The organism is Streptomyces sp. NPDC017979, assembly GCF_044328175.1.
In the GTDB taxonomy this organism is placed as follows: Bacteria; Actinomycetota; Actinomycetes; order Streptomycetales; family Streptomycetaceae; genus Streptomyces.
Map to the genome: position 1 here is coordinate 114,792 of NZ_JBIRGU010000016.1, position 57,671 is coordinate 172,462.

General features: G+C 73.7%; 42 protein-coding genes and 2 riboswitches (2 of these 44 cut by a window edge). Of the genes, 26 read left to right on the top strand and 16 right to left on the bottom strand.

Features of this window, described 5'->3' with window-relative positions; all coding sequences use genetic code 11:
* From ACH4E8_RS30995 to ACH4E8_RS31005, 3 genes are all read right to left on the bottom strand, one after another.
* On the bottom strand, window positions 1-430 hold the 5' portion of the coding sequence (locus ACH4E8_RS30995) for a hypothetical protein (protein WP_398454609.1). Its footprint begins 107 nt before the window's first position; the window shows 430 of its 537 coding nt (coding positions 1-430); its start codon is at window positions 428-430; its stop codon lies beyond the left edge, outside the window.
* Window positions 430-1,686 carry a hypothetical protein gene (locus tag ACH4E8_RS31000; RefSeq protein WP_398454611.1) on the bottom strand — a complete coding sequence of 419 codons (1,257 nt, stop codon included), beginning with the start codon at window positions 1,684-1,686 and terminating at the stop codon, window positions 430-432. The genes ACH4E8_RS30995 and ACH4E8_RS31000 overlap by 1 nt, the downstream gene beginning before the upstream one ends.
* A gap of 146 nt (window positions 1,687-1,832) precedes the next feature.
* Window positions 1,833-2,000 (bottom strand): hypothetical protein, encoded by a 168-nt coding sequence (locus tag ACH4E8_RS31005; RefSeq protein WP_398454613.1) that lies wholly within the window; start codon window positions 1,998-2,000, stop codon window positions 1,833-1,835.
* Window positions 2,001-2,406: 406 nt separating this feature from the next.
* Here ACH4E8_RS31005 and ACH4E8_RS31010 point away from each other — a divergent pair, with 406 nt between their 5' ends.
* From ACH4E8_RS31010 to ACH4E8_RS31030, 5 genes are all read left to right on the top strand, one after another.
* A complete protein-coding gene (locus ACH4E8_RS31010; RefSeq protein ID WP_398454615.1) occupies window positions 2,407-3,180 on the top strand; it encodes a DeoR/GlpR family DNA-binding transcription regulator in 774 nt (257 codons plus the stop codon).
* A gap of 104 nt (window positions 3,181-3,284) precedes the next feature.
* On the top strand, window positions 3,285-4,850 hold the full coding sequence (locus ACH4E8_RS31015; protein ID WP_398454618.1) for an APC family permease: 1,566 nt from the start codon (window positions 3,285-3,287) through the stop codon (window positions 4,848-4,850).
* Window positions 4,847-6,280 carry an FGGY family carbohydrate kinase gene (locus tag ACH4E8_RS31020; RefSeq protein ID WP_398454620.1) on the top strand — a complete coding sequence of 478 codons (1,434 nt, stop codon included), beginning with the start codon at window positions 4,847-4,849 and terminating at the stop codon, window positions 6,278-6,280. The genes ACH4E8_RS31015 and ACH4E8_RS31020 overlap by 4 nt, the downstream gene beginning before the upstream one ends.
* Complete coding sequence (locus ACH4E8_RS31025; RefSeq protein WP_398454623.1) at window positions 6,277-7,737, top strand: NAD(P)/FAD-dependent oxidoreductase; 1,461 nt, start codon at window positions 6,277-6,279, stop codon at window positions 7,735-7,737. The genes ACH4E8_RS31020 and ACH4E8_RS31025 overlap by 4 nt, the downstream gene beginning before the upstream one ends.
* On the top strand, window positions 7,734-9,071 hold the full coding sequence (locus ACH4E8_RS31030) for an NAD(P)/FAD-dependent oxidoreductase (RefSeq protein ID WP_398454626.1): 1,338 nt from the start codon (window positions 7,734-7,736) through the stop codon (window positions 9,069-9,071). Before ACH4E8_RS31025 ends, ACH4E8_RS31030 begins: the two co-directional genes overlap by 4 nt.
* A 45-nt stretch (window positions 9,072-9,116) precedes the next feature.
* Here ACH4E8_RS31030 and ACH4E8_RS31035 read toward each other — a convergent pair whose 3' ends face one another.
* Window positions 9,117-9,770 (bottom strand): pentapeptide repeat-containing protein, encoded by a 654-nt coding sequence (locus ACH4E8_RS31035; RefSeq protein WP_398454628.1) that lies wholly within the window; start codon window positions 9,768-9,770, stop codon window positions 9,117-9,119.
* Window positions 9,771-10,232: 462 nt separating this feature from the next.
* Between ACH4E8_RS31035 and ACH4E8_RS31040 the strand changes: the two genes are divergently transcribed.
* The gene (locus tag ACH4E8_RS31040; RefSeq protein WP_398454630.1) at window positions 10,233-11,123 is read left to right on the top strand and encodes a universal stress protein; all 891 of its coding nucleotides are present in this window, start codon (window positions 10,233-10,235) and stop codon (window positions 11,121-11,123) included.
* A gap of 338 nt (window positions 11,124-11,461) precedes the next feature.
* Window positions 11,462-12,118 carry a class E sortase gene (locus tag ACH4E8_RS31045; protein WP_398454632.1) on the top strand — a complete coding sequence of 219 codons (657 nt, stop codon included), beginning with the start codon at window positions 11,462-11,464 and terminating at the stop codon, window positions 12,116-12,118.
* Between the two features lie 46 nt (window positions 12,119-12,164).
* Here the strand turns inward: ACH4E8_RS31045 and ACH4E8_RS31050 are convergent, their stop codons facing one another.
* Window positions 12,165-13,211, bottom strand: a complete 1,047-nt coding sequence (locus tag ACH4E8_RS31050) for a PHP domain-containing protein (RefSeq protein ID WP_398454634.1) — start codon at window positions 13,209-13,211, stop codon at window positions 12,165-12,167.
* A 266-nt stretch (window positions 13,212-13,477) separates the two neighbouring features.
* Here ACH4E8_RS31050 and ACH4E8_RS31055 point away from each other — a divergent pair, with 266 nt between their 5' ends.
* Window positions 13,478-14,725 carry an aromatic acid exporter family protein gene (locus tag ACH4E8_RS31055; RefSeq protein ID WP_398454636.1) on the top strand — a complete coding sequence of 416 codons (1,248 nt, stop codon included), beginning with the start codon at window positions 13,478-13,480 and terminating at the stop codon, window positions 14,723-14,725.
* 43 nt (window positions 14,726-14,768) lie between these two features.
* On the opposite strand, the gene ACH4E8_RS31060 is transcribed toward ACH4E8_RS31055, so the two are convergent.
* The gene (locus tag ACH4E8_RS31060; protein ID WP_398454639.1) at window positions 14,769-15,542 is read right to left on the bottom strand and encodes a VOC family protein; all 774 of its coding nucleotides are present in this window, start codon (window positions 15,540-15,542) and stop codon (window positions 14,769-14,771) included.
* Between the two features lie 272 nt (window positions 15,543-15,814).
* Here ACH4E8_RS31060 and ACH4E8_RS31065 point away from each other — a divergent pair, with 272 nt between their 5' ends.
* On the top strand, window positions 15,815-16,066 hold the full coding sequence (locus ACH4E8_RS31065) for a DUF6158 family protein (protein WP_398454641.1): 252 nt from the start codon (window positions 15,815-15,817) through the stop codon (window positions 16,064-16,066).
* Window positions 16,067-16,145: 79 nt separating this feature from the next.
* Here ACH4E8_RS31065 and ACH4E8_RS31070 read toward each other — a convergent pair whose 3' ends face one another.
* Window positions 16,146-17,057, bottom strand: coding sequence for a trypsin-like serine peptidase (locus tag ACH4E8_RS31070; protein ID WP_398454644.1), 912 nt, complete (start codon window positions 17,055-17,057; stop codon window positions 16,146-16,148).
* Between the two features lie 724 nt (window positions 17,058-17,781).
* Here ACH4E8_RS31070 and ACH4E8_RS31075 point away from each other — a divergent pair.
* The 5 genes from ACH4E8_RS31075 to ACH4E8_RS31095 all read left to right on the top strand — a co-directional run bounded on the left by ACH4E8_RS31075 (window position 17,782) and on the right by ACH4E8_RS31095 (window position 26,552).
* A complete protein-coding gene (locus ACH4E8_RS31075) occupies window positions 17,782-21,321 on the top strand; it encodes a phosphodiester glycosidase family protein (protein WP_398454705.1) in 3,540 nt (1,179 codons plus the stop codon).
* 186 nt (window positions 21,322-21,507) lie between these two features.
* Window positions 21,508-23,547: a SpoIIE family protein phosphatase gene (locus ACH4E8_RS31080; RefSeq protein WP_398454707.1), complete on the top strand. Its 2,040-nt coding sequence runs from the start codon at window positions 21,508-21,510 to the stop codon at window positions 23,545-23,547.
* Between the two features lie 122 nt (window positions 23,548-23,669).
* The gene (gene htpX / locus ACH4E8_RS31085; protein WP_398454645.1) at window positions 23,670-24,584 is read left to right on the top strand and encodes a zinc metalloprotease HtpX; all 915 of its coding nucleotides are present in this window, start codon (window positions 23,670-23,672) and stop codon (window positions 24,582-24,584) included.
* A gap of 84 nt (window positions 24,585-24,668) precedes the next feature.
* Window positions 24,669-25,265: a hypothetical protein gene (locus ACH4E8_RS31090; RefSeq protein WP_398454647.1), complete on the top strand. Its 597-nt coding sequence runs from the start codon at window positions 24,669-24,671 to the stop codon at window positions 25,263-25,265.
* Between the two features lie 96 nt (window positions 25,266-25,361).
* Window positions 25,362-26,552, top strand: a complete 1,191-nt coding sequence (locus tag ACH4E8_RS31095; protein ID WP_398454649.1) for an acyl-CoA dehydrogenase family protein — start codon at window positions 25,362-25,364, stop codon at window positions 26,550-26,552.
* Between the two features lie 22 nt (window positions 26,553-26,574).
* Here ACH4E8_RS31095 and ACH4E8_RS31100 read toward each other — a convergent pair whose 3' ends face one another.
* From ACH4E8_RS31100 to ACH4E8_RS31120, 5 genes are all read right to left on the bottom strand, one after another.
* Entirely contained in the window at window positions 26,575-27,408 is an 834-nt protein-coding gene (locus ACH4E8_RS31100; RefSeq protein WP_398454651.1) for an ECF transporter S component, read from the bottom strand.
* Complete coding sequence (locus tag ACH4E8_RS31105) at window positions 27,405-29,072, bottom strand: ABC transporter ATP-binding protein (protein WP_398454653.1); 1,668 nt, start codon at window positions 29,070-29,072, stop codon at window positions 27,405-27,407. Before ACH4E8_RS31105 ends, ACH4E8_RS31100 begins: the two co-directional genes overlap by 4 nt.
* Window positions 29,069-30,199, bottom strand: a complete 1,131-nt coding sequence (locus ACH4E8_RS31110; protein ID WP_398454708.1) for a CbiQ family ECF transporter T component — start codon at window positions 30,197-30,199, stop codon at window positions 29,069-29,071. Before ACH4E8_RS31110 ends, ACH4E8_RS31105 begins: the two co-directional genes overlap by 4 nt.
* Window positions 30,200-30,305: 106 nt before the next feature.
* Window positions 30,306-31,247: a hypothetical protein gene (locus tag ACH4E8_RS31115; RefSeq protein ID WP_398454655.1), complete on the bottom strand. Its 942-nt coding sequence runs from the start codon at window positions 31,245-31,247 to the stop codon at window positions 30,306-30,308.
* Window positions 31,244-34,021 carry a prenyltransferase/squalene oxidase repeat-containing protein gene (locus tag ACH4E8_RS31120; RefSeq protein WP_398454658.1) on the bottom strand — a complete coding sequence of 926 codons (2,778 nt, stop codon included), beginning with the start codon at window positions 34,019-34,021 and terminating at the stop codon, window positions 31,244-31,246. Before ACH4E8_RS31120 ends, ACH4E8_RS31115 begins: the two co-directional genes overlap by 4 nt.
* Window positions 34,022-34,151: 130 nt before the next feature.
* Window positions 34,152-34,222, bottom strand: a riboswitch (cobalamin riboswitch).
* Window positions 34,223-34,385: 163 nt separating this feature from the next.
* Window positions 34,386-34,462: riboswitch (cobalamin riboswitch) on the top strand.
* Window positions 34,463-34,641: 179 nt separating this feature from the next.
* Between ACH4E8_RS31120 and ACH4E8_RS31125 the strand changes: the two genes are divergently transcribed.
* The 3 genes from ACH4E8_RS31125 (at window position 34,642) to ACH4E8_RS31135 (ending at window position 40,059) form a co-directional block, all read left to right on the top strand.
* Window positions 34,642-36,027, top strand: coding sequence for a hypothetical protein (locus tag ACH4E8_RS31125; protein WP_398454709.1), 1,386 nt, complete (start codon window positions 34,642-34,644; stop codon window positions 36,025-36,027).
* 189 nt (window positions 36,028-36,216) lie between these two features.
* Window positions 36,217-38,442: a tetratricopeptide repeat protein gene (locus ACH4E8_RS31130; RefSeq protein WP_398454660.1), complete on the top strand. Its 2,226-nt coding sequence runs from the start codon at window positions 36,217-36,219 to the stop codon at window positions 38,440-38,442.
* An 84-nt stretch (window positions 38,443-38,526) separates the two neighbouring features.
* Window positions 38,527-40,059, top strand: a complete 1,533-nt coding sequence (locus ACH4E8_RS31135) for a phytoene desaturase family protein (protein ID WP_398454662.1) — start codon at window positions 38,527-38,529, stop codon at window positions 40,057-40,059.
* A 382-nt stretch (window positions 40,060-40,441) separates the two neighbouring features.
* Here ACH4E8_RS31135 and ACH4E8_RS31140 read toward each other — a convergent pair whose 3' ends face one another.
* Window positions 40,442-42,328: a serine hydrolase gene (locus ACH4E8_RS31140; RefSeq protein ID WP_398454665.1), complete on the bottom strand. Its 1,887-nt coding sequence runs from the start codon at window positions 42,326-42,328 to the stop codon at window positions 40,442-40,444.
* 172 nt (window positions 42,329-42,500) lie between these two features.
* On the opposite strand from ACH4E8_RS31140, the gene ACH4E8_RS31145 reads away from it, so the two are divergent.
* The 8 genes from ACH4E8_RS31145 (at window position 42,501) to ACH4E8_RS31180 (ending at window position 53,369) form a co-directional block, all read left to right on the top strand.
* Window positions 42,501-43,619 (top strand): NAD(P)H-dependent flavin oxidoreductase, encoded by a 1,119-nt coding sequence (locus tag ACH4E8_RS31145; RefSeq protein ID WP_398454668.1) that lies wholly within the window; start codon window positions 42,501-42,503, stop codon window positions 43,617-43,619.
* A gap of 7 nt (window positions 43,620-43,626) precedes the next feature.
* Window positions 43,627-45,204 carry an acyl-CoA synthetase gene (locus tag ACH4E8_RS31150; RefSeq protein WP_398454671.1) on the top strand — a complete coding sequence of 526 codons (1,578 nt, stop codon included), beginning with the start codon at window positions 43,627-43,629 and terminating at the stop codon, window positions 45,202-45,204.
* An 86-nt stretch (window positions 45,205-45,290) separates the two neighbouring features.
* The gene (locus ACH4E8_RS31155; protein ID WP_398454673.1) at window positions 45,291-46,391 is read left to right on the top strand and encodes a calcium:proton antiporter; all 1,101 of its coding nucleotides are present in this window, start codon (window positions 45,291-45,293) and stop codon (window positions 46,389-46,391) included.
* Window positions 46,392-46,690: 299 nt separating this feature from the next.
* A complete protein-coding gene (gene lanKC, locus ACH4E8_RS31160; RefSeq protein ID WP_398454675.1) occupies window positions 46,691-49,297 on the top strand; it encodes a class III lanthionine synthetase LanKC in 2,607 nt (868 codons plus the stop codon).
* A 38-nt stretch (window positions 49,298-49,335) separates the two neighbouring features.
* Window positions 49,336-49,467 carry a SapB/AmfS family lanthipeptide gene (locus tag ACH4E8_RS31165; RefSeq protein WP_398454676.1) on the top strand — a complete coding sequence of 44 codons (132 nt, stop codon included), beginning with the start codon at window positions 49,336-49,338 and terminating at the stop codon, window positions 49,465-49,467.
* A gap of 135 nt (window positions 49,468-49,602) precedes the next feature.
* On the top strand, window positions 49,603-49,734 hold the full coding sequence (locus tag ACH4E8_RS31170; RefSeq protein WP_398454677.1) for a SapB/AmfS family lanthipeptide: 132 nt from the start codon (window positions 49,603-49,605) through the stop codon (window positions 49,732-49,734).
* Between the two features lie 132 nt (window positions 49,735-49,866).
* Window positions 49,867-51,609 carry an ABC transporter ATP-binding protein gene (locus tag ACH4E8_RS31175; RefSeq protein WP_398454679.1) on the top strand — a complete coding sequence of 581 codons (1,743 nt, stop codon included), beginning with the start codon at window positions 49,867-49,869 and terminating at the stop codon, window positions 51,607-51,609.
* Window positions 51,606-53,369, top strand: a complete 1,764-nt coding sequence (locus tag ACH4E8_RS31180; RefSeq protein WP_398454680.1) for an ATP-binding cassette domain-containing protein — start codon at window positions 51,606-51,608, stop codon at window positions 53,367-53,369. Before ACH4E8_RS31175 ends, ACH4E8_RS31180 begins: the two co-directional genes overlap by 4 nt.
* Before the next feature lie 19 nt (window positions 53,370-53,388).
* On the opposite strand, the gene ACH4E8_RS31185 is transcribed toward ACH4E8_RS31180, so the two are convergent.
* From ACH4E8_RS31185 to ACH4E8_RS31195, 3 genes are all read right to left on the bottom strand, one after another.
* On the bottom strand, window positions 53,389-53,994 hold the full coding sequence (locus ACH4E8_RS31185; protein ID WP_398454681.1) for a LuxR C-terminal-related transcriptional regulator: 606 nt from the start codon (window positions 53,992-53,994) through the stop codon (window positions 53,389-53,391).
* A 254-nt stretch (window positions 53,995-54,248) separates the two neighbouring features.
* The gene (paaK, locus tag ACH4E8_RS31190; RefSeq protein WP_398454682.1) at window positions 54,249-55,535 is read right to left on the bottom strand and encodes a phenylacetate--CoA ligase PaaK; all 1,287 of its coding nucleotides are present in this window, start codon (window positions 55,533-55,535) and stop codon (window positions 54,249-54,251) included.
* A gap of 144 nt (window positions 55,536-55,679) precedes the next feature.
* Window positions 55,680-57,302 (bottom strand): acyl-CoA synthetase, encoded by a 1,623-nt coding sequence (locus ACH4E8_RS31195; protein ID WP_398454683.1) that lies wholly within the window; start codon window positions 57,300-57,302, stop codon window positions 55,680-55,682.
* Window positions 57,303-57,482: 180 nt separating this feature from the next.
* On the opposite strand from ACH4E8_RS31195, the gene ACH4E8_RS31200 reads away from it, so the two are divergent.
* Window positions 57,483-57,671: the 5' portion of a crotonase/enoyl-CoA hydratase family protein gene (locus tag ACH4E8_RS31200; protein WP_398454685.1), read on the top strand. It continues 657 nt past the right edge of the window; only the first 189 of its 846 coding nucleotides appear in the window; it begins with the start codon at window positions 57,483-57,485; the stop codon falls past the right edge of the window.

The window sequence follows — 57,671 nt, forward strand, 5'->3', positions numbered from 1 at the left end:
AGGGCCCGAACTCCCGGCAGTACAGCGGGATCCAGCGCAGGGCCTCCTCCACGGTCCGCTCCCGTCCGGGCTGCTCCTGCTGGTAGTCGCCGTAGGCGATGCTGCGGTGCTCGATGAGGACCCGCCCCGGCAGCCGCTCCTCGCACAGCGCCCGGTACTCCCGGGTCTGGAGGATCAGGTAGTGCCACACCTCGTCGACGTGCTGTTCCACCGGGAGGAAGAGGCCGGCGAGTTGGTCGCGGTAGCGCGAGACCAAGTAGAGGTAGCGCAGGCACTCCAGGGCCTGGCGCCGCGCGTGGGGCTCGGGGTACCCCGAGTTCTGCACGTGGGCGACGACCTCTTCGTACAGGGGCGCGCCGAGCAGTTCGATCAGGTCGTCCGACGACAGGCGGCCCTGCACGGGCGGGTGTTCCATCCGTTCGGTCGTCATCAACGCTCCCGTACCAGCCAGGCGTACTTCCCCGACGCCCCGATGGGGATCCGCGTGCGGTGCACGCTGCGGCAGGCGAAGCCGGTCAGATCGCTGGTGAGCTTCTCCAGCGCGGTGCTCGACGCGCCGTCCAGCGGCGCGCCGTCGAAGGTGGTGTAGCGCAAGGTGGCCTCCCGCGGCCCGGTGGTGCGCAGTTGGCTGAGGAAGATCCGGGGCGAGGACGCCGTCACGCAGGCGTCCAGGTCGCCCTGGGAGACGGGCCCGTCGGCGGTGGGCAGCAGTTCCTTCTCCCGGCCGCAGAACTGCACGACCTTGGTGGGGTCGGGGCTGTCGTCGCTCGTGCGCACGCAGTCCCCGGAGCGGTAGCGCACCAGCGGCATGTACGGATTGCGGACGCTGGTGACGATCAGGCCGTGCAGGGCACTGCCCGGGGCGAGCGGCACCAACTCGACGCCCATCCGGTCGAGGTGGGGGTGGTACACCCCGGCGGCGTCGCTGTAGTAGAGGTAGCCGAGCTCGGTGCTGCCGAAGAGGTCGACGACCGGGCAGCCGAGGTGGTGCTCCAGGTACTGCCGTACGTTCGCGGGGGTGTACTCGTACGCCGTGACGACGCTCGCGGGCCGGGGGAAGTCGTCCCAGATGCCCCACGCGATGGCCTTGCGCACCAGGTGCGCCAAGTGGAGGCCGGAGCAGTCGAGGTGGTACCAGCCTCGGGGGTGCACCCGGCGCTCCGAGCGGATCTCGCCGATCATGCGCTCGATGTCGTCGCGCTCCCACTGCTCGGGGTCGAGGCGGAGGTTCAGATAGACCGTGCGGTCGTCGAGGCGCCGATCGGCGAGCGACGGCACCGGGTCCGGGTCGACCCCGCGCTTCGCGGCGTTGACCCGCGCCACGTGCTCGGTCGCCAGCACCGTCGTCAGCGATACCCGGCGGCAGCCCTCGCGGAAGGTCCGGCCGATGTCGGGGTGGTCGTTCCACAGCCGGTAGTAGGTCTTCAGCAGGAAGTACGGCGGTCGGATCAGCCGCATCCGGGCGTGGTTGGTGCCCGTGGAGAGCACGTACTCCGCCTCGCCCCGCTTCAGCGCCGCCGCAAGCTGGGGCGTCATCCAATTGTCCGGAAATCCCCGGGCTATTTCCGATTTCTCAAGGATGGGAAACCAGCCGCGCTCGATGGAATCCCGGTATATGGGGATGTCCCGGATCTGGTCGATGACGTCGGTCGTGGGTTGACCGTCCGGGTACACGCTTTCGGGCATGTTCTTGACCACATTTCGCCGTTTCGCGGTTTCGCGTGTCATCTCGGGTGCGAGGGCGGCGCGCCGACGGTGGCGAACGGGGGCCGGGCGGCGGTCGGAGGGCGCCGCCCGGCCCCCGCGCTCGGTGCGCCGTGGGGCGGGACCGGTTAGGAGATGCAGCCGGCCTTCGGGGCTGCGCTGATACAACCGGCCTTGGCCGTGGCGCTGATGCAGCCGGCCTTGTCCGCGCCGCCGGCGCTCGCGGCGGGGGAGTTGGCCGCGTGCCAGGCGTTCCAGACCTCGTCCTGGACCATCTTCTTGATGAGCTGCTCCATGTCGGCCTCCATCGGTCGGGCGGCGTGGGGGCCGCGTTTCCGTTCACCTGGAAACTATGGAATTTGACGTACCACTGTCAATGAAATTCTTCGTTCACTTGATGAGAGACCGCTCATGGAAATCCAGCCAGTGACTTCCATGAGAAAAATTTCATGAATGGAATTGCCCGAGGGTGTTCTGTCTCCTTCGCGGGCCGGTGTTTCCGGCGGAAGCCGCCGTGCCGGCGCGCCTGCCGGCCGCGCCACCCGGCCCGGGCGCCGTCGGCGCCCGAACACGTCGCCCACGCCGTCTGCGCGGCTCGACTTCGGTCCGACCCCTTGACGAAGCTTCGGTCATCAATCCACACTTCCAGTCAAGCTCGGTCAGGTCCGGGCGGTCCAGAGCGGCCCCAGTCAGGAGGTTGTGATGCTTCCAGCAGAGCGCCATCGGCGCATTTCCGCCGTGGTCGACCGGGTCGGCACCATCAGCACGGAGGACCTGGCGGACCAGTTGGGGGTGTCGGCGGAGACCGTCCGCCGTGACCTCGGACAGATGGAGCGGCGCGGCGTCCTGCGCCGCGTCCGCGGCGGCGCCGCCTCCCTCGCCGTGGTGCAGGGCGTCGGCGGCGAGGAAGCCTCCTTCGCCGACCGCGCCACCTCCCAGACCGAGGCGAAGTCCGCCATCGGCCGGGCCGCCGCCGACCTGGTGCGCCCCGGCATGACGGTCGCGATCGACGTCGGCACCACGGCCGTGGAGATCGCCCGCGCCCTCGCACCGGACTTCCGCGGCACCGTCGTCACGCCGTCCCTCCAGGTGGCCGGCGTCGTCGCCGCCCTGCCGCAGGCCGTCGTCCTGCTGCCCGGCGGCCGGGTGCGCGGCGGCGACCTGGTCTGCTCCGGCCCGGGCACGGTCCGCTTCTTCGCCGACGTCTTCGCCGACCTGGCCTTCATCGGCTCCGGCGGCATCGACACCGACGCCGGGGTGACCGACTTCCACTACGAGGAGATCGCGACCAAGCAGCAGATCCTGACCAACAGCGCCCGCACCTACGTGGTGGCGGACGGGAACAAATGGGGACGCGTCGCCGGACACCGCGTGTGTGCCTTCGGCGACGTGACGGGGGTGATCACCGACGCGTCCGCGGACACCGACCTCACCGCGGCCGTGAAGGACACCGGGTGCGAGGTGGTGGTGGCCTGACGACGCGCCCCCGGCGCACACGGCCACCCACGCCCGCACCACGGACTTCAACCTCATCAGCTTCCGCTCGCCACCGAGAGCGGGGTCGTGAAAGGAAACGCTCCATGGCCACCCAGGAGTCAGTGACCACCGACGGCGCCAGATCGCCAGGATCCGCCGCCCGGCCGGAGATGAAGCGGGAGTTGACCCGCTACGCCTCCTTCGCCATGGCCTTCGGCTTCGTCTCGATCGCCACCGGCATCTTCACCACCTACGGATCCGTGCTGAACAGCTCCGGTCCGCGCGGCATCTTCGCCTGGCCCATCGCCGTCCTCGGGCAGCTCTCCGTCGCCCTGGTCTTCGGCGCGCTCGCCGCCCGCATCCCCATCAGCGGCTACGCCTACCAGTGGGTCTCCCGCCTGGTGAACCCGGTGTGGGGCTGGATCATGGGGTGGATCTCCTTCTCCTTCCTCGGCGTGGTCGTCGTCGCGGTCGACTACACCATCGCCTCGACGATCCTGCCGGAGCTGTTCCAGTACCAGGGCACCCAGCAGAACGCCTGGGCCATCACCGCCGTGGTCGTCCTCCTCCAGGCCGTCCTGGTGGCCAGTTCGACCCGGGTCACCCACTCCGTCAACAAGACCGCGGTCACCATCCAACTCGTCGGCATGATCGCCCTGACCGTGCTGCTGTTCGTGGTCGGCGGCTTCAGCGGCAAGTTGGACTTCGGCACCCTCTTCCAGACCGCGCCGGTCGCCGAAGCCGGCTACTACAGCCTCGGCACCGCCGGTCACGTCGGCCCCTTCGCCCTCGCCTTCCTCCTCGGCGCCTTCACCATCGTCGGCTTCGAGTCCGCGGCCAACCTGGCGGAGGAGACCCGCGACCCGGCCCGCGTCATCCCCAAGGCCATGGTCCAGGCCGTGCTCTCGCTCGGCGTCCTCGGCTTCCTGTTCCTGATCGCCATCACCGCGCTGATCGAGGACCCGGCGAAGCTCGCCCAGTCGGACACCCCCGTCGCCACCGTCATCACCGCCGTGCTCGGCTCCGGGATCGGCAAGGCGCTCCTCGTCCTCGTGGTGATCTCGATCTTCTCCTGCGGACTGGTCATCACCATGAGCGGCACCCGGCTGGTGTGGGCCATGTCCCGGGACCAGCGCTTCCCCGGCTGGCGGGCGCTGCGCAAGATCCACCCCCGCCGCGGCACCCCGCTGAACGCGACCCTCTTCATCTTCCTCGTCGCCCAGGCGGTCCTGGCGAGCTTCGCGATGACGACCGACGCCCTGTTCTCGCTGTTCTCCGCGGCCACCTTGCTGCCCGCCATCATCTACGCCGGCACCGTCCTGATGTACGTCGTCAAGCGCAAGTCGCTGCCGCCCACCCAGGGCTTCTCGCTGGGCCGCTGGGAGATCCCCGTCATCGTGGTGGCGTCCGTCTGGCTGGTCTACGAGCTGCTGATCTTCCGGGACGCCTCCTTCCGCGACCCCTGGCTGTACGTCCTGGTGCTGTTCGCCCTCGGCGCCGTGTACTTCGCCTTCCTGCTGGTGCGCCGCGGCGTCGCCGGACTCACCATGCCCGACATGGCCGACGTCGACCGGGCGCTCGACGACACCGACGCGAGCCCCGCCCAGGCCACCGTCCCCGCCCCCGCGTCCGCTCCCGCGGACGAAACGACCGAGGTGTCCGACCGATGACCGTCGTCCTCGCCATCGACCAGGGCACGTCCGGCACCAAGGCGATCGTGGTGGACGGCGCCGGCCGCACCCTCACCATCGCCGAGGCCGAACTCCACCCCCGCTACGGCGAGGGCGGCCTGGTCGAGCAGGACCCCGCGGCCCTGCTCGCCTCCGTCCTCGACACCGGGCGGCGCGCCGTCGCCGACGCGGGGCGCCCGATCGACGTGGTCGCGCTCGCCAACCAGGGCGAGACCGTCCTCGCCTGGGACCCGCGCACCGGGGCGCCCCTGTCGGACGCGGTCGTCTGGCAGGACCGCCGGGCCGAGTCCGTCTGCGCGGAACTCGGCGAGCACGCCGAGACGATCGCCGCCCGCACCGGCCTCGTCCTCGACCCGTACTTCTCCGCGCCCAAGATGGCCTGGCTGCGGCGGCACGTCACCACCGAGGGCGTCGTCACCACCGTCGACACCTGGCTGCTGCACCACCTCACCGGAGAGTTCGTCACCGACGCCGCGACCGCCAGCCGCTCCCTGCTGCTCGACATCGACCGGGCCGACTGGGACCGGGAGCTGATCGACCTCTTCGGCCTCGGCGACGAGCGACTGCCCCGCATCGTCGCCTGCGACGAAGTGATCGGCACGACCCGCGCCTTCGGCGGCGAGGTCCCCGTCGCCGGGCTCGTCGTCGACCAGCAGGCCGCCCTGCTGGCCGAAGGGTGCCTGGACGCGGGGCAGGCCAAGTGCACCTTCGGCACCGGCGCCTTCCTGCTCGCCAACACCGGCACTACCGCGGTGCGCTCCACCTCTGGGCTGACCTCGTCCGTCGCCTGGCGGGCCGCCGGCGCCACCCCGTACTGCGTCGACGGCCAGGTCTACACCGCCGCGTCCGCGGTCCGCTGGATCCGCGACCTGGGGTTCATACGGACCGCGAGCGACCTGGACTCCGCGGCGGCCAAGGAGTCCGACGGCACGCTCTGCGTGCCCGCCCTCGCCGGGCTCGCCGCCCCCTGGTGGCGCCCCGACGCCACCGCCACCTTCAGCGGGATGACGCTCTCCACCGGCCCCGGGCACCTGGTGCGCGCCGTCCTCGAAGGCATCGCCGCCCAAGTCGCCACCCTGTGCGACCTGGTGGCCAGCGACCTGGGCGCACCGCTGACCCGGCTGCGCGCCGACGGCGGCCTGACCCGCAGCGCCACCCTGATGCAGGCCCAGGCCGACCTCGCGCAGATGCCGGTGGACGTCTACCCCTCCGCCCACGCCACCCCGCTGGGCGCCGCCGCACTGGCGCGCCTGGCGCTCGACCCGCACCTCACCCTCCGCGAAGCCGTCGGGCAGTGGCAGCCGTCGGCCGTCTACGAACCCGTGTGGTCGGCGGAGCGGGCGGCGCAGTTCCGCAGTACATGGACGGCGGTCGCCGAGACCACCGTCCGCAAGGGAGATCTGACATGAGCAAGACCCCAGGCAGCACCAACGCCCCGGGGACCGATGCCGCCACCGTCCACGACGTCGTCGTGGTCGGCGGCGGGATCGTCGGCGCCGCCATCGCCCGCGACCTCGCGGGCCACGCGGTGACCGTCGCACTGGTCGAAGCCCGGTCCGACGTCGGCGACGGCACCAGCAAGGCCAACACCGCCATCCTGCACACCGGGTTCGACGCGACGCCCGGCACGCTGGAGTCCCGCCTCGTGCAACGCGGCTACGAACTGCTGTCCGACTACGCCCGGGACACCGGCATCCCCGTCGAACACACCGGCGCCGTCCTCGTCGCCTGGAACGACGAGGAACTCGCCGCCCTGCCCGCCCTCAAGAAGAAGGCCGAGGCCAACGGCTACCACGACTGCGCACTCATCGGCCCCGACGAGGTGTACGGGCTCGTGCCCGCCCTCGGCGACGGCGTGCTGGGCGGCCTGACCGTCCCCGACGAGTCCATCATCTGCACCTGGACCACCAATCTCGCCCTCGCCACCGACGCCCGGCGGCGCGGCACCACCGTCCTGGTCGACCACCCCGTCACCGGCGTCACCGTCGGCGAGGACGCCACCACCGTGCACACCGAAGCGGGCCCCGTCCACGGCCGCTGGGTCGTCAACGCCGCCGGCCTCGGCGCCGACCGCATCGACGCCCTCTTCGGACACGAGCGGTTCACCGTCACCCCGCGCCGCGGCGAGCTGTTCGTCTTCGACAAGCTCGCCCGCCCCCTGGTCGACAAGATCGTGCTCCCCGTCCCCACCTCCCGCGGCAAGGGCGTCCTCGTCTCGCCCACCGTGTACGGCAACGTCATGCTCGGCCCCACCTCCGAGGACCTGACCGACCGCGGCGCCACCGGAACCTCCGAGGACGGCTTCGCCTTCCTGCTGGAGAAGGGCGAACGGCTGATGCCGCGCCTCCTCGAAGAGGAGGTCACCGCGACCTACGCCGGACTGCGCGCCGCCATCGACCACCCGGACTACCTCATCGAGGCCGACGCCGACCAGCGCTATCTGCTCGTCGGCGGCATCCGCTCCACCGGCCTGACCGCCGGCATGGCCATCGCCGAACACGTCCGGGGACTGCTCGCCGCCGCCGGCCTCGTCCTCAAGGAGCGCGACGACCTGCCCGCGCCGCCGACCATGCCGTACATCGGCGAAGCGGACACCCGCCCCTACCAGGACGCCGGGAAGATCGCCGCCGACCCCGCGTACGGCGAGGTCGTCTGCTTCTGCGAGCGGGTCACCGCGGGCGAGGTCCGCGACGCCTGCCACGCCGAGCTGCCCGCCCGCACCCTCGAAGGGCTGCGGCGGCGCACCCGCGCCATGAACGGCCGCTGCCAGGGGTTCTTCTGCGGCTCCGCCGTCGAGCAGCTCATGAACGACCACCGCACCAGGCAGGGTTGCACCCGCCCGTGCCACGAGGTGACCTCCCGATGACCGACCAGACCGACCAGCCTGACCAGACCGACCAGCCTGACCAGACCCAGCCGACCACCCCCACCACCACACGGTCCGCCCCCGCGGGACGCACCCTCACCCCGGACGTCCTCGTCATCGGCGCCGGCCCCGCCGGACTCACCGCAGCCACCGCGCTCGCCCCGCGCGTCCCCGGCGACGTCCTCGTCCTCGACCGGGAGAAGGAAGCGGGCGGCATCCCCCGCCACAGCGACCACACCGGCTACGGCCTGCGGGACCTGCACCGCGTCATGACCGGCCCGGCGTACGCCCGGCGCCTCACCGACGCAGCGCTCGCCGCCGGCGCCGTCATCAAGACCCGGGCCACCGTCACCCACTGGGCCGGGGACCTCGCCGTCGACGTCACCAGCCCCGAAGGCCGCCTCCGCGTCGAACCGAAGGCGATCGTGCTCGCCACCGGCGCCCGCGAACGGCCCCGCAGCGCCCGGCGCGTCCCCGGCGACCGGCCGGCCGGCGTCTACACCACCGGACAGCTCCAAAACGCCGTCCACCTCCACCACCAGGACGTCGGCCGGCGCGCGGTCGTCGTCGGCGGCGAACTCGTCAGCTGGTCCGCCGCCGTCACCCTGCGCGAGGCGGGCTGCTCGGTCGCCCTGATGACCAGCCAGTACGAGCGCACCGAGTCGTACGCCGCCTTCGACCTCGGCGGCCGGGCGCTGCTGAAGGTCCCCGTCGCCCACCGCACCCGGCTGGTGCGGATCATCGGCAAGCCCCGCGTCGAAGCCGTGGAGATCGAGCACCTGGACACCGGCCGGCGCCGCACCGTGGAGTGCGACACCGTCGTCTTCACCGGCGACTGGATCCCGGACCACGAACTGGTCCGCAGCGGCGGCCTCGACCTCGACCCCGGCACCCTCGGCCCCCTCGTCGACACCGCGCTGCGCACCAGCCGCCCCGGCGTCTTCGCCGCCGGCAACCTGCTGCACCCGGTGGACACCGCCGACGTCGCCGCCATCGACGGCCGGCACGTCGCCGACCAGGTCGCGTCCTGGCTCGCGTCCGGCGGCGCCCCCGCCACGGCGGCCCCGGTGCGGCTGCTCGCCGACGCCCCCCTGCGCTGGGTCTCACCGGGGCTGCTGCGCCCCGGCGACCCGGCGCCGCCGCGCCGTCGACTGCTGCTGTGGACGGACGAGTTCGTCCGCGTGCCGCACGTCACCGTGCGCCAGCAGGGCCGGGTCCTCGCCGAACGCCGCCTCGCCTGGCCGGCCGCGCCCGGGCGGATGTTCCGCGTCCCGTGGTCCGTACTGCGCGGGGTCAGCCCGCACGGCGGTCCGGTCACCCTCGGGGTGCGCTGACCGCAGCCGTGGTGCCCGCCCGGCGGCCGCCGGGCGGGCACCCCTTCAGCGATCCCGGACGACGATGCCGAGCGTCTGGGCGAACAGCGGGGCGAAGTCCAGCAGTTGGCCCGTGCTGATCGTGGCGCCCTTCAGGGACTCCACTCCGGCGCTGATGCCCAGGCGGTCCGCGTCCCGCAGGTCCACGTCCTTCATCCGCGCCTGCGGGAAGCGGGCGTCCTCCAGGGCGGAGCCGGGGAAGGAGACCCGGGTCAACTCGGCGCCGGCGAAGTCGACGTCCCGCAGCAGGCAGTCGACGAAGGTGACGTCCCGCAACGTCGTGGACCGCAGGTTCACCGAGTCCAGCTTGCACTGGTGGAAGGTGACCCGGTGCAGTTGCGAGCCGAACATCTCCAGCCCGGCGAGCGAGCCCGCGACCACCTCCGTGTCCATCCAATGGGTGTCGACCAGGTCCGTGGCGACGAAGCGCACGGTGTGCATCCAGACGTCGTTGAAGCGCGCCCGGCGCATCCGCCCGCCGGTGAACACCGTCGACGTCAGTGCGGACTCGGTGAAGCGCACGGCGCCGCCGTCGAACGCGTCGTAGCTGCCCCCGTCCACATGGACGCAGTCCAGGTCGTCCTCCACGTGCAACTCGCCGTCGAGCGGCCGCAGGTGTGCCGCGTAAGGCAGTTCGGACAGGGTGCGGGGTGCGGGCATGACGGGGCCTCACAAGGGCTCGGCTCACAAGACGGGGGCAGCGCGGGCACCAGCGCGCGGTGCCACCGGCGGCGTTGCCCACCGCCTCGGCGCGCCGCTCACGTTACCCCAGGTCAGAGCGGTGAAAAAGCGCATCTTCAAGGTTTCCGACAGGGTGCCGAGACGGCCTTCGGCGGGGCCTTGCGCGGCCTTTTCGGCGTTGCTTGACGGGTGGCATTCCGGGGGTGCGCGTTCGTCGCCCACAAGGGCGTGTGGCCGTTTTGGATCCTGTGGGTGTCGGATGGGGCGCAAAGGACTTCGGGCCCGGCCGGTCGGCCCGCCGCGCGGGACCTGTGGGGCCCGCCGCGCGGGACCTGTGGGGGTGCGGGCCGGGACCTCGTGCCCCTCGCACGCGCGCGCACGAGCGCCCATGCTGGAGAGCGGGATCACCGACGATCCCGCCCGTTCCAGGAGGTGTGCAGCATGCCCAGCACCAGCACCAGGCCCGTCACCGTGGGCCTCGACGGCTCCCGCGAGAGCCTGGCCGCCGCCGAGTGGGCGGCCCGGGAGGCCGTCCTGCGCGGACTGCCGCTGAAACTGGTCAACGTCTGGGAGCCGGTGCCGATGGCCGCCCGGGCCACCTTCCTCGGCGTGGAGAGCCAGCAGCACTGGGTCGAGCGGGTGCCCCGCGAGGCGGCCGAAGGGGTGCGGGCCCGCCACGGCGACGTGGACGTCACCATCGACCAGCTCACCGGCCGCCCCGGGGACGTGCTGCCGAAGGTCGCCGACGAGTCGGCGCTCCTCGTGCTCGGCTCGCGCGGACTGAGCGGCTTCGGCGGCTTCCTCGTCGGCTCCGTCGGGCAAGCCGTCCTCGCCACCGCCCAGAGCCCCCTGGTCTTCGTCCGCGCCCCGGAGGAAGGTGCCGACGAGGCGACCGGCGACGGGGGCGCGGGGACCGTCGTCCTCGGCCTGGACGCCAACGAGCCCGACGACGCCCTGATCCGCTACGCCTTCGAGGACGCCGAACGCCGCGGCGCCGCGCTGCGCGTGGTGCACGCCTGGTCGCTGCCGCCCTACTTCGCCTACGGACTGCCGCCGGACCCGGTGCTCGACGCCGAGTTGGAGAAGCAGGAGACCGCCACCCTCAAGGAGGTGCTGGCTCCTTGGCGGGCCAAGCACCCGGGCGTCGCGGTCGACGAGGCGCCCACGGTCGGCAAGACCGCGGACGTGCTGGTCGCGGCGGCGGAGGGGGCGGCGCTGCTGGTCGTGGGCCGCCGCATCCGCAAGGCGGCGTTCGGCGGCCGCATCGGCTCCGTCGCCCACGCCGTGCTCCACCACGCCACCTCCCCGGTCGCGGTCGTCCCCCACGCCTGACCAGCGCCTCGGCCCCGCCCGGCCGGGACGCCGTTGCCCTCGCGGGCACGGCCCGCTGGTGGGCCGGTCGCGCGGTTCCCCGCGCCCCTGTGGTGCTTCAGCCATCACGTGTCTGCGGGCTGGAGGTGGGGGTTTTGGGGGCGCGGGGAACTGCGCGATCAGCCCACCACCGGGGCGCGGGCGCCGTCACGGCGCTCCCGCGCCCGCAGGGGCGACCGCTCTCAGCCGTCGCCGTCACGCATACGGCCGTATCCTGGACCGGACGGCCGTACGCCCACGAGCACGGCACGACACGGCCGCAGACCGCAAACCGCAGTCGTCGACGAACCGGACCCGCCATGGCGAAGCTCCGCACCGCACTCGTGACGCTCGCGGCAACGCTCCTCGCCCTCCTCGCCACGTGCACCACCGCACGCGCCGCCGCCGACGCCGTGGAGCCGCGCGAAGGACCGCCCGTGGCTCTTGCGCCGTCCGTGCCCCGTACGGACGAAACGAGCGTCAACGCCGCCGTGACGATCCCCGCCATCGGCGTCGACGACCTCACCGTGGTGCCGTACGAGGGCACCACCGACGACCTCGCCGGCACCCGCATCCAGGACCGCGGGGTCGCCGCCAGCCCGCGCGGCGACACCGGGGGAGTGGGCCCGGGGGAGATCGGGAACTACCTGGTCACCGCCCATCGGCTGAGCGCCGGCGGCCCGCTGCACGACCTCCCGGCGCTGCGCGCGGGCGACGTGGTGACCGTAGTCGAGGACGGCCGCACCTACCGCTACGAGATCACCGAGACCCGCTGGACCTCCTTCCGCTCCGCACCGTCCCTCGCCGAACAGCGCGCCGCGGTACCCGGCCACCCCGATGAGCGCCCCACCCGGGCGATGATCACCCTGTCGACGTGCGCCACGCCGGAGGACGACGCCGCGGGCAACCACTGGCGCGACGAGTTGGGCAACCCCGAACACCGCATCGACAAGGTCGGCGTGCTGATCGAGGACTGACGGGCCGGTCCCCGGGCGCCCGGTCGACGGCGGTGGCCGGAGGCGGTCACCCCGCGACCCAGGCGAGGAGTTCGTCCGCACCCCAGGTGTTGATCACCCGCTCGGCGGGCACCCCGGCCCGCTCCGCCCGGGCGCAGCCGATGATCTGCCAGTCGAGCTGGCCGGGGGCGTGCGCGTCGGTGTCGACGGCGAAGTGGACGCCCGCCCCCACCGCCTGCTCCAACAGCCGCATCGGCGGATCGAGCCGCTCGGGGCGGCTGTTGATCTCGACGGCGGTGCCGGACCCGGCGCACGCCGCGAACACCTCGGCGGCGTCGAAGCGGGACTCCGGCCGGGTGCCGCTGGTCGTCGACCGGCCCCGACGGACGTGCTCCCGGCCGATCAGCAGCCGTCCGGTGCAGTGCCCGAGCACGTCCACCAGCGGGTTCTGCACGGCCTTGACCATCCGTCGGGTCATCTGCGCCGCGTCCATCCGCAACTCCGAGTGGACCGAGGCCACCACCACGTCCAACGCGTCGAGGAGCGCGGGGTCCTGGTCGAGGGAGCCGTCGGGGAGGATGTCGCACTCGATGCCGGTCAGCAGCCTGAAGGGCGCCCAGTGGCGGTTCAGCTCGGCGACCACCGCCAGTTGCTCGCGCAGCCGCCCCGCGTCCAGCCCGCGGGCCACCGTCAGCCGCGGCGAGTGGTCCGTGAGCACCGCCCAGTCGTGACCGAGGGCGATCGCCGTACGGCCCATCTCCTCGATCGGGCTGCCGCCGTCGGACCAGTCCGAGTGCAGGTGGCAGTCGCCGCGCAGCAGCGCGCGCAACCGCACGCCGCCGTCCGCGAGCGGCGCAGCGGACTCCTCCTCCAACTGGCGCAGGTACTCCGGCACCTCGCCGGCGACGGCCTGGGCGACCACCCGCGCCGTCTTCGGACCGATGCCCTTGACCGACTCCAGCGAGCGCGGGGAGGCGGCCCGGCGCCGCACCTCCTCGGGCGACATCCGGGCCACCAGGGCGGAGGCGGTGCGAAAGGCCCGTACCCGGTACGTCTCCGCCCGGGCGCGCTCCAACAAGAACGCCACCCTGTCCAGCGCCTCCACGGGGTCCATCGCCCACTCCCTCACCCGCCGCCCGTCACGCCCTGGCCCCGCGCTGCGGTCGCGCCGCCCGGGGCACGTCCCACTCTCGCCCCGGACGGTGCCCGCGGCACGCCGGGCCGGCCCCGGAGCGTTCGCCCGGACGGGTCATCGAAGCGTCGCGTTCGTCCGAACATCCGGCCCCGTCCGTGCCTCCAACGGCCTCAGCGGGCACTCCGGTCGTATGAGTCACTTGCACCGTGCCGTGGGCCGTGGGGGCTGAACGGCGCCCGCCGACGGTGCGTTCCACCGTGCGGGCGGGCACGGACTTCGTACGCAAGCACTACCGGGACCCGGTCGTCGGCCAGACGTTGCGCTCGACCGCCGCGGCCACCATCGCGTACGTCGTCGCGCTGTGGCTCAGCAGCGAACCGGCCCCGCTCACCGCCCCGCTCACCGCGCTGCTGGTCGTCCAGGTCACCCTGTACTCCACGCTCACCACCGGCGTACGCCGGGTGAACGCGGTGGTGGCGGGGGTGCTGATCGCCAGCGCCTTCAGCCTGTGGGTGGGGCTGAGCTGGTGGAGCCTCGGCCTGATCATCCTGCTGTCGCTGGTCGTCGGGTACATGGTGCGGGTCAGCGAGTTCGTGCCCGAGGTCGCGATCAGCGCGATGCTCGTCCTCGGCGTCACCCGGGTGGCCGACACCGCGTGGGACCGGGTCCTGGAAACGCTCATCGGCGCGGTGGTGGGGCTGCTGTTCAACGTGGTCTTCGTGCCGCCGGTGTGGGTGAGCACCGCAGGCGAGTCCATCGAGGGCCTGGCCCGGCGCATGCGGCTGCTGCTGCTCGACATCGGGGAGGAGCTGAGCACCCCCACCACGGTGGCGACGGCCGCCGCCCGGTTGCACGAGGCGCGCCGGCTCGACGACGACGTGGCCGACGTGGACGAGGCGCTGCGACAGGCGGAGGACAGCCTCAGGCTCAACCCGAGGGTGCGGGAGGGACTGCTGAACCGGGTGGTGCTGCGGACCGGGTTGGACACCCTGGAGATCTGCGCCGTCGTGCTGCGGGTGCTCGCCCGGACCATGACGGACCTGGCGAAGGAACACGGCGACGAGGGGCTCTTCCCGCGGGAGACCACCGGGCGTGCGTTGGAGGAACTGCTGGCCCACGTAGCGGACGCGCTGGTCGACTTCGCCGTACTGGTCACCACTCAGGTCAGCGAGGACGCCCAGGAGGCGGAGGAGCGGCTCGCGCGCGGCCTGGAGGACGCCGCCGCCAGCCGGGAGCGGGCGGCCGGGCTGCTGCTCGCGGGGGTGCGCAGCGATCCGCGCGACTGGCAGTTGCAGGGCGCGCTGCTCACCGAGATCGACCGCATCCTCGCCGAACTCGACCCCGAGCACCGTTCGCGGCGGCTGATGGAGGAGTTGGACCGCCGGGTACAGCAGGAGCGGGAGAGGTTCCCGCGGATCGCCGCGGCCCGGCAGTGGCTCGGCGAGCGGCGCCGGACCCGGTCGGGGCCCACGACCCACGGCGACGGCGGGTGAGCGCCGGAAGGCGTACGCGCCGGGCGACGAGCGGGGGCACGGGTCACGCGTGCGTGGTGATGGTGAACAGCGCCCCGTCCGGATCGCGTACGGTCGCCTCCCGCGCCCCTTCGAACGTGGTGTGCCGCTCCAGGACCGTGCCCCCGTGCTCCACGGCGGCATCCGCCGTGGCGTCCACGTCCTCCACCGGGAAGTGCACGTCCCACCGCGGCCGCAGCGTCGGGTCGGCGGCGGCGCCCGTGGCGCCGGAGCTGAGCCGGGCCAGCACCCGACCGAGGCTCACCAACACGACCTCGTCGTTCTCGAAGCCCACGTCGCAGCAGCCGGGGCGCTCGTTCGCCCAGTCCAGCACCTCGCCGTAGAAGATCGCCGCGTCGAAGGCGTTGCGGGTGCGCAGCAGCAGCCAGGCGGGCGCGTCCTTGTGGCCCGACTGCCAGTCGGGGATCAGCGCGCCCTCCCAGATCCCGAACACGGCGCCGTCGCGGTCCGCGGCCAGCGCACCGCGCCCCAGCGAGAACGCGAGCGGCCCGACGGCGACCGTGCCGCTGCGCTCCCGGATCCGGGCCGCCGCCACGTCGGCGTCCTTGGTGGCGAAGTAGGGCGTCCAGGCCACGGCCACCTGGAGGCGGGGGGCGAGCGCCCCGATCCCGGCGACGGGCGAACCGTCCCGCACGGCCACCGCGAATTCGTCGCCGAGCCGGCCCTTGCGGAACTCCCACCCGAGGACGGCCCCGTAGAAGTGCTGCGAGGCGCCGAGGTCCCGGGCCATGAGACTGACCCAGCACGGCGCGCCGAACTTGTGGGCGCTCGACGTCATGCCCGGCACGGTGGGTGGTCGTCGCGTCTCGTTGTCCATGGCCCTCGTGTCCCTGAGTCCTGCGGAGCCCGCCGCGGCAGCCCACAGCGCGCGGCCGGCACCGGCACGCTCCCCATCCTGCGCCCGCCGGACCCGGGACGCGAGTCGCGCTCGCTCCACGTGGTCGCGGAGGCACACAGCGCGCCCCGGGTTGCGCCCCGGCCGGAGAAGGGGCCGGATGGTCACACCACGCGGTACCAGGCACGACGGAGCACGGAAGGAGCCGGGCTGCCATGACACGGGCCGACGACCAGCACCGGGGCATCGACGCCGCCCGCCTCGGCGAGCACGCGCTGATCCGCGAACTGGAGAACATCCACCGCAGCCGCCACGACACCCTGCTGCACGGCTCCGCCGATGCGCTGGCCGTCCACACCGCCCGGATGGCGGAGCTGGAGGCGGAGTATCTGCGCCGCCACCCCGACCGCCAGGTCGCCGCGGCCCGCACCCGCGAGGGCGCCCGCGCCCGCGATGCGCAGCGCTGACGCCCTCCGGGCGGGACGGCGGCCGTCGGCCCCGTCGACTGCGCCGACTCCGACGGCCCCGACGGCGACGCGCGGTGGGTTACGTTTTGCTGCCCTGCGCGTCGAACATCGCCTTCACGCTGTCACCGAAGTACGAGCTGGCGTTCCAGCCCCCGGTCTTCGTTATGGTGCTGGTGACCCCGTTGACGTGCCCCAACTGCGTGGAGTTGTTGTAGCCGTGCAGCCAGGGGCCGCCGCTGGAGCCGCCGCCGAAGTTGCACTGGATCTCGACCTTGCCGTCGTTCCAGGCGACGCGGCGCGTGGTCCCCTTGCAGTACCACTGGACCTCGCCCTTGTCGTGGTTCCCCGGGTAGCCGAAGATGGTGCGCGCCTCGCTGCGCCCGTGGTTCCACGCCAGGCCGTGACCACCGGTCACGTTCACGATCTTCTTGCCCGCCCGGGGCAGGAGCGTGACCATGGCGACGTCCCAGTCCCAGTTCGAGTCGTCGATCCAGCCCTTGAACGTCCGGAACTGCTTCGCCGAGAACGTGCCGTAGGGGCGGCTGCCCTTGTGGTAGGCGGGGACGTACGTCCAGTTCGTCATCCACTTGCCGGCGGTCGAGCCGTTGCCGCCGGTGTTGACGCAGTGCCCCGCGGTGATCACCATCTGCTTGGACGGGCTGTTGATGGCGCTCGCCGAACACACGTAGTCGCGACCGTTCGTGGGCTTGCGGAAGAAGACCTTCCCCGCAGTGGCGGCGCGGTCGACCGCCAGCGAGCCGTCCCGCACGGGCGGTTGCTCGGGCGCAGCCGGCGGAGCCTCGCCCGGCTGGCCCGCGGGCTCGTCCGGACCGGGCGGCGGCTGACCCTCGGACGGCGGCGCCTCGACCGGGATCGCGTTCGCCATCCGCTCGGGGGTCCAGTACGCCTCGACGCTCGCGGCTTCCGCTTCCGATGCGACGGGTGTTCCGTCGGCCAGTTGTGAGGTGACGCCAATGGTCGTGGAACTCACGGCGGACGGTGGGGCTCCGCCCGGCTGCGCGGCCGACGGCTGACCGATCGCGGTCACCACGAGAGCGGCGGCCAATGCGGGGAAAATGATGCGGCTAGTTCTGCTCACTGAGATTCATCCTTGGTCCGGCGCAGGCATGCCGGCGGAGCGTCGACGGCATGGTGCTGCGCCCTGAGACGTGGTGGTCAGTGGTGCGGTATCAGCAGTGATCACTGAGGTGCCGGCAGCCTAACGAGGTTCAGTGCGGCCGCAGTTCGAAAGAGCTCTCGTAATATTCGGTGAAAGGCCGTCAGGGAATGTGCGGGGCATGTTTTTTCTTCATCTCATTCGCGTTTAGCCGCCGTTCGGCGGTGTCGCGAAAAGAAGGGGCATCCCGGATTCAGGCGCCGGCAAGGAGGAGGAGATCACCGGGTGATCGTTCGCGGACGTAGGGCATTTGCTCGCGAGAAATCACCGGGGGGTGCCGTTTATTTCGGACTCCGGCGGGGTCGCACCCGAACGCCTGCCGCGCCGCACCCGCGGATCACGCGTCGTACACGAACACGACGGCACGCGTTCCGCGCCGGGACGGTGGCAGGGGGCGGCGTGCTGGGTACATTCACCGCGGCGCCGTCGCCCCCACCCGCCAGGACGGCGCCGCCTGCGTGCTCAAACCAGCCGTCACCCAGGAGACGTTGTGGCCCGAGGCAGAGCGACCAGACGCACCCTCCGTCCCGTGGCGACCGTGTTCGCGGCCCTCGCCGCGACCGTGGCCGGGACCCTCACTCCAGCCGTCGCCGACTCCACCACCGACCCCAGGCCCCGTACCGCCGCCGAAGTCCTGCGGCCGGTGGCCCCACCGCCCGCCAGCAACCCCGGCGGTCTCGCGCCCGCACCGCCGGGCGCCCCCCGTGCGACGGACGCCGAGGGCATCGAGACCGCAAGGGAATCACGGCCCGTCGCGCCGGGCATGACGCTCACCTCGTACGACCGGCTCGAAGCCCGCGCCTGGCTGCGCGTCGACACCCTCTCCGTCGACCTCGGCAAGGGCGCGGGGTCGGGCGCGGGCTCGACGGGGGTCGACTACCTCTCCACCGGAAAGGTCGCCGACCGCGCACCGCTGAGCCGGCTGGCGGCGGAGCACGACCCCGGGCCCGGGCGGCGCACCGTCGCCGCCGTGAACGCCGACTTCTTCGACATCAACCAGACCGGTGCGCCGCTCGGCCCCGGCATCCGCGACGGTGCGCTCACCCAGTCGCCCGCCCCCGGCGCCCACCGCGCCGTCGGCTTCGGCCCCGGCGCCGCCGGCCGGGTGCTTGAGCTGTACTTCGACGGCTCCCTCACCCTGCCGTCCGGCTCCGGCCCGCTCGCCGCGTACAACGCGGCCAACGTGCCCGCCGACGGTGTCGGCGCCTACACCTCCGCCTGGGGCACGGCCGACCGGGCGCTGACCGTCGACGGCGCCGGTTCCCGCGCTGAAGTCGCCGTACGCGAGGGCCGCGTCGTCTCCGTCACCGACCGCCCCGGCAGCGGGCCGATCGCCGACGACACCACCGTGCTGCTCGGCCGGGAGGCCGGCGCCGAACGGCTCGCCGCCCTCCGCCCGGGCGACCCGGTGTCCCTGGCGTACCGACCGCGCACCGACGGCGGCCCCCTGCCGCGCACCGCCGTCGGCGGCCGGGAACTCCTCGTCGTCGACGGTGCGGCCGTCAGCCACGAGGGCGCGCCCAACAACACCGCCGCGCCCCGCACCGCCGTCGGCTTCTCCCGCGACGGCACGACCATGCAGATCGTCACCGTCGACGGGCGGCAGGCCGACAGCGGCGGCGTCACCCTCACCGAACTGGGCCGGATGCTCCAGCGCGCCGGCGCCCACAGCGCACTCAACCTCGACGGCGGCGGCTCCTCCACCCTGCTGGCCCGCGCCCCCGGCAGCGACGCCCTCCAGGTCGAGAACAGCCCGTCCGACGGCAGCGAACGGCCCGTGCCCAACGGCCTGGCGCTCACCGCCCCCGACGGCAGCGGCCGGCTCCACGGCTACCGGGTCACCACCCGTACGCCCCCGCTCGCCGCGCCCACCGCCGCATCCGTCAGGGGCGGCCGACCTGACCGGGTCTTCCCCGGGCTGACCCGCGCGCTCACCGCCGCCGGGTACGACGAGACGTACGGGCCCGCCGCCGGCGCCCCCGCCTGGCGCACGAGCGCCCCGGCCGTCGGCACCGTCGACCGCGCCGGCGTCTTCCGCGCCGGCCGCAGCGGCACCGTCACCGTCCGTGCCCAGCGCGGCGCCGCCGACGGCAGCATCCCGCTGACCGTGCTCGGCCCGCTCGTCCGCGTCGAGCCCACCACCCGCCGGGTGTCCCTCGCCGACGCCGACGCCACCGGCAGCTTCGGACTCGTCGGCCGCGACGCCCAGGGCAACAGCGCGCCCGTCGAGCCCGCCGACGTACGCCTCGACTACGACCGGCAACTCTTCACCGTCACCGACGACGGCGCGGGCTCCTTCACCGTCACCTCCCGCACCGGCACCGGCGCGGGCCGCATCACCGCCACCGTCGGCGCCACCACCACCGCCCTCGCGGTCAGCGTGGGCCTGGCCGAACAGCCCGTGACCGGTTTCGACGACGCCGCCGACTGGAAGTTCAGCCAGGCCCGCGCCGACGGATCCGTGGCCGCGACCGACGCCGGGCACACCGGCACCGGCTTGGAGCTGCGCTACGACTTCACCCGCTCCACGGCGACCCGCGCCGCCTACGCCAGCCCGCCCGGCCGCATCGAGGTGCCCGGCCAGCCCCAGTCCTTCACCCTCTGGATCAACGGCGACGGCAACGGAGCCTGGCCCACCCTGCACCTGAAGGACGCCGCCGGCTCCGACCAGTTGCTGCGCGGCCCGTACGTCACCTGGACCGGCTGGCGGAAGGTCACCTTCGCCGTCCCGCCGGCAGCCGCGACCCCGCTCGCCGTCCACCGCTTCTACCTCGCCGAGACCGCCGCCACCCGGCAGTACACCGGGAAGGTCGTCGTCGACTCGCTCACCGCCCAGGTCCCGCCCTCCGTCGACCTGCCCGCACCGCCGCGGCCCGTCGATCCGCTCGTCGACTCCGCCGCGGTGACGGGGGAGCGGGACTGGCGGTTCGCGGTGATGTCGGACGCCCAGTTCGTGGCGCGCGCCCCGGACAGCGACATCGTCCGCCAGGCGCGGCGCACCCTGCGCGAGGTCCGGGCCGCGCGCCCCGACTTCCTGGTGGTCAACGGAGACCTCGTCGACGAGGGCTCGCCCGAGGACCTGGCGTTCGCCCGGCGCGTGCTGACCGAGGAGCTCGGCACCGCAGTGCCCTGGTACTACGTGCCCGGCAACCACGAGGTCATGGGCGGCCGGATCGACAACTTCACCGCCGAGTTCGGCGCGCCGTCCCGCACCTTCGACCACCGCGGCACCCGGATCGTCACCCTCGACACCTCCAGCCTGTCGCTGCGCGGCGGCGGCCTCGCGCAACTGCGGAACCTGCGGGCGGCACTCGACGGCGCGGCGCGCGACGAGGACATCGGCTCCGTGCTGGTCGTCCAGCACGTGCCGCCGCGCGACCCCACCCCGCAGCAGGGCAGCCGGCTCGGCGACCGCAAGGAGGCGGCGCTGATCGAGGGCTGGCTCGCGGACTTCCGCCGCACCACCGGCAAGGGCGCCGGCTTCGTCGGCAGCCACGTCGGCGTCTTCCACGCCGACCGCGTCGACGCCGTGCCGTACCTGATCAACGGCAACGCGGGGAAGTCCCCGGCCGCCCCTGCCGCGGACGGCGGTTTCACCGGCTGGTCCCTCGTCGGGGTCGACCGGGTGTCCGCAGCCGAAGCGCGGGCGGCCCGCGGCCGGCCCTGGAGCGCCGGCCCCGACTGGCTGTCCGTGCAGACCAGGGCCCACGTCGACGCCCTCGCGCTCGACGCCCCCGCGGCGCTGCCCACCGGCAGCACCGCCCGGGTGCGGGCCACGGTGACCCAAGGGACGCGCACCGTCCCGGTGGGCTTCCCGATGAGCGTCGACTGGACGGCGTCGAAGAACGTCCACATCGCCTCCGGGGCGGCGGGCCGGCCGCGCTCGGTCGGCGCCGCCGTGGCCGTCTTCGACCCGGCCACGGGCCGGCTCACCGCGCTGCGAGCGGGCACGATCACCCTCGCGGTGACCGTCTCAGGACAGCGTCGACAGGCCGAGGTCCCCATCGCGGACGCGGCCCCCGCCGGCCGTCGCGGAGCCGACCGACCGCGGCCCGTCACCGCGCCCGCCGGTAGGTGACGCCGCTCCGGTCACCCTGCCCGCGGCCCTTCGCCATGCGGGCGCGGCCGATCGCGGGCAGGGTGGTCATGAGCGTCACGGAGGAGGTGGTGCACCGTGGGCGGTCCGCGCGCACCCAAAGCCGTGGCCACGGACGGGGAGGGCCAAGGTGCCCGGCCTCCGCTCGCCCGGGCGCTCACGGACCTGATGGCCGGCGTCGGCGCGCACTCCGGCGCGGTGTACCTGCTGTCCCCCGACGCACAGGTGCTGGAGATGGTGGTGAAGGCCGGGCTGCCGCGGTCCTTCTCCGCGCCCTGGGAGCGGGTGCCGCTCAGCGCGCAGATGCCGGTCGCCGACGCGGTGCGGGAGAGCCGCCTGGTGTGGATCAGCAGCGAGGAGGAGATGGCCCGCCGCTACCCGCGGATCGCCGTCGTCCTGCCGTACCCGTACTGCCTGGCCGCGGTGCCCGTCGCGCACGGCGACACCACGTACGGAGCGGTGTACGTCACCTGGCCCGGCGCCCACCCGCCCGTGCTCCTGCCGCCGGAGCGCGCCGAACTGCTCGCGGCCTGCGACCGGATGGGCCGCCGCCTCGGCGAAGCCGTCGCGGCGGGCGTCTCCGTCGTCGCGGACGGCGGGCCCGTCGAAGCCGAACCCATGGTCATGGCCCGCACCGGGGCCGCGGAGGAAGCCGTGCGGATGCTGGCCCGGATGCCCGACGGGCTGTGCGCCCTCGACGTGGAGGGCCGCGTCGTGTACGCCACCCCCGCCACCGGCCGGCTCCTCGGCGTCCCCGTCAGCCGCCTCATGGGCCGACGGCTGTGGAGCGCGCTGCCCTGGCTGGACGACCCGGTGTACGAGGACCGCTACCGCGCCGCCATGCTCAGCCAGCGCACCACCTCGTTCACGGTGCTGCGACCCCCGCAGGAGTGGCTGTCCTTCCGGCTGCACCCCGGGCGCAGCGGGGTCAGCGTCCACATCACCCAGGCCCGCACCGCGGTGCCCGGGCCGTCCCCGAGCGCCGCGGCCGAACACCACGGCAGCCTGGTGTCGATCTCCCACATCCTCAGCCTCGCCGGCGCGCTCACCAAGTCCGTCGGCGTCGAGGACGTCATCGAGACCGTCGCGGACGTGATCATGCCCACGCTCGGCAGCGACGCGCTGGCCATGCTCGCCGCCGAGAACAACCGGCTGCGGGTGCTGGGCCAGCGCGGCTACCGCGACCCCCAGATCGTCAACCGCTGGGACGGCACCCCGCTGAGCGCCCAGATCCCCGGGGCGCAGATCCTCTCCACCGGAGTGCCCTCCTTCTTCGAGTCCCGGGCCGAGCTGGAACGGGTCTACCCGGCGCGCTACGCCACCCCCGACGGCATGGCCTCCTGGGCGTACCTCCCGCTCATCGCCTCCGGGCAGCCCATCGGCACCTGCGTCCTCGGCTACGCGCACGAGCACCGCTTCCCGCCCGAGGAACGCGCCGTGCTCACCAGCCTCGGCGGCCTCGTCGCCCAAGCCCTGGAGCGGGCCCGGCTCTACGACGCCAAGCACCGTCTCGCCCAGGGCCTCCAGGCCGCGCTGCTGCCGCGCTCGCTGCCCGCGATCGAGGGCCTGGAGGCCGCCGCCCGCTATCTGCCCGGCACCCACGGCATGGACATCGGCGGCGACTTCTACGACCTCGTGCGGCTCGGCGGCGACTCGGCAGCCGCCGTCATCGGCGACGTCCAGGGCCACAACGCCACCGCAGCCGGGCTGATGGGCCAGGTCCGCACGGCCGTACGCGCCTACAGCGCGGTCGGCCAGGGGCCCGGCCAGGTCATGGCGAGCACCAACCGGCTGCTCATCGACCTCGACGCCGAACTCCTCGCCAGCTGCGCCTACCTCCACCTGGACCTGCCCGTCCGCAGTGCCCTGGTCGCCCGCGCCGGCCATCCGCAGCCGCTGCTGCGGGAGCCCGACGGGCGGGTACGGGCCCTGGAGCTGCCCGGCGGGCCGCTGCTCGGCGTGGAGGACGACGCGGTGTACCCGGTCACCCGCGTACCGCTGGCCCCCGGCTCCGTACTGGCCCTGTACACGGACGGTCTGATCGAGCAGCCCGGGACCGACCTCGACGAGGGCCTCGCGGAGCTCGCCGGGCGACTGGCCGCGGCCGACGGCAGCCTGGAGGACATCGCCGACGCCCTGATGGACCGTGCCGCCGCCGACCAGCGCGGCGACGACACCGCACTGCTGCTGCTCCGCCCGTTGCCCTGAAGGAGCACAATCGAGGGAGGGGAGAAGAGCACGACGACCGCGCCGACCGCGCCGACCACGATGCAGAGGACGCCGCAGAACGCGCGGGGAACGACGAGGGGGAGCACGCCGGAGGTGAACAGATGGCGAAGCGGCCTCGGTCCCGCTACGCACCGGACCAGGGACTCACCACCCGCATGGTGACGACGATGTTCTTGATCGGACTGCTGTACGTCGTCTTCGTGGGCGTCCTGCTCGCCCTGCTGCGCGGCGCGTGGCCGCTGATCCTCTTGATCGCGGGCGCCCTGTTCATCGCCCAGTTCTGGTTCAGCGACCGGATCGCCGCGTACGGCATGGGTGCCCGGGAGGTCACCCCCGAGGAGGCGCCCCAGCTCCACGGCGCCGTCGACCGGGTCTGCGCGCTGGCGAACATGGCGAAGCCACGGGTCGCCATCACCGACAGCGACGTCCCGAACGCCTTCGCCACCGGCCGCAACGAGAAGACGGCCCTGGTGTGCGTGACCACCGGGCTGCTCAGACGCCTGGAGCCGGAAGAGCTGGAGGGCGTCCTCGCCCACGAGCTGTCCCACGTCGCCCACCGCGACGTCGCGGTGATGACGATCGCCTCCTTCCTCGGGGTGCTCGCCGGGATCATGGTGCGCGTCAGCCTCTACGGCGGACTGGGCCGCGCCGGGCGCAGCAACAGCAACACCGCCCTCGCCGTCGCCCTCATACCCCTGGTCAGCGCGGCCGTCTACGTGATCAGCTTCCTGCTCACCCGGCTCCTGTCGCGCTACCGGGAGCTGTCGGCCGACCGCGCCGCGGCGCTGCTGACCGGCCGCCCCTCGGCGCTCGCGTCCGCGCTCACCAAGGTGACCGGCGAGATGGCCCGCATCCCGACCGAGGACCTGCGCAAGGCCGAGCCGTACAACGCCTTCTGGTTCGCCCCGGCGTTCTCCTCCCGGGAGAGCCTGGGCCGGCTGCTCTCCTCGCACCCGACGCTGGAACAGCGCCTGGAACAGCTCGCCACGATCAGCGCCCGGCTCGCCCGCCCGTGACGGGCGCACGACCCGTGCGCCGCCCGCACCCCAACCGCGCCCGCGCCCCGTGCGCCGCCCGTACCGTCGAACGGGGGACTTCCGTTGAGATTCCTCGACGTCATCCTCGGCCGCAGCAAGCCCGTCCGCCCCGACCTCGACCAGCTCTTCGGGCTGCCGTCGGCCGCGATCACCCTCCAGGCGGGCGCCGGCTTCACCCCGACCGGCGCCGGCTCGGTGTGCTTCGCCAGCACCGAGGGCGGCGCCTTCCGCCGCATCCAACAGGACGTCAAAGACCTCCTCGACGCCGACTCGGGCCGCACCGCCCCGGTCACCTTCAGCCAGGACGGCTACGGCTACACCTGGGTGCTCGTCACCCGACCCGCGGACGACACCGCGGCCCTGGTGAACGACCTGCACGCGGTGAACACCCTGCTGGAGGACGGCGGCTTCGGACCCCAACTCCTCTGCTCCCTGGTCGCCTTCGCAGGCGGGGCGGGCGGCGATCGTCCGCTGGCCCTCGTCTATCTCTACAAGCGCGGCACGTTCTACCCCTTCGCCCCCGTGCCCGGCGCCGCCGAACGCCGGGACAACGCGCTGGAACTCCAGGTCAGGGCGCTGCTCGCGGACGACCTGCGGATGGAGAAGGACCTGTCCCGGTGGTTCCCCGTGTGGGGTGCGCCCGGCCTCGTCACTCCTTGACGCCCGGAGCTCGCAGCAGCACGCCCCTTCCAGATTCCTGCAACGCGTTCTACCGTGTGCGCCGCGCCCGGGACGGACCGAGACCCTGGAGGGGCCGTGCACCTCGCCGAATCGCCCGAACAGCAGCGGCTGCGCACCGAGTTGCGCGCCTACTTCGCCCAACTCGCCCCCGACGGTGCCGCCGCGCGCCACGCCGACCTCGCGGCGCAGAAGCGCTTCTACCGCGCCACCGTGCGCCGACTCGGCGCGGACGGCTGGCTCGGGGTGGGCTGGCCCACCGAGTACGGAGGACGCGGCCTCGGCGCCGTCGAGCAGTTCGTCTTCTTCGACGAGGCGGCCCAGGCCGGCGTCCCGCTGCCGCTGATGGCGCTGAACACCGTCGGCCCGACGATCATGCAGTTCGGCACCGAGGAACAAAAGGCGCACTTCCTGCCGAAGATCCTCCGGGGCGAGATCGACTTCGCCATCGGCTACAGCGAACCCGGCGCCGGCACCGACCTCGCGGCGCTCTCCACCCGCGCCGTGCGCGAGGGCGACCGGGACACCGGCACGTACACGGTCAACGGCCAGAAGATCTGGACCACCAACGGCGACACCGCCGACTGGGTGTGGCTCGCGGTGCGCACCGACCCCGACGCCCCGCCGCACAAGGGCATCACCATCCTGCTGGTGCCGACCACCGACCCCGGCTACTCCTACACCGTGATCAACACCCTCGCCTCGCACACCACCACCGCCAGCTACTACGAGGACGTCCGGGTGCCCGCGGCGCACCGCGTTGGCCCCGAGCACGGGGGCTGGCGGCTGATCACCAACCAGCTCAACCACGAACGCGTCACCCTCGCCGCCCACGGCACGACGGCCGTCCGCGCCCTGGTCGACGTCCGGCGCTGGGCCGCGGCGACGAAGCTGGCCGACGGCCGACGCGTGCTCGACCTCGCCTGGGTCCGCACCCGCCTCGCCCGCACCCACGCCCGGCTGGACGCCATGAAGCTCCTGAACTGGCAGATGGTCAGCTCCGTCCAGGACGGCACCCTCACCCCCCAGGACGCCTCCGCCGTCAAGGTGTACGGCTCCGAGGCCCGCCGCGACGCCTACGCCTGGCTCCTGGAGGTCCTCTCCGCCACCGGCCCCCTCAAGGAGGGCTCCGCGGGCGCGGCCCTCCACGGCGAACTGGAACGCGGCTACCGCGCCGCGGTCATCTTCACCTTCGGCGGCGGGAACAACGAGATCCAACGGGAGATCATCTCGTGGATCGGCCTGGGCATGCCGAGGGTCCGCCGCTGACCCGGACGGGCGGCGCGCCCGGTCACCCGTCGGACCGGTCGGCGTCGCCCGACCGCCGTGCCGGCGCGAACCTCACCGGCGCCTCGAAGCGGGCCTTGCGGGCCGCGCGGCGCAGCACCGTGAGGACCGCGGGGCCCGCGAGGAGGATGCAGACGAAGTTGGTGACCGCCCGGCCGGTGTCCCAACCCAGCGAGGTCGCCAGGTCGAAGGCGAGGTAGCGCTGCCACTGTTCGGTGAACGGCAGGCCGGGGAGGTAGGCGATGGAACTGCCCGGGTCGACGGAGAAGGGCCAGAAGGAGAGGTTGAGCAGGAAGCCGAAGAGGAAGCCGGAGAGCGAGCCGTACCCGGCCAGCAGCAGCACTTCCCAGCGGCCCGACGCCCGGGGGAGGAGGCCGGCGAGCATGCCCACGAAGGCGCAGCCGAACATCTGGTACGGCATCCAGGGGCCCACTCCGCCGGTGATCAGGGCCGAGGCGAACAGGGACGTGCAGCCGAGGGTGAAGCCGAACCCGGGGCCGTACACCCGGCCCGCGAGGACCAGGACGAAGAAGACCGTCTCCACGCCCGCGGTGCCCGCGCCCAGCGGGCGCAGGGCCGCGTTCACCGCGGAGAGCACGCCCAGCATGGCGAGCGCCTTGGAGTTGATGCCGCCCTCGGCGATCTCGGAGACCACCACGCACAGGACGAGGACGAGCAGCGAGCCGAAGATCAGCGGCGGGGCGTAGTGGGAGGCGAAGGCGCCCGGTGCGACGACGAACGGCCAGAAGAAGGCGACCAGCCCGACGAAGGCCGCGAGCGAGATGACGACGCCGGCGCGCGGCCCGATGCGGATGGCGTGCGGCGTACGGGCGCTCACGGCCGGCTCCCCTCGGCGACCTCGGCCGGACCCGCCAGCGCGGACGCCACCTGGCGCACCGTGAGGTACGGCAGCGGGGCGAGGACCTTGGCCACCTGGGGCGCGAAGACGGGCGACGCGACGACGACCTCCTTCGTCGGGCCGTCGGCGACCACGTCGCCCTCGGCCATCACCACCACCCGGTCCGCCGCCCGGGCCACGAACTCCACGTCGTGAGTGGCGATCACCACCGACCGGCCCTCCGCGGCCAGCGCGTCGACGATGCCGATGAGCTGTTCCTTCGCGCCGTAGTCGAGGCCGCGCGTGGGCTCGTCCAGCAGCAGCACGCGGGGCGCTGCGGCCAGTTGGATCGCCAGCACCAGCGCCAACTTCTGCCCCTCGGACAGGTCGCGGGGATGAGTGGCGCCGTCGACGCCGGGCACCAGCCGGTCGAGGATCGCCCGCGCCGTGGCCCGCGGGCCGCGGTCCGCGCCGTCCGGGGCGGACTCCCGATCGGCCTGGGCGAGTTCCTGATCGACGCTCTCCAGGTACAACAGGTCCGTCGGGGTCTGCGGCACCAGGCCCACCAGCCGACGGGCCCGGTCCGCCGACAGCTTCTGCGGATCGCCGCCTTCGCCGTCGCCCTCGACCCGCACCGTGCCGGCCCGGCGCGGCCCCGAGCCCTGCATCGCCCACAACAGGGACGACTTGCCGGAGCCGTTGCGGCCCATCAACGCGGTGACCTCGCCGCCGCGCAGCGACAGCGACACCTCCCGTACGGCCGGGACGTCGCGGTACGCCACGCTCACGCCGCGCGCCGTCAGCAACTCGGCGGCGGGCTCGGGGCGCGGACGCGCGGGCGGCGGGGGAGCGGCGGCCAGCCGGCTCCGCAAGGGGCGCGCCGCGCGCCGCGCGTCCCGGATCGACAGCGGCAGCGGGGCCCAGCCCGCCGCCCGCCCCAACTCCACCACCGGCGGCGCGATCGTCGAGGTGCGGAACACCTCCGCGGGCTCCCCGGCCACCACCCGCCCGTCCCCCGGCAGGTGCAGCACCCGGTCCGCGTACTGCACGACCCGCTCCAACCGGTGCTCGGCGATCAGCACGGTCACCCCCAGGTCGTGCACCAGCCGGGTGACGGCCGCCAGCACCTCTTCCGCCGCCGCCGGGTCCAGCGCCGACGTCGGCTCGTCGAGGACCAGCACCCGGGGGTGCGCGGTGAGCACCGACCCGATGGCGACGCGCTGCTGCTGCCCGCCGGAGAGTTCGTACAGGGCGCGGTGGCGCAACTCCGCAAGACCGAGCAGGTCCAGGGTCTCCTCGACGCGCTTGCGCATGGTGGCGGGCGGCACGGCCAACTGCTCCATCGCGTACGCCAACTCCTCCTCCACCGTGTCGGTGACGAAGCCGTCCAGCGGGTCCTGGCCGACCACGCCCACCACGTCGGCGAGTTCCCGCGGCGGATGGCCGGCCGTGTCGCGTCCGTCGACGGTGACCCGGCCGTACAGGGTGCCGCCGGTGAAGTGCGGCACGAGCCCGTTGACCGCGCCGAGCAGGGTCGACTTGCCGACCCCGGTGGGGCCGGTCACCAAACACAGCTCCCCCTCGTCGACGGTGACGTCCACCTCGCGGAGCACGGGCTCGGCCGCGTCGTGGTAGACCACGCTGACCTGGTCGAAGGTGATCACTGGGCGTCCTCGGTACGCCGCACGGCACCGCGTTCGCCGGGCGGGGCGGGCAGGGGAACGGGCGCCGTCGGGGGCGGCGCGATGAAGCCCGCGGCGCCGGCGAGCAGGATCGCGCCCGCCGGCACCAGCGGCAGGGCGGGCCAACTCAAGGGGTGGAAGGTGGGGTTGAGCTGCGCCGCGTCGAAGCCGGTGCCGGCGAACAGCAGCACGGCGGAGAGCACCCCGCAGCCCGCGACGGCCCACTCGGCGAACCGCCAGGGGTCGGGACGGTAGACGGTACGGGTCACCCGTCGCCCGCCGAGCCGCAGCCCCGCCACGCACAGCACCCCGCCCGCGGCCATCGCCGGCAGCCCGAGCAGGCGCGGCGCGGTCGCGTCCAACAGCCCGTACGCTCCGGCGCACAGGCCGCACATCCCGAGCAGCATCAGCGCGCCCGTCAGCCGTCGGGAGGCGCGGGTGGCCGAGCCCGCCCGCCCGTAGCCGCGCGAGTCCATCGCGGCGGCCAGCCGCAGCGAGCGCTCCAACGCGTCCTCCAGGACCGGCACCACGATGCCGCGCAGGGCCCGCAGGCCCTTGGTGCGGCCGGCGCGCAGCCGCCGGGCCCGGTGCACCCGGCGCACGCTCTGCACCAACTGCGGGGCGACGCTGATGGAGACGGTGACGGCGACCCCCAACTCGTACAGCGCGCCCGGCAGCACCCGCAGCGCCCGCTTGGGGTTGGCGAGGGTGTTTGCCGCCCCGATGCAGCAGAGCATGCAGGCCAGCCGCAGGCCCTCCGTCGCGGCCGACAGCAGCGCCTCCAAGGAGACCGGGCCACCGATCTGGATGCCCGCGTACCAGTCGGGCGTGGGGACGTGCGGCAGCGAGAACAGGAACGTGTCGCCGGGGGTGATGCCGGTGGCGAAGACCGCCCGGAAGACGACCCGGATCGCGACCACGACCAGCGCCAGCCACAGGTAGTAGTGGAAGCCGCGCGCCCACGGCGCCTCGGTGCGGCGCGCGGTGACCACGTACCCGAGGACGGCGAGGACGAGGAAGAGCAGCAGCGGGTTGTTGGTGCGGCTGATAGCGGTGGCCAGGGCCAGCGCCCACAGCCACCACGCCAACGGGTGCAGGGTGCGCGGCAGCCGCCGCCCGCCCGCCTCGGGCGGGACCGGCGAACCGCCGCGCGGGGAGCGCGGGGTGGACGGACGGGTGGCGGGCGGGGCGGTACGGGAGGTGGGTCGGCCGCGGCTACCGGGCACGGCGGCGCCGTCTGGCCGTGATCACGGCCGCCGCGCCGAGTGCCGCGACCAGCCCCACTGTGGCGAGCACGGGGACGATCGAGCCCGAGTCGTGCTCGGCGTCGGCCGCGGGCGCCGCGTCCACCACCTTCGTGCCGCTGCTCGGCCCCGCCAGCGCACCGGGCGTGGTGCCGCCGGACGGCGTCGGCGCGGCGGACGAGGGGGAGGCGGTGGGGCTCGACGACGCGGACCGCGGGGTCGACGGCGGCAGCGAGGGCGCTGTGGAGGGTGCGTTCGGGGGCGCCGTGCGCGTGGGCGCGGGTCCGGTGTCCGTGCCGGGCGGCGGCGGGGCGGCCCGCTCGGTGGACTTGGGCGGCTGCGCGGCAGAGCCACCGCCGGTCGGCGCGGTGTTGTGGGCGCGGAGTTGGTCCGGGGTGACCTTGGGCCGCCCCTTGGTGCCCCCGATGTCGGTGCCGCCGAAGATCCACAGGTCCACGCTGCCCGGCTTGGGCTTGTAGAGCATGGCGCCCAACTGGCTGTACTCCCAGGTGTTCTTCCCCGGGTCCGCGTGCCAGTACGACCAGTAGGCCGAGGCGGGCGGGGTCAGGACGCAGTCCTCCTGCTCGGGCGGCGGGAACTGCTTGCCGCCCTGGTGCCCGCTGTAGCCGATCCGGCAGATGAACGCCGGGCCGTCGTGCCCGGTGCCGGTGGTGCGCCAACCGCCCTGGTTGAGCAGTTCGTAACCGGTGGTGGGAGTCGTCCCGCAGGACCGGTAGACCGGGCCGCCCCAGCGGCTGAAGTCCACCGCGAGCACCACGCCCGACGAGGTCGTGCAGCGGCCGATCGGCTGGGGCGCGGCGGAGGCGGGCGCGGCCGTCGCCCCGAGCGCGGCGCCGGTCAGCGCGAGCGCGGCCGCCGCGTGGGCCACGGCCCGTACGATCCGGGACCTCACAGGGCCTGCTCCTTCCCGAGCGCCGACCGCCTGCGCCGGGAGACGACGGTGGCGGCGAGCCCGGCGAGCAGCAGCGCGGTGGCCGTCGCCACCAGCCACAGGACCCGGGCACCGGTGGACGCGAGCGGACCCTTGGCGTCGCCGTCCGGCGCGCCGTCGTGGCGGCCGTGGGCGTCCGGGCCGGCGGGGTCCTCCGGTGTGACGATGTCGGGCACCTTCGGGTCCTGGTCAGGGCCGGGGTCCGGCTGCGGGGACGTCCCGGTCAGACTGCGGGTGAGGGTGCCGAAGGAGATCCCGGTGGCGCCGCCGACGGCCTGCGTCGAGGCCCGCAGGTCCGAGCCGCGCTGGCCCTCCTTGGCGACGTCGAAACCGCCGTCCGGGTTCTGCTGCGCGGCGAGGAACGCCTTGGCGCGGGAGATCGGCTCGCGGTGCTGCGCGGCGTCGAGGGACAGCCCCTGGACGGCGAGCGCGGCTGAGTTGGTGGAGTTCCCGGCGGCGCCGGGGAAGCCGCCGTCCGGCAGTTGTCTGCCCGCGATCCAGGCCAGCGCCCGGTCGACGGCCGCGTCCGCCTTCGCCCCGCCGACCAGGTCCAGTGCCATCGCCGCGATCGCGGTGGAGTCGACGTCCGAGTCACCGGTCGGCGGGACCAGGCTCGGCCAGGCGCCCGAGGGGTGTTGCAGGGAGAGCAGGTACGCCACCGGGTCCGCCGCCGCGGCCCGTTCGCCCGCCCGCACCTGGGCGATGACGCCCAGGGACTGGCCGAAGACGGACGGCGCGTGGGTGTAGGCGCCTTTGGCGGGGCACGAGCGGTCCGCGCCCTGGCTCGGGGCCTTGCAGACGGCCTTGCCCAGGGCGGCGATCAAGTCGCGGCCGCCGAACGTGCGCGGGTCGCGCTGCACGACCTGCGCCAGCACCGCCGTCTTGGCGAGGGCACCGCCCACGGCCTGCCGGCCGCCCGCGCCGGTCCAGTCGTGCACCGTGCGGCCCTCGCCGTCCTTGCCGCCGCGGTCCAGGAAGTCGACGACCCCGCGCAGCTTGGCGTTGTTCAGGCCGGTGGCCGCCAGCGCGTACGCGCCGTCGATGGTGAGGCCGAAGTCGGCGCGCGGGGAGCCGGGGCCCGAGGTGTAGTAGCGGCCGCGCACCAACCGGTCGGCGTGGGTGAGGTACGCGACGCCCTTCTTCAGGTCGGGACCTCCCTCGCCCGGATCGCCAGGCCCAGGGCCGGGACCAGGACCAGGACCAGGACCTGGGCCCGGCGTGTCCGGCTTCTTGACCACGAGGTTCAGCAGATCGGTGTCCCGGCCCGCGAGCACCGCGGGCGCCGTCGCGTACGTGGACGCCTCGCTCGCCTCCTCGTCGTACCCGAAACCGCCGAGCGCGAACTGCTTGCCCGCCAGCCAGGCGACCGCGGCGTCGGCGCGCGCCGCATCGCCGAGGGCCCGCAGCGCCTGCGCCGCCTGGGCGGTGGCCACCGTGCTCGCGTTCGGCGCGCCCGTGTAGACGGGGAACGCGCCGTCGCTGCGCTGTTGGCCCGCGAGGTAGCCGCGGGCCCGGGTCACGTCCGCGCCGTGGCCGCCCGCCTTGTGGAGCGCCAGCGTCACCAGGCCCGTGGCGTGCGGCTCTCCGTCACACGGTTCGCCGGGCGCGATCAGCAGGCTGCTGAAACCACCGTCGGCGCAGGTGAGTTGGGCCAGTCGGGTCACCGACTCGGCCGGCGGCCGCACCCCGGCGCGCAGCACCGCCAGCACGGCCAGCGCCTGCCCTTCGGCGGACGCGGCGTGCCGGAAGTCGCCCCGGGCGGTGCAGCCGGGGGTGGGACGGTCCGGGTCCGGGTCCTTCGCGCAGACGTTGTCGACCAGGTCCCCGACGAGGTCGTGACCGCCGAAGGCACGCGGGTCCTCGCCGACGACCTGCGCCAGCAGGGCGAGCCGGGCCGCCGCGGTCGCGTCCGGAGCGGCGTCCTTCCCGTCCGGGTAGGCGTACTCGGTGGTGCGGGAGCGCAGGTACGCCGTCACCTTGTCGAGCGCGGCGCCCTTGCCGGCGCCGGCGGCCAACGCGTACGCCGCCTCCGTGGTCAGCATGTAGTTGGGCGTGCCCGGGCCTTCGTTCGCGGGGTCGACGATCCGCTCCCCGTCGGTGAGCCGGCCCTCAAACCAGTCCGCTGCCGCCTTGGTCCGCACCTCACCCTGTCCGGTGCCGGCCCGCACCTGATCGGGCGTGAACTTCGGCTTGCCGCCGCTGCCGCCGATCTCGGTGGCGCCGAACACCCACGCGTCCACGTCGCCGGGCTTCAACTGCCGCCCCATCGCGCCGTACTGGCTGTAGCGCCAGTCCTTGTCCGCTGCGCCGGCGACCCAGTACGACCAGTACGCGGACGCGGGCGGGGTGTGCTGGCACTTCTCCTGCTCCGCGGTGGGGTACTGCTTCCCGGCGGCGACCGACGGGTGGCCGATGCGGCAGATGAAGCCCGGGCCGTCGTGGTCGGTGCCGGCGGTGGTGAACCCGCCCTGCTGGAGCAGTTCGTAGCCGGTCTTCGCGCCGGTGGAACAGCCGCGCTGGACGGGGCCCTGGAACCGGCCGAAGTCCACCGCGACGACGGCACCCTCGGCGGGGGTGCACGCGTCGAGCGGTTCGACGGCGGACCGGGGAGCCGCCACGGCAGCGGGCGCGACGCCGAACACCACGCTCGCACAGCACGTCAGCACCGCCACCACCAGGGGCAGCAGGGCCCGCGGCCCGGATCTCGACCCGTGCTTCCGTCCCGTCCCTGCCACCGCGACCCCTCGTGTCGTCCGGGCGGACCAGGGCGTGGCTGGGCGGCGTTCACCGGGCAGGACGCGCCCCGGGACGACCGGTCGACCACGCCGTAGTCCGCGACGGCGCTTCTCGCTGCGAGCCCACCCAGGCAGTCCGGCTCACCCGTCCCGAGACGGGTCCACGGTTGCGGGTCAGCGCCGGGATTCGACCGGCTTCCCCTGGAAGTGAGCGTGTATCAGCCGGATTTGAACACGTGCCCGAAGCGAGCGTCAAGACGCCCCCGTACGGTGTCGACCGTCCTTCGCCCATCCCGCCGATCCCTGCAACACGGCCTGCTAGCGCGGTAGTTGCCGCTCGGGTAGCGTCCAGGGCTGTCACACGGGGGAATCCGGTGGGAGTCCGGAACTGACGCGCAGCGGTGTGGGACGGCCAGGAGGCCGTGCCGAGTCCGAATGCCCGTGCGGCACGCACCACCCAGGAAGCCGTTACCTCGCGTTCGGACGGCGGCCCCACCCGTCTCCACCGCCCCGGCCCGCTGGCACCGCGGCCGGGCAGGGGCGGGACCGGTCGGCGTCCCCCACCCCAGGAGCAGGCCGTGTCCCGTACCCGATCCCCGCACCGCGCCGCCCGCCGTCGGCTGCGCCTCCTCGTCACCGTGCCGGCCCTCGCGGGCGCCCTCGCCATCGGCGCACCGCCCGCGTCGGCGACCTCCACGCCCGCGCAGATAGCCGCGTCGAAGGCGATCGGCGTGACGTACCTCAAGTCCCTCCAGGCCGCGGACGGTTCGTACGCCGGCTCCGGCCTGTCGAACGAGTGGGCCTTCAGCGCCTTCGCCGCGGCCGGCACCGCCGCGGTGGACGTCACCCCCGGCGGCGACGCCACCAAGAACGCCCGGACCGTGTACCGCAACCTGCTGGCCACCCCCGGCTGGCCCTCCGCGTCGCCCCGCGTCACCGACTACGAGCGCGGCGTCCTCAACGCGTACGCCGCCGGCATCGACCCGGCCCGGGTCTCGGAGTCCCGCAACCTCATCGCCGACGTCTACGGGTTCTGGCAGAGCGCCGAGCCGGGCTACTTCGGCCCTTCCGCGACGTACAACGGCACCGTCTTCGCGGGCCTCGCGCTCGGTGGGGCGAGAACCCAGTCCGGTGCGCAGCGCGTGCCGCAGGCCCTGCTGGACTCGGTCGTCACCCGCATCCGCGCCAACCAGCACGACGACGGCGGCTGGGACTACCAGAAGGCCGAAGGCGACCCGGCGCGGCTGGCCGCGCCGAGCGACATCGACATGACCGGTGCGTCGATGGCCGCGCTGTGCGCCTCCGGCGTCCCCAACACGGACCCGGACGTCGTCCAGGCCAGGACCTTCCTGAAGAACAAGCTCGACGCCGCATCGGGCGCCTTCAACGCGATGTTCGGACAGAACACCAACTCCAACGGCTGGGCCGTCTCCGGGCTGCACGCCTGCGGCATCAACCCGCAGACGGGGGACTTCCTCACCACCAAGACGCCGGTCGACTTCCTGATCGCCCAGCAGTTCAAGCCCGGCGGCGGCTTCCGCTACCTGCCCGCCGACACCGCGCCTTCGGCGTACGCCTCCATCGACGCGCTGCGGGCGGTGGCGGGCGGCGGGTTCACCGCGGCCCCGCCCACCCCGACGACGGCCGGCGCCCCGCGCTGGGTGGGCGCCGACTCCTTCACCGCCGGGACCGCGACCGAAGTGGCGCTCAGCGTCGACGACGGCGCCGGCGGCCTGAAGGTCTGCTCGGTGCCCTTCACCCCGACCGGCGCCACCACCACCCTCGGTGACGTGCTGGCCGCTGCGGGCGCGGCGGCGCTGCCGGCCGGCTGCGTCACCGGCGTCACCCCCTCCGCCGGCAGCGGCCCGATCACCTCGCTCAACGGCAAGGCGAACAGCGGCTCGTCCACCTGGAAGGTCAGCGTCGACGGGGCCGCGCACGCGGGCGCGGCCCGCGAGAAGGTCGTGAACGTCGGCGACACCATCGCCCTGCGCTGGGGCGTCTGACCCCACCGCGGTCGCGGGCCGGCCACGGCACCCACAGCGCCGGCCCGCGACCGCACGGCGCCGCATTCGGCGCCCGATTGCCCGTCCATGACCACACGCCGGACCCACCCCGTACAAAGTCCACGGCCAGGGCCCCATACTGGACGGTGCGGGGAGGACGGGGCACGGCGACGGGGGCGACGGCGCAAGATGGCGGAGAGCAGGCTGATCCAGAGCCGGTACCGGCTGCTGGACCTGATCGGGCGCGGCGGCATGGGCGAGGTGTGGAGCGCCGTCGACGAATCGCTGGGCCGCCGCGTCGCGGTCAAGTGCCTCAAGCCCATCGGCCAGGACCACGACGCCTCCTTCTCCGCCGTACTGCAAGAACGGTTCCGCCGAGAGGCCCGGGTCGCCGCCGCGCTGCAACACCGCGGGGTCACCGTCGTCCACGACTTCGGCGAGTACGACGGAGTGCTCTACCTGGTCATGGAGCTGCTCCAGGGCCACAACCTCAGCCAGCTCCTGGACGAGAACGAACAGCAGCCGCTGCCGGTCGACGAGGTCGTCGACATCGCCGTCCAGGTCGCGGACGCCCTCGCGTACACCCATGAACGCGGCATCGTGCACCGCGACCTGAAGCCGGCGAACATCATGCGGCTCGTCGACGGCACGGTGAAGATCTGCGACTTCGGCATCGCCCGCCTCGGCGAGAACATCGGCCTCTCCTCCCGTCTCACCAGCACCGGCATCGCCATGGGCACCCCGCACTACATGTCGCCGGAACAGATCGGCGGCGGCCAGGTCGACCACCGCAGCGACCTGTACTCCCTCGGCTGCGTGCTCTACGAACTGGCCACCGGCGTACCGCCGTTCGACCACGAGGACGCCTGGGCCGTCCTGGTGGGCCACCGCGACACCGTGCCCCAACCGCTGAGCGTGCACCGCGCCGACATCCCCGACCACGTCGAGCGGACCGTGCTCGACCTGCTGGCCAAGACGCCCGACGGCCGGCCGTCCGACGCGACCGAGCTGCGCCGGCGCATGACGCAGGACCAGCGCGCCCTGCCGTCGGCCACGGCGACGACCGGCCGCACCGCCGCGCGGGCGCCCGCCGCCCTGCCGGCGTGGGGCCGCCGGATGACCGGCGGGCACCAGGCGACCGCGACCGCGTTGCGCCCGGTGGTGCCCGACCACACCGCGGGGCTCACCGGCGAATGGACCACCGGAGCGGCGCCGCGCGCCGCCGCCCTCACACCGGCCGCGTCCCGACCGGAGCGCCCCACGCCGTCGCCGGAGGCGTTGGCCGTGCTCGCCAGCCGCCACAGCGCCGGCCTGAGCCTCGCCCGGCTCGGCCGTTGGGAGGAGGCGGGCGAGGTCCACCGCGCGGTGGCCGTCGAACGCGAACACGCCCTCGGCCCCGACCACCCCGACACCCTCGCCAGCCGGTACGAGGTCGGCCTCACCCTCAGCCGCACCGGGCGCGCCGACGACGCACTGCGCGAGTTCCGCCGGGTGACGGCGGGGCGCGAGCGCGCCCTCGGCGCCGACCACCCGGACACTTTGGCGGCCCGTCAGGAGACGGCGTACGTCCTCGGACAGCTCGGCCGGCACTTCGAAGCCCACGACGCGTACGCCGCGGTCCTCGCCACCCGTGAGCGCACCATGGGTCCCGACCACCCCGACACCCTCGCCTGCCGCCACAGCCTCGCCTTCAACCTGAGCCGGCTGGGCCGGTTGGAGGACTCGTTCGCGATGGCCTGCGAGGTGGCCGCCGCCCGCACCCGGGTGCTCGGCGCCGACCACCCCGACACCTTGGTCACCCGCTACGAAGTCGCCTACGCCCTGGGCCAGTTGGGGCGCTGGACGGAGGCGCTGAGCACCTACCGGGAGGTCGCGGAGGCGCGCGCCCGGGCGCTGGGCCCCGACCACCCGGACACTTTGGCGGCCCGCCACGAGGTCGGCATCGGCCTCGGCCGGCTCGGGCACGGCACCCAGGCCGTGGAGCTGTACCGCTCCCTGGTCGCCGACCGCACCCGGCTGCACGGCGCGAACGACCCCGAGACGCTGCGCGCCCGCCACGGCCTGGGGGTGAACCTCGGCCGGCTGGGCCGTTGGGAGGAGGCCCTGGGGGAGGCGCGCGAGATCAGCGGGTTGCGTCAGCAGGTCCTCGGCGCCGACCACCCCGACACCCTCATCAGCCGCCGCGAGGTCGCCGTCGGCCTCGGCTGGCTCGGCCGTTGGCCCGACGCCCTGGAAGTGTACCGGGAGGTGGCCGCCGCCCGCGAACGCGTCCTCGGCGTCGATCACCCCGAAGCGCTCGCCAGCCGCAACGACGAGGCGCACTGCCTGGAACAGCTCGGCCGCCACTCCGACGCGGTGGAGCTGTACCGGCGCGTCGCGGCGCTGCGTGAACGCCGCAGCACCCGGGGCCGCTGACCTGCGCACCCGTCGCGGTCCAGGGCGCGCTCCAGGGCCGTGTACGGGTGTTGCGGCGCCGGCGGCAGCGGTTAGTGTCCGGTCATGCCCGCACTCACCTCGTACGACGCCGTCATCGTCGGCGGCGGCCACAACGGCCTGGTCGCCGCCGCCTACCTGGCCCGGGCGGGCCGCTCGGTCCTGGTGCTGGAGCGCGCCGGCGCGGTCGGCGGGGCGGCCGTGTCCACCCGCCCGTTCGCCGGGGTCGACGCCCGCCTCTCGCGCTACTCCTACCTGGTCTCCCTGCTGCCGCGGAAGATCGTCGACGAACTCGGCCTCGACTTCGCGGTCCGCGGGCGCACCGTCTCCTCCTACACCCCGTACGGCACGGGCGGGCTGCTCGTCGGCGCCGGCCGCACCGAGGAGTCCTTCGCCGCCCTCAGCGGGGGAGACGCCGAGTACGCGGCCTGGCGGGAGTTCTACGCGATGACGGGCGAGGTCGCCCGGCGCGTCTTCCCGACCCTCACCGAGCCGCTGCCGACGCGCGAGGAGCTACGGGCCCGGGTCGACGACCCGGTCGCGTGGCGCACGTTGTTCGAAGAGCCCATCGGCCGGGCGATCGAGGCGCGGTTCCAGCACGACCTGGTGCGCGGCGTCGTGCTCACCGACGCCCTGATCGGCACCTTCGCCGACGCCCATGACCCCGGCCTGGTGCAGAACCGCTGCTTCCTCTACCACGTCATCGGCGGCGGCACCGGCGACTGGAACGTGCCCGTCGGCGGCATGGGCGCGCTCACCGACGCGCTCGCCGCCGCGGCCCGCGGCGCGGGTGCCGAGATCGTCACCGGCCACGAGGCGGTGCGCATCGACACCGACGGCACGAACGCCGAGGTGGTGTACGCGAACGAAGGCCGCGAGGGCACCGTCGGCGCCCGTCGGGTGCTGGTGAACGCCGCACCGCGGGAGTTGGCCCGGCTGCTGGGCGAGGCACCGCCCGCGCCGGTGGAGGGCGCGCAGTTCAAGGTGAACATGCTGCTGCGCGCGCTGCCGCGGCTGCGGGACCGCACCGTCGACCCGCGCGAGGCGTTCGCCGGCACCTTCCACGTCTCCGAGGGGTACGGGCAGTTGGCGCGGGCGTACCGGGAGGCGTCCGCCGGCCGGCTGCCGAGCGCGCCCCCGTCGGAGATCTACTGCCACTCGCTGACGGACCCGACGATCCTCGCGCCCGACCTGGTGGCCCGGGGGTACCAGACCCTGACCCTCTTCGGGCTGCACACCCCGGCCCGGCTGTTCGCCACCGACCACGACCGGGTGCGATCCGACCTGCTCGCGGCCACCCTCGCCGAACTCGACGCACACTTGGCAGAGCCGATCGGGGACCTGCTCGCCGTGGACGCGAACGGCGAACCGTGCATCGAGGCGAAGACACCGCTGGACCTGGACCGGGAGTTGGGCCTGCCCGGGGGACACATCTTCCACCGGGACCTGTCGTTCCCGTACGCGAGCGAGGACACCGGGCGGTGGGGCGTGGAGACGGCGCACCCGAACGTCCTGCTGTGCGGCGCGGGCGCGGTACGCGGCGGCGGGGTGAGCGGGGTCCCGGGCCACAACGCGGCGATGGCGGCGATGGGGCGCTAGGGAGCGCTGCTCTGGTTCGAGAGCGCTGCTCTCGTGCGGGGGCGGTGCGCTGGGAATGGTGCGGTGCTCTCGTGCGGGGGCGGTGGGCTAGGAATGGTGCGGTGCTCTCGTGCGGGGGCGGTGCGCTGGGAACGGTGCAGTGCTCTCACGCGAGAGCAGCGCTCCCGCTTTGGTGCGGTGCCCCGGTGAAGGCGCACTGCTCTCGTATGGGGGTGGTGTTCACGTCCCGGAGCCCTGCTCGCACCCTGGAGCGCCGGTCGCTTCCCGGAGCACTGCTCTCGTATGGGCGCGGCGCTCGCACCCCGGAGCGCTGATCACCTCCCGGAGCACTGCTCTCGCACCAGCGCAGTGCTCCGGGACGTGCCCAGCCCCCGCTCACACGTCAGTCGGCGGACGCCACCCAGCCGTCGGCGACGATCCGCGCCGCATCGCGCGGCCTGGACTCGTCGAAGACCGGGCGGCCGCCGACCTCGACGCGCAGTCCCGTGACGTACGCCCCGCGGCCCACGTACCGGGCGTCGGTGGCGTATCGCCAGCGCAACCGCAGTTCACCGCCGCGCCACGGCGACAGATCCGCCGTCAGTCGGTGCCAGCGGCGTTCGGACCAGCCCGTCACCGAACCGTTCGGACGTTCCTCGGGGTGGCCGCCCTCGCGCGCGGTCGTGAACGGTACCGGCCGCCAGGTCGCCCCGCCGTCCGCCGAGCCCTCCAAGAAGAGCGCGTCGGCGGACGGCTCCGTGTCCCACCACAGCGCGCACTCCAAGCGGGCGGCGCCGCCGCGTCGCGAACCGAAGGGCAGGGCCGGCAGGGTGAGCGTGGCGGTGGTCGCGGACGCCATGCCGGAGAACCAGGCGCGGCGGCCCCGCTCCGGGCGCACCGGGACCGCGCGCGCCAGGTTGTTCGCGGCGGTGACCCTCGGCGCGCTGCCGGAGCGCCAGGTGCGCACCGGGTGGACGGAGTTCCCGAGGACGACGAGGAAGGTGTCCGTGCTGGGATCCAGCACCAGGCTGGTGCCGGTGAACCCGGTGTGGCCCGCGGAGCGCGGGGTGGCCATCGCGCCCATGTACCAGTGCTGGTTCAGCTCGAAGCCGAGGCCGTGTTCGTCGCCGGGGAAGGCGGTGTTGAAGTCCGTGAACATCAGGTCGACGGAGTCCGGGCGCAGGATGCGCGCGGTGCCGTACGCGCCGCCGTCGAGGAGCGTGCGGGCGAGGACGGCGAGGTCCCAGGCGCAGGAGAAGACGCCGGCGTGGCCCGCGACGCCGCCGAAGGAGAAGGCGTTCTCGTCGTGCACCTCGCCCCGCACCATGCCGCGGTCGAGACCGGACCACGGCGGTCGGGCGTCCTCGGTCGCGGCGACCTTCGGCCGCCAGGAGAGTGGTGGATTGAAACGAGTGCGCCGCATCCCGAGCGGAGCAGTGATCTCGTCGTGGAGCAGGCGGTCCAAAGTGCGACCCGTGATCCGTTCCAGGATCAGTTGGAGCGAGATCAGATTGAGGTCGGAGTAGAGGTACGTCGAGCCGGGTGGATGTGCCGGTGCCTCCGCCCACACCATCTTGAGCTTGCCCTCCCGCGTCGGCTCCCGGTACAGCGGGATCCAGGGTCGGAACCCGGAGGTGTGCGTGAGCAGCTGGACCACGGTGACGTCCTGCTTGCCTCCGCCGCCGAACTCCGGCAGGTACTCCGTCACCCGGGCCGCAAGCTCCAGCGCGCCCCGCTCGATCTGCTGCACCGCCAGGATCGAGGTGAAGAGCTTGGAGACCGACGCCAGGTCGAAGACGGTGTCCTCGGCCATCGGGACCTGCTGGTCGACCGGCAACTCCACGGCGGTGTCGGTGCGTTCGTCGTACGCGGCGTAACGCACGGCCATGCCGATGGGGCGGTGCAGGGCGACGGTGTCACCGCGGCCGGCGAGCAGCACCGCCCCCGCGTACCAGGGGTGTACGGGGGAGGGGTCGAGGTACGAGCGGGCGTCGGCGACCAGCCGGTCCAGGTGCGCCGCGATCAGCCCGGCGCGTTCGGGCGAGCCGCGGCGCAGGGTGCGTCGCCCGCCGGCGCCAGCGCCCACGCCCGGCCCCGCGCCGTCGACGGCGCCCGCCCCGCCGCCACCGGGGCCGCCCGGGCCGGCCTCGGCCGCCTGCGCGAACGGGATCGGGGCGAGCGCCAGCGCGCCGCCCAGGGCCAGCGCCCCGCCGCCCCACCTCCGTCTGCTGATCCCTCTGCCCTCCGTCGCGTCGTCCTGAGCCGCGCCCCGCGCCGCGTCCTCGGTCACCCGTACCCCGCTTCCTGAAAGTATCTTTCGAAACTCCGATCGATAGCGAAACTTTCTTGCGGCGCCGAGGGGCTGTCAACCGCCCGTCGGCCTCCGGGTGCCCCACCCCGCAAACTGACGCAGCATCAGAAAATCTCTTCCCTCGATGGCACGGCTGCGGCATCCTGCGCCCATGGAGACGGAGCTGAGCAAGTCCCTGGGGGTGGCGCACGCCCTCTTCGGGTTCACGCCGTTCCCGGCCGTGGCCGCGGCGATCACGCGCGCCGGCGGCTTCGGCGTGCTGGGCGCCGTCCGCTACACGGCCCCCGACGACCTGCGGCGCGACCTCGACTGGCTCGCCGAGCACTGCGACGGCCTGCCGTACGGGCTCGACGTCGTCATGCCCGCCCGACGCGCCGGAGTGCCGGGCTCCGCCGCGCCCACCGAGGCGGAGGTGGAGGCGCTGATCCCCGAGGGGCACCGGCAGTTCGTCCGCGACGTCCTCGCCCGGCACGGCGTCCCCGAACTCGCCGACGGCGAAGGAAGCGGTTGGCGCATCACCGGCTGGATGGAGCAGGTCGCCCGCTCCCAGTTGGACGTCGCCTTCGACTACCCCATCAAGCTGCTGGCCAACGCGCTGGGTCCGCCGCCCGTCGACGTCGTTACCCGCGCCCACGACCACGGGGTGCGCGTCGCAGCCCTCGCCGGCAGCGCCCGGCACGCCCGGCGCCACGCGGACGCCGGCATCGACGTCGTCGTCGCCCAGGGCTACGAAGCCGGCGGCCACACCGGGGAGATCGCCTCCATGGTCCTCACCCCCGAAGTCGTCGACGCCGTCGACCCGCTGCCGGTGCTGGCCGCCGGCGGCATCGGCAGCGGCCGGCAGATCGCCGCCGCGCTCGCCCTCGGTGCCCAGGGCGTCTGGCTCGGCTCCCTCTGGCTCACCACCACCGAAGCGGACCTGCACTCCCGCGCCCTGACGGAGAAGCTGCTCGCGGCCGGCTCCGGCGACACCGTCCGCTCCCGCGCCCTGACCGGCAAGCCCGCCCGACAGTTGCGCACCGAGTGGACCGACGCCTGGGACGACCCCGCCGGACCCGGCGCGCTCCCCATGCCGCTCCAAGGACTGCTCGTCGCCGAGGCCGTCACCCGCATCCAGAAGCACGACGTCGTACCACTGCTCGGCACCCCCGTCGGGCAGATCGTCGGCCGGATGACCTCCGAACGGTCCGTGCAGGAGGTCGTCGACGACCTGACCCGCGGCTTCGAACGGGCCGTCGAAGCCGTCAACCGCATCGCCGGAAGGGAGTGAAGCCCCCGTGACCTCCGAAACCCCCGCGACCCCGGCCGCCGATCGACCCCACGGCTTCTGGGCCCAGGCCGCGGCCGATCCGGACCGCACCGTGCTCATCGCCCCCGACGGCGAGCGCTGGAGCGCCGGCCGGCTGCACCGCGCCGCCAACCGACTCGTCCACGGGCTGCGCGCCGCCGGCCTCCGGCGCGGCGACGCCTTCGCCACCGTGCTGCCCAACGGCGTCGAACTGCTCACCGCACACCTGGCCGCCACCCAGGCCGGGATGTACCTCGTCCCCGTCAACCACCACCTCGTCGCACCCGAGATCGCCTGGATCGTCGCCGACTGCGGCGCCCGCGTCCTCATCGCCCACGAGCGGTACGCCGGCCCCGCCGGGGCCGCCGCCGACGAAGCCGGCCTCGCCGCGGACCGCCGCTACGCGGTCGGGGCGGCCGACGGGTTCAGCCCGTACGCCCGCCTCCTCGACGGGCACCCCGGGTCGCCGCCCGCGGATCGCACCCTGGGCTGGGTGATGAACTACACCTCGGGCACCACCGGACGGCCGCGCGGCATCCGCCGCCCGCTGACCGGCAAGCAGCCCGAGCAGGCCCACCTGGGCGGCTTCCTCGGCATCTTCGGCATCCGCCCCTTCGACGACAACGTCCACCTGGTGTGCTCGCCGCTCTACCACACGGCCGTGCTCCAATTCGCCGCCGCCTCCTTGCACATAGGGCACCCACTGGTCCTGATGGACAAGTGGGACCCCGAGGAGATGCTGCGGCTGATCGACGCGTACCGCTGCACCCACACCCACATGGTGCCCACCCAGTTCCACCGCCTCCTCGCCCTGCCCGACGAGGTCAAGGCGCGCTACGACGTCACCTCCCTACGGCACGCCATCCACGGCGCCGCGCCCTGCCCCGACCACGTGAAGCGGGCGATGATCGCCTGGTGGGGAACGTGCGTGGAGGAGTACTACGCGGCGAGTGAGGGCGGCGGCGCGTTCGCCACCGCCGAGGACTGGCTGAAGAAGCCGGGCACCGTCGGCCGGGCGTGGCCCATCAGCGAACTCGCCGTCTTCGACGACGACGGCAACCGTCTGCCGCCCGGCGAGCTGGGCACCGTCTACATGCGGATGACCACCGGCGGCTTCCGTTACCACAAGGACGAGGCGAAGACCCGGGCGAACCGCGTCGGGGACTTCTTCACCGTCGGCGACCTCGGAGTGCTCGACGAGGACGGCTACCTCTTCCTGCGCGACCGAAAGATCGACATGATCATCTCGGGCGGCGTGAACATCTACCCAGCCGAGATCGAGGCCGCGCTGCTCGCCCACCCCGCGGTCGCGGACGCCGCCGCCTTCGGGATCCCGCACCCCGACTGGGGCGAGGAGGTCAAGGCCGTCGTCGAACCCGCCGACGGACACCGGGCCGGCGAGGAGCTGGCGAACGCTCTGCTGGCCCACTGCGAGCAGCGGCTCGCCGGGTACAAACGGCCCAAGAGCGTGGACTTCGTGCCCGCCATGCCCCGCGACCCCAACGGGAAGCTGTACAAGCGCCGGCTGCGCGACCCCCACTGGGCCGGTCACGACCGACCCGTGTGAGGGGGCGGGGCGGCCGGGGCACCATCGACCCCCCGCCCGGCTCACCACGACGGGCGAATCCCGCCGCCTGCTGGCAGCGTGTCGGTATGAAGACCGGCACCGCGGCGTACCTGTCGCAATGGACCACGTGGACGCCCGTCGTGTCGGTGGCCGCCCTCGCCGTCGCCTGGGGGCGCGAACTGTCCGGCTTCGCCGTCGCCCTGATCGCCCTGTGCCTGATCGCCGCCGTGCTCTCCGCGGTCCACCACGCGGAGGTCGTCGCCCACCGCGTCGGCGAGCCGTTCGGGTCGATCGTCCTCGCGGTCGCCGTGACCGTCATCGAGGTGGGGCTGATCGTCATGCTGATGGTCGGCGGCGGTGAGAAGTCCGCCACCTACGCCCGGGACACCGTGTTCGCCGCCGTCATGATCACCTGCAACGGCATCGTGGGACTCTCCCTCACGGTGGCGACGCTGCGCAACCGCATCGCGGTCTTCAACGCGGAGGGCTCCGGCGGCGCCGTCGCCACCGCCTGCACCCTCGCCACCATGACCCTCGTCCTGCCGACCTTCACCACCAGCAAGCCGGGACCCGAGTTCACCGGACCCCAACTCGCCTTCGCCGCGGTCGCCTCCCTCCTGCTGTACGGCCTGTTCATCGGCGTCCAGACGGTGCGCCACCGCGACTACTTCCTCCCGGTGCACGCCGACGGCTCCGCCATCGGACCCGACGAACACGCCGAGCCGCCGACCCTGCGCGAGACCCAACTCAGCCTCGCCCTGCTGCTCGTCGCGCTGATCGCGGTGGTCGGCAACGCCAAGCTCGTCTCCCCGTCCATCGAGCGGGGCGTGGCGTCCGCCGGGCTGCCGATCTCCGCCGTCGGCGTGGTCATCGCCCTGATGGTGCTGCTGCCCGAGACCGTCGCGGCGGCGCGGGCCGCCCGCAGCGGCCGGGTGCAGACCAGTCTGAACCTCGCGTACGGCTCCGCCATGGCCAGCATCGGCCTGACCATCCCGGCCATCGCCCTCGCGTCGCTGTGGCTCTCCGGCCCGCTGGTCCTTGGCGAGGGGCCCACCAACATGGTGCTGCTCGCCCTGACGGCCGTCGTCAGTGCCCTGACCGTGGTCCCCGGCCGCGCCACCCTCCTCCAGGGCGGCGTCCACCTGGTGCTCTTCGCGGCCTTCGTCTTCCTCTCCTTCAGCCCGTAGCGCCTTCGGCCCCCACGCCTTCGGCCCCCACGCCTTCGGCCCGTCACGCCGTCAACGCGGTCACGTCGTTGCGCCGTCAGCCCGTAGCGGCCGGCAGCCGGCGAGCCGCTGCCGACGCCCGGCTCGGGCGAACACCAGCGCGCACACCGCCCCCGTGCACACCGGTGTGCAGCGTGCACACCCCACGCACGTGCGGAGCACACCCGCGAGACGTGACATCGGGGACTGTGCCGCCGCGGTCCGCGGTGGAAACCTCGTCGAGGTCGAAGCCGGCCACGACGAGACCGTGAGGAGCGCGAGTGAATCCGGAGTACGCCGCGTACTGCCAGACCGACGGTGACTTCTACGACGCACCGCTGCGCCCCGCCGACGCCGACACCCCGGACGGCGCCCTCTACGAGGCCGCCCGCGGGCCCGCCCCCGAAGGCTGGACCACCGCCCGCTCGGGCGACTGGCTCTCCTTCCTGCCGACCGGCGTCACCCTCCGCCCGCAGGGCTGGAAGATCCACGTCTCCGCGGCGGTCGACAACGCCGAGTCCGTACTGCGCCGGGTGCACGCCCACTGCCTGGAGCGGGGCGTCCCGCACAAGTTCGTCCCCGGGCCGCGCCTGCTGAAGCTGCGCAACGCCAAGTACGCCGACCGCGCCGGCAGCGGCAAGTTCATCACCGTCTATCCCCGCGACGACACGGACGAGGCGTCCTTCCCGCAGCTGTGCCAGGAACTGGCCGCCCTGCTCGCCGGGGAACACGGCCCGTACGTCCTCAGCGACCTGCGCATAGGCGACGGACCGGTGCACGTGCGCTACGGCGCCTTCGCCGCCCGCTACTGCCTCAGCGCCGACGGCCGGCCCGTCCCCGCGATCGAGGACCCCGACGGCACCCTGGTGCCCGACCCCCGCGGGCCGCGCTTCACCCTCCCCAAGTGGGTGACCCCGCCCGCCTTCCTCCGCCCCCACCTCGAAGCCAGGGCCGCCGTCGGCACCACCGACATGCCGTACGAGATCCAAGGCGCCCTGCACTTCTCCAACGGCGGCGGCGTCTACCGGGCCCGCTGCACCCGCACCGGCGAGACCGTCGTCCTCAAGGAGGCCCGGCCGCACGCGGGCCTGGGGACCGACGGCGCCGACGCCGTCACCCGGCTGGACCGCGAACGCGTCGCCCTGGAACAACTCGCCGGCCTCGACTGCGTCCCAGCCCTGCTGGAGAGCTTCGACATCGGGGACCACCGCTTCCTCGCCCTCGAACACGTCCCCGGGCTCACCCTCAACACCGTCATGGCCCGCCGCTACCCGCTCTCGCTGGCGAACCCGAGCACCGAGGCGCTCGCCGACTACGCCGCCTGGGTGGAGCGCACGTACGAACGCGTCGAGCGGGCCGTCGAACGCATCCACGCCCGCGGACTGGTCTTCAGCGACCTGCACATGAGCAACATCATGGTCAGCGACGACGGCGAACGCGTCACGCTCCTCGACTTCGAAGCGGCCTTCCCCGTCGAGCAGGACCAACGCCGACAGGTCGTCGCCAACCCGGCCTTCGTCGCCCCCGCCGACTGCACCGGCATCGACATCGACCGCTACGCCCTGGCCTGTCTGCGCCTCGCGCTGCTGCTGCCGCTCACCACGCTCTTCATGGTCGACCGCGACCGCGCCCCGCGCCTGGCCCGGTACGCCGCCGAGACCTTCCCCGTCGCCGAGTCCGCGCTGCTCCCCGCCGTCCGCCGCATCCAACGCGGCGCACCGTCCGTCGACGACGCAGGCGCCCCGGCGCAGGCCCCCCGGATCGACGACTGGCCGCGCAGCCGGGACTCCATGGCCCGCGCCATCGCCGCCTCCTGCACCCCGGGCCGGGACGACCGCTGCTTCCCCGGCGACATCGCCCAGTTCGCCAACCCGGCCGGCGGCCAGTCCTTCGGCTACGGCGCGGCCGGCGTGCTCTACGCCCTGCACGAGACGGGCGCCGCCACCTGCCCCGAAGCCCTCGCCTGGCTGCTGGACCGGGTGAAGGCGCCCGCGCCCGGCACCCTGCCCGGCTTCCACGACGGCCTCGCCGGCATCGCCTGGACGCTCGACCGCCTCGGCCACCGGGCCGAGGCCACCGAACTCGCCGACCTCGTCGTCCGCCAACCCCTGGAACACCTGCCGGCCGACCTGCACGGGGGAGTGGCCGGCATCGCCCTGGCGCTGTACGACCTGGCGGGCAACAGGACCGGAACCGACGCCGCCGAACTGGCCGCAGCCGCCGACCGCTGCCTCGAACTCGCAGTCCGCGCCGTCACCGACGGCCCGCCGGCCGCCCGCGCCGGACTGCTGTACGGCGCCAGCGGCCTCGCCCTGCTGTTCGTACGACGGTACGAGGCGACCGGCGACCCCGCCCTGCTCGACCTGGCCGCCACCGCGCTCCGACGCGACCTGGAGCGGTGCAAGCCCGCGCCCGGCGACGGCCTGCACGTGGTGGAGGGCCGACGGCTGATGCCGTACCTCGGCGCCGGCAGCGCCGGAGTGGCCCTCGTCATCGACGACTACCTGAGCCACCGCGCCGACGAGCAGTTCACCGCCGCCCGCACCGCCATCGAACCGGCGCTGCGATGCGCCTTCTACATCCAGCCCTCGCTGTACCGGGGGATCGGCGGCTTCGTCCTCCAACTCGCCCGCACGCACGCGGGCGACCCCGCCGAACGCCGACGCGCCATCGACCGGCACCTGAGGCTGATGGACCTGCAAGCCACCCCGTACCGCGGCGAGTTGGCCTTCCCCGGCGAGCAGCTCATGCGCCGGTCCATGGACCTGGCCACCGGCACCGCCGGCTGCCTGCTCGCCCTCGGCAGCGCGCTGGGCGACCGCCCGATGTCGCTGCCGTTCGTCCCACCGCTCACCCGAGCCCACGAGTCGACCCCACCCAGGGGTTGAGCACAAGCAACACACCGTCCCCATGGAAGGAGCACGTCATGGCACTTCTCGACCTGCAGACCCTGGAGATCGCCGAGACCGAAGAGGCCGTCGGTGACCTGGAAGGCGTCAGCAGCGCGAGCCTGCTGGTCTGTCACGGCAGCTCCGTCAGCCTCATTCAGTGCTTCTGAGCGACTTGAGCTCCTCGAACCGCTGAGCCGCACGAGCACCGAAGCACCGACCGTGTGACGCACCCCGTCACACCGCCCGGCCCCACCCCAGGGGCCGGGCGCCAGCAAACACCGTCCCCGTGGAAGGAGCACGTCATGGCACTTCTCGACCTGCAGACCCTGGAGATCGCCGAGACCGAAGAGGCCGTCGGCGACCTGGAGACCGTGAGCAGCGCGAGCCTGCTGCTGTGCCAGGGCAGCTCCCTCAGCCTGCTCCAGTGCTTCTAGGGTCCGCACACCCTCGAATCACCGGGCTGAGCTGTTGAGCCGCTGAGGAATCACTGCACCACGGACCGGTCCCGGATCCATCCGGGGCCGGTCCCGCACGCTCCTGCCGCCCGGACCCACGAGGAAGGCCCCATGCCGAGCCACAGCCCGACGCCGGGACGCGTTCCGCACCGGCGCGCGGGGCTGGTGCTGCTGGTGGCGTGCGCCACGGGCGGGGCGCTCGCCGCACTCGCCCTCCCCGCCGCACTCGGCGACACCCTCGACCGGGCGGTCACCGACGGCCGCGTCCCGTGGACCGCCCTGGTGGTCTGCACCGCGCTGACGGCCGCCGAGGCCGGGTTCGACGCCCTCGTCGCCCTCCTCGGAGGCACCAACACCGCCGTCCGCGCCGCCCGGCTGCGCACCGCCCTCCTCGGTCGGCTGCTGCGCACCGAACCCCGCCACGCCGATGCGCACCCGCCCGGCGACCTCACCACCCGGCTCACCGCCAACGCCGCCGAGGCGGCCACCGTGCCCGTCGCGATCGCCACCGTCGTCTCCGGCGCCCTGGTGCCCGTCGGCGCCGCCGTCGCGCTCTTCCTCATCGACCCCTGGACGGGCCTCGCGCTGCTCGTCGGCTTCCCCGCCTTCGTGGTGCTGCTGCACCTGCTGGTGCGCCGCACCTCCGCCGCCGCGGCCGACTACCAGCACGAGCAGGCCCTGATCGCCACCCGGCTCACCGAGACGCTGGAGGGCGCGGCCACCGTACGCGCGGCCGGCACCGCCCGGCGCGAACACGCCCGGATCACCGAACCGCTCGGCCGGCTCGCCGAGCACGGCCGCCGCACCTGGGACGTGCACGGCCGGGCCACCGCGGGCGCCGCCGTCCTGCTGCCGCTGCTGACCGTGCTCGTCCTCGCCGTCGCCGGCCTGCGGCTCGCGGCCGGCGCGCTGAGCGTCGGTGAACTCCTCGCCGTCTCGCGCTACGCCGTCCTCGCCGTCGGACTCGGCGTCCTCACCGGCGCCCTCAGCTCCATCGCCCGCGGGCGCAGCGCCGCCCGGCGGCTCGACCCCCTGCTCGCGCTGCCCGCCGTGCCGCACCGCTCGCTCACCCTGCCGCCCGAGGGGCCGGGCACCCTCGAACTGCGCGGCGTCGACGTGGTCCGGGAGGGCCGGCGGCTGCTGACGGGCGTGACCTTCACCGTGCCCGGCGGCACGTCGGCCGCGGTGGTCGGCCGCTCCGGCGCCGGCAAGTCCCTGGTGGCAGCCGTCGCCGGTCGGCTCACCGACCCCGACGCCGGGACGGTCCTGATCGACGGCGTCCCCCTCGACGGCGTCGACCCCGATGCGCTGCGCCACGCCGTCGCGTACGCCTTCGCCCGGCCCGCGCTGCTCGGTGCGACCGTCGAGGACGCCGTCGCCGCCGGCCCGAGCCGACCCTCCGACCGGGCGCTGCGGGACGCCCTGCGCGACGCGTCCGCCGACGGCTACGTGTCGCTGCTCCCGCTCGGCGCGCACACCCCCCTCGACGACGCGCCGCTCTCCGGCGGGGAGTACCAACGGCTCGGTCTGGCAAGGGCGTTCGCCCGTGGCGGGCGGCTCCTGGTGCTCGACGACGCCACCTCCAGCCTGGACACGGTCACCGAGGACCGCATCCAACGGGCCCTGTCGCGCCGCGCGGGGACCTGCACCCGTCTCGTCGTCGCGCACCGCGTCTCCACTGCCGCCGCCGCGGACCGGGTCGTCTGGCTCGCGGACGGCACCGTGCGGGCCGTCGGCCGCCACCGGGACCTGTGGCGCGACACCGCCTATCGCGAGCTGTTCCAGTCGGTCGACCTCGAAACCGACGCCGACGAACCGGCGCCCGGGGACGCACGGGACGAGGTGCGGTCATGAGCCGGGCCGCCGCCGCCGAGACCGGGGCGCTCCGGCGCGTCGCCCGCGAAGGGCTGCCGTTCCTGCGCGCCCGGCGCCGCGTGCTGCTGCGTCTCACGGGCTGGTCGCTGCTGGAGTTCGGGCAGACCTTCGTCACCGGCTTCGCCATCGCCCGCGCCCTCGACGACGGATTCCTCGCCGAGGCGCCCGCCACCGGGCTGGTGTGGCTGGCGGTCGCCGCCGTCGCCGTGGTGCCCGCGCTCTTCGCCGCCCGCGGCGTCTTCGGCGGCCTCGCCGACCTCGTGGAACCGTTGCGGGACGGGCTGGTGCGCCGCGCCGCGGCCCGGGCGCTGGGCACCGGGCTGACCCGCGCCACCGCCACCACCCGCTCGGTCTCCCAGGTCACCCACCAGAGCGAGATCGCCCGCGACGGCTGGGCCGGCCTGGTGCTCGCGACCCGGGGGTTCGTCTTCACCTCCGCCGGGGCGCTGAGCGGCATGGCGACCCTGTCGCCGCGGCTGCTGCTGGTCGTCCTGCCGCCGCTGCTGCTCGGCACGGTCCTGTTCCTGGCCACGCTCGTGCCCATGGGAACCCGTCAGCGCGCCTACCTCGACCTGGACGAAGCGTTCGCCGCACACGCCGGGCAGGCCGCGGGCGCGCTGCGGGACGTTGCCGCCTCGGGCGCCGCGGGGCCCCTCGGCGAGCGCACCCGGGACCTCACCGAACGGCAGACCAGGGCGTCCCGCTCGCTCGCCCGCTGGAGCGCCGTGCGCGTGGTCGCCCTCGCCGTCGGCGAACGGGCCCCCGTGGTCCTGCTGCTGGCGGCGGCGCCCTGGCTGTTGCGCAGCGGGGTGAGCACCGGCGCCCTCGTCGGCGCGTTCGCGTATGTGACGACGGCGCTGGCACCGGCCCTGAACGCCCTGCTGAACGCGCTCGGCACCGCCGGCGGTCGGCTCGTCGTGGTGCTGGACCGCTTCACCGGGCCGGCGCCACTGCCCCCGACGCCCGACCCCGCTCGCACCCGTCGACCCGTCACCGCGGCGGGCGCCGGCGCCGAGTTGCGTGCCGTCACCTTCGCGTACGGACCGCACGCCCGGCCCGTCCTCGACCGGCTGGACCTCGTCCTGGAACCCGGTGACCACCTGGCCGTCGTCGGCCCCAGCGGCAGCGGCAAGTCCACCCTCGCCGCCGTGCTCGCCGGCGTGACGGACCCGACCGCCGGCGAGGTGCGCTGGCTCGGGCGCCCCGCCGCGCAGTGGGAGCCCACCGAAGTGCGGACCCTGCTGCCGCAGCAGCCGTACGTCTTCACCGGCACGCTCCGCGAGAACCTGCGCTACCTGAGGCCGGCCGCCTCCCACGCCGAGGTCGCGGCGGCCGTGGCCGCCATCGGGCTGGACGCCGTCGTCGTACGGCTCGGCGGTCTGGACGTCCCCTTCGACCCGCGCAAGCTCTCCCGGGGGGAGTGCCAACTCGTCGCGCTGGGCCGTGCGCACGTGGCCGCGACGCCCCTGCTCATCCTGGACGAGGCGACCAGCCACCTCGACCCCGCGGCGGAAGCCCGCGCCGAGACGGCGCTCGTCGCCCGCGGCGCGACGACGGTCGTCATCGCCCATCGACTCACCTCGGCCCGGCGCGCACGACGGGTCCTGGTGATGGACGGCACCCGGACCGACTGCGGCACGCCGGACGAACTGCTGTCCCGCTCCCCGCTCTTCCGCGAACTCGCCGGGCACTGGGCCGCCGCGCCCGACGACCGGCCCACGCCTGCCTTCGGCGCTTGAGCTGCCGATACCGGACTGCCTACAACCAGCCGAAGTCCCGCGAGAGCCGTATCGCGTCGAGACGGTTGCGGCCGCCGGTCTTGCGTATCGCCGCGGCCAGGTAGTTGCGCACCGTACCGCTGGCGAGGTGCAGTGCGCTCGCTATCGAGGTGACCGACTCGCCTTCGGCCGCCAGGGCGAGCACCCGTAACTCCCGTGGCGACAGCGGCACGTCGGCCGCCCGGAGCAGCCCGAAGGCGAGGGACTCGTCGATGTGTCGGCCGCCCGTCGCCACCTTGCGCACCACGGCGCACAGGCTGTCGACGGGGCCGAGTTTGTCGACGTACCCCGTGGCGCCGGCGTCGCTGGCCCGGCGCAGGTCACCGGCGCGGTCGCCGCGCGCCAGCACCATCAGCGCCGGTGCGTCCACGGCCGGCTTCCCTAAGGACTCCATGAAGGTGAGGACTTCTAGCGAGTGGGGACAGTCCAGATCCGTCACGACGACGTCCGGCGGACATTCCTCCATGGAGGTGCGCACTCCTCCCTTGTCCGTGGCCCTTACGTTCAGGCGCGCGTCCGTGCTGAGCAGGCAGGCCAAAGAGGCTCGCCACAGGGACACCGCATGAACCAAAAGAACGGTTGTCATGTGAAGCTCCTCGGGTCATGTCGTGGCTCTTCGCGCACGATGTGCGCGCCCCCGTACGCTCTGTGCGCGACTTTTCACCAGTTGAGCACGGTTGAAACGCGTGCCACTGACGAACTGCCTAATTGTCTGCGGCGCAGCGCGACAGGTGGCCAGAATTCACGGCCGGCCCACGGCGACGGCCCGGATTCAGCTAGGCTGAGGGGTTGTCAGAAACGCTTGAAAGCACGGTGGTTGCCGGGTCCGCGAGGGGGTCCCTAGTCACGCAGATCCACGATCCGCTGGGTCTTGCCGGTCGAGCGCTCCAGGGCGTCCGGATCCACGACCTCGACGGCCACCGAAACGCCGACGCCGTCCTTGACGGCCGCCCCGACGGCCCGGGCCGCCGCGGCGCGCTGCTCTGCCGTGGCCGCCGGGCGCGCCTCGACCTCCACCGTCAGCGCGTCGAGCCGCCCCTCGCGGGTCAGCCGCAGTCGGAAGTGGGGCGCCAACTGCGGGGTGCGCAGCACGATCTCCTCGATCTGGGTGGGGAAGACGTTCACCCCGCGCAGCACGATCATGTCGTCGCTCCGGCCGGTCACCCGCGCCATCCGGCGGAAGGCCGGCCGCGCCGTGCCGGGCAGCAGCCGGGTGAGGTCCCGGGTGCGGTAGCGGACGACGGGCACGGCCTCCTTGGTGAGCGTGGTGAAGACCAACTCGCCGGGCGCGCCGTCCGGCAGCGCACCGCCCGTTGCCGGGTCCACGACCTCGGGCAGGAAGTGGTCCTCCCAGACGTGCAGTCCGTCCTGGGTCTGCGCGCACTCCTGCGCCACGCCGGGCCCCATGACCTCCGACAGTCCGTAGATGTCGACCGCCGAGATCGCGAACCGCTCCTCGATCTCCCGTCGCATCTCCTCCGTCCAGGGCTCCGCGCCGAAGATCCCCACCTCCAGCGAGGTGGAGCGCGGATCCACGCCCCGGCGCTCGAACTCGTCGAGGATCGTCAGCATGTACGAAGGGGTGACCATGATGATGCGCGGGCGCAGGTCCTGGATCAGGCGCACCTGGCGGCCCGTCATGCCGCCGGATGCGGGGATCACCGTGCAGCCGAGCCGTTCCGCCCCGTAGTGCGCCCCGAGTCCGCCGGTGAAGAGTCCGTAGCCGTACGCGATGTGCACCCGGTCGCCCGGGCGGCCGCCCGCCGCGCGGATCGAGCGGGCCACCACGTCCGCCCAGACGTCGAGGTCGTGCGCGGTGTACCCGACGACGGTCGGCTGCCCCGTGGTCCCGCTGGAGGCGTGGATGCGGGCCACCTGGGACTCGGGCACCGCGAACATCCCGTACGGGTAGTTCTCCCGCAGGTCCTCCTTGTCGGTGAAGGGGAAGCGGGCGAGGTCGGCGAGGGTGCGGCAGTCATCGGGGCACACCCCGGCCGCGGCGAAGGAGCGACGGTAGAAGGGGACGTTCTCGTACGCGTGGCGCAAGGTCGCGCGCAGCCGTTCCAACTGGAGGGCTCGGAGCTCCGGGCGGCTCAGCCGCTCCGCCGCGTCCCGCAGGTCCGCCATGGTGACCGCTCCCGTCCCTCGTCGGCCGACCGATCATTCGGTCATGGTGCTGGAGATCAGTAATCCAGCACGCCGCGCCCGATGGCAAGGGGGCGACCGGCGCCCGTCACGCGGCCGTTCGAAGGCGCCACCCGCCCGGCACGGTCACGGCGCGGCGGCCCGGGTCGCCACCGCGCGCGCCCAGCGGTAGTCCGCCTTGCCGCTGGGGGAGCGCTGGATCTCGTCGGCGACCACCAGTTGGCGGGGGATCTTGTACCCGGCCAGCTTGGTGCGGCAGTGCTCGCGGATCTCCGCCAGCGTCGGGGTCCGCACCCCGTCGCGGACCTGGACGACCGCGGCCACCCGATGGCCCCACCGGGCGTCCGGGACCCCGGCCACCAGGGCGTCGTACACGTGCGGATGCGCCTTCAGCGCCTGCTCGACCTCTTCCGGGTACACCTTCTCGCCGCCGGTGTTGATGCACTGGGAGCCCCGGCCGAGCACGGTCACCACGCCCTCCTCGTCCACCGTCGCCATGTCGCCCAGCAACACCCAGCGCTCCCCGCCGCGCTGGAAGAAGGTGGCGGCCGTCTTCGCCGGGTCGTTGTAGTAGCCGAGCGGGACGTGGCCGCGCTGGGCGATCCGCCCGGGCTCGCCGACGGCGACCGGCTCGCACGTCACCGGGTCGACCACCGCCGTGCGTGCGTTCACCCGCAGTCGAAAGCCCCGCTCCGGGCCCGAATCGGCCGTCGCCGTGCCGTTGAAACCGGACTCCGACGAGCCGAAGTTGTTCAGCAGCATCACGTGCGGGGCGAGTGCAGCGAACTGGGCCCGCACCGTCTCCGACATGATCGCCCCGGAGGAGGAGACGCTGAACAGCGCGGACAGGTCGGTGCCCGCCAGCGGTCCGTTGAGCGCATCGATCAGCGGCCTGAGCATGGCGTCCCCCACCAGCGACACGCTGGTCACCTGCTCCGCCTCGATCGTCCGCAGCACCTCATCGGGGGTGAACTTGCGGTGCAGCACCACCCGTTGGCCGAAGTCGAAGCCGATGAAAGCGGTCAGCGTGGACGTGCCGTGCATCAGCGGGGCGGTGGGGAAGAAGGTGATGCCGTCGCCGCCCGCGGCGACCCGCGCCGCCAACTCCTCGGGCCGCGACACCGGTTCCCCGGTCGGTGAGCCTCCGCCGAGACCGGAGAAGAACAGGTCCTCCTGGCGCCACAGCACGCCCTTCGGCATGCCGGTGGTGCCACCGGTGTAGATGACGAAGAGGTCGTCGGGGGAGCGGGCGGGAAAGCCGCGCTCGGGGGAGCCGGCCGCCTCGGCGCGGGCGAACGGGACGGCGTCGAGCGCCGGCGCGCCCTCGGGCGGGGCGCCGACCCGCAGCAGGTGGCGCAGCTTGTCGGCGTGCGGCAGCGCACCGGCCACCCGGCCGGTGAACTCGGCGTCGAAGACGAGTGCCACCAGGTCCGCGTCGCGATACAGGTACGCCAACTCTTCCTCGACGTAGCGATAGTTGACGTTCACCGGCACGATGCGCGCCTTGAGGCAGCCGAGCAGCGTCTGGAGGTACTCGACGCCGTTGTAGAGGTGCAGCCCCAGGTGGTCTCCCGGCCGTACGCCGACCTCCAGCAGGTGGTGGGCGATCCGGTTGGCCGCGGCGTCGAGCTGCGCGTAGCTCAGCCGGCGCGCCGCCCCCGTCCCCGGGTGGTCGAGGTACACCAGCGCCTCGCGGTCCGGCACCACGTCGACGACGGACTCGAAAAGGTCGGCAAGGTTGTACTCCACCGCTCCTCCTGACCCGGCACGCGCCCCCGGCGAAATGCCGGTTGGCGGTCATTACAGCGCCGGACGCGCCAACTGGGAAGGGCGCGCACACAATAATCTGACTATCTGTCAGAACACTCTTGAACTGGGACTCGACCTCCTGCAACCTGTTCTGGTCCTCGTCAGACGGGAGGTCCACCGATGCAGACCGAACAGCAGGGGCGACCGGAGCGGACGGCGGCCGGCGGCGGAACGGAACACCTCGCCGTACGGCGCGAGGGCGCCACCCTCGTCCTCACCCTGAACCGGCCGGAGGCGAAGAACGCCCTGTCGCTGCCGATGCTCGTCGGCCTGTACGACGGCTGGCTGGCCGCCGACGCCGACGACTCC

Coding starts and splice junctions, on each gene's coding strand:
- ACH4E8_RS31000 (WP_398454611.1), bottom strand. CDS start 1,686: ATGCCCGAAAGCGTGTACCCGGACGGTCAACCCACGACCGACGTCATC.
- ACH4E8_RS31005 (WP_398454613.1), bottom strand. CDS start 2,000: ATGGAGCAGCTCATCAAGAAGATGGTCCAGGACGAGGTCTGGAACGCC.
- ACH4E8_RS31010 (WP_398454615.1), top strand. CDS start 2,407: ATGCTTCCAGCAGAGCGCCATCGGCGCATTTCCGCCGTGGTCGACCGG.
- ACH4E8_RS31015 (WP_398454618.1), top strand. CDS start 3,285: ATGGCCACCCAGGAGTCAGTGACCACCGACGGCGCCAGATCGCCAGGA.
- ACH4E8_RS31020 (WP_398454620.1), top strand. CDS start 4,847: ATGACCGTCGTCCTCGCCATCGACCAGGGCACGTCCGGCACCAAGGCG.
- ACH4E8_RS31025 (WP_398454623.1), top strand. CDS start 6,277: ATGAGCAAGACCCCAGGCAGCACCAACGCCCCGGGGACCGATGCCGCC.
- ACH4E8_RS31030 (WP_398454626.1), top strand. CDS start 7,734: ATGACCGACCAGACCGACCAGCCTGACCAGACCGACCAGCCTGACCAG.
- ACH4E8_RS31035 (WP_398454628.1), bottom strand. CDS start 9,770: ATGCCCGCACCCCGCACCCTGTCCGAACTGCCTTACGCGGCACACCTG.
- ACH4E8_RS31040 (WP_398454630.1), top strand. CDS start 10,233: ATGCCCAGCACCAGCACCAGGCCCGTCACCGTGGGCCTCGACGGCTCC.
- ACH4E8_RS31045 (WP_398454632.1), top strand. CDS start 11,462: ATGGCGAAGCTCCGCACCGCACTCGTGACGCTCGCGGCAACGCTCCTC.
- ACH4E8_RS31050 (WP_398454634.1), bottom strand. CDS start 13,211: ATGGACCCCGTGGAGGCGCTGGACAGGGTGGCGTTCTTGTTGGAGCGC.
- ACH4E8_RS31060 (WP_398454639.1), bottom strand. CDS start 15,542: ATGACGTCGAGCGCCCACAAGTTCGGCGCGCCGTGCTGGGTCAGTCTC.
- ACH4E8_RS31065 (WP_398454641.1), top strand. CDS start 15,815: ATGACACGGGCCGACGACCAGCACCGGGGCATCGACGCCGCCCGCCTC.
- ACH4E8_RS31080 (WP_398454707.1), top strand. CDS start 21,508: ATGGCCGGCGTCGGCGCGCACTCCGGCGCGGTGTACCTGCTGTCCCCC.
- htpX (WP_398454645.1), top strand. CDS start 23,670: ATGGCGAAGCGGCCTCGGTCCCGCTACGCACCGGACCAGGGACTCACC.
- ACH4E8_RS31130 (WP_398454660.1), top strand. CDS start 36,217: ATGGCGGAGAGCAGGCTGATCCAGAGCCGGTACCGGCTGCTGGACCTG.
- ACH4E8_RS31135 (WP_398454662.1), top strand. CDS start 38,527: ATGCCCGCACTCACCTCGTACGACGCCGTCATCGTCGGCGGCGGCCAC.
- ACH4E8_RS31145 (WP_398454668.1), top strand. CDS start 42,501: ATGGAGACGGAGCTGAGCAAGTCCCTGGGGGTGGCGCACGCCCTCTTC.
- ACH4E8_RS31155 (WP_398454673.1), top strand. CDS start 45,291: ATGAAGACCGGCACCGCGGCGTACCTGTCGCAATGGACCACGTGGACG.
- ACH4E8_RS31165 (WP_398454676.1), top strand. CDS start 49,336: ATGGCACTTCTCGACCTGCAGACCCTGGAGATCGCCGAGACCGAAGAG.
- ACH4E8_RS31170 (WP_398454677.1), top strand. CDS start 49,603: ATGGCACTTCTCGACCTGCAGACCCTGGAGATCGCCGAGACCGAAGAG.
- ACH4E8_RS31175 (WP_398454679.1), top strand. CDS start 49,867: ATGCCGAGCCACAGCCCGACGCCGGGACGCGTTCCGCACCGGCGCGCG.
- ACH4E8_RS31180 (WP_398454680.1), top strand. CDS start 51,606: ATGAGCCGGGCCGCCGCCGCCGAGACCGGGGCGCTCCGGCGCGTCGCC.
- ACH4E8_RS31185 (WP_398454681.1), bottom strand. CDS start 53,994: ATGACAACCGTTCTTTTGGTTCATGCGGTGTCCCTGTGGCGAGCCTCT.
- paaK (WP_398454682.1), bottom strand. CDS start 55,535: ATGGCGGACCTGCGGGACGCGGCGGAGCGGCTGAGCCGCCCGGAGCTC.